At 44.2% G+C, this 57,671-nt stretch carries 53 protein-coding genes, 9 tRNA genes, 1 other RNA gene and 1 pseudogene (1 of these 64 only partly in view); 21 read left to right on the top strand and 43 right to left on the bottom strand.

Annotated features, from left to right (window positions below; translation table 11 throughout):
* The 3 genes in view from OCV54_RS07440 to OCV54_RS07430 are tightly spaced (at most 30 nt apart) and all read right to left on the bottom strand, a layout consistent with a single transcriptional unit that may run on beyond the window.
* Positions 1-284: the 5' end (the start) of a hypothetical protein gene (locus OCV54_RS07440; RefSeq protein ID WP_055223304.1), read on the bottom strand. It extends 631 nt beyond the left edge of the window; 284 of the gene's 915 nt are visible here — the first part of the coding sequence; the start codon lies at positions 282-284; the stop codon falls past the left edge of the window.
* 30 nt (positions 285-314) lie between these two features.
* Positions 315-1,190, bottom strand: a complete 876-nt coding sequence (locus OCV54_RS07435) for a TPM domain-containing protein (RefSeq protein ID WP_055223302.1) — start codon at positions 1,188-1,190, stop codon at positions 315-317.
* The gene (locus tag OCV54_RS07430; protein WP_262563273.1) at positions 1,191-2,159 is read right to left on the bottom strand and encodes a TFIIB-type zinc ribbon-containing protein; all 969 of its coding nucleotides are present in this window, start codon (positions 2,157-2,159) and stop codon (positions 1,191-1,193) included.
* Between the two features lie 258 nt (positions 2,160-2,417).
* Between OCV54_RS07430 and OCV54_RS07425 the strand changes: the two genes are divergently transcribed.
* From OCV54_RS07425 to OCV54_RS07410, 4 genes are all read left to right on the top strand, one after another.
* On the top strand, positions 2,418-2,705 hold the full coding sequence (locus tag OCV54_RS07425; protein ID WP_055223299.1) for a hypothetical protein: 288 nt from the start codon (positions 2,418-2,420) through the stop codon (positions 2,703-2,705).
* 168 nt (positions 2,706-2,873) lie between these two features.
* A complete protein-coding gene (locus tag OCV54_RS07420) occupies positions 2,874-3,356 on the top strand; it encodes a hypothetical protein (RefSeq protein ID WP_055223298.1) in 483 nt (160 codons plus the stop codon).
* Between the two features lie 2 nt (positions 3,357-3,358).
* Positions 3,359-3,613, top strand: coding sequence for a hypothetical protein (locus tag OCV54_RS07415; protein ID WP_055223296.1), 255 nt, complete (start codon positions 3,359-3,361; stop codon positions 3,611-3,613).
* A 164-nt stretch (positions 3,614-3,777) separates the two neighbouring features.
* A complete protein-coding gene (locus OCV54_RS07410; RefSeq protein ID WP_055223294.1) occupies positions 3,778-4,119 on the top strand; it encodes a helix-turn-helix domain-containing protein in 342 nt (113 codons plus the stop codon).
* 79 nt (positions 4,120-4,198) lie between these two features.
* Here OCV54_RS07410 and leuS read toward each other — a convergent pair whose 3' ends face one another.
* Both leuS and OCV54_RS07400 read right to left on the bottom strand, forming a co-directional pair.
* A complete protein-coding gene (leuS, locus tag OCV54_RS07405; RefSeq protein WP_055223292.1) occupies positions 4,199-6,616 on the bottom strand; it encodes a leucine--tRNA ligase in 2,418 nt (805 codons plus the stop codon).
* Positions 6,617-6,749: 133 nt separating this feature from the next.
* On the bottom strand, positions 6,750-7,250 hold the full coding sequence (locus tag OCV54_RS07400) for an NUDIX hydrolase (RefSeq protein WP_015533927.1): 501 nt from the start codon (positions 7,248-7,250) through the stop codon (positions 6,750-6,752).
* Between the two features lie 191 nt (positions 7,251-7,441).
* Between OCV54_RS07400 and OCV54_RS07395 the strand changes: the two genes are divergently transcribed.
* From OCV54_RS07395 to typA, 3 genes are all read left to right on the top strand, one after another.
* On the top strand, positions 7,442-8,245 hold the full coding sequence (locus tag OCV54_RS07395; RefSeq protein WP_055223290.1) for a class I SAM-dependent DNA methyltransferase: 804 nt from the start codon (positions 7,442-7,444) through the stop codon (positions 8,243-8,245).
* A 143-nt stretch (positions 8,246-8,388) separates the two neighbouring features.
* On the top strand, positions 8,389-9,273 hold the full coding sequence (gene hslO, locus OCV54_RS07390; RefSeq protein ID WP_015533929.1) for an Hsp33 family molecular chaperone HslO: 885 nt from the start codon (positions 8,389-8,391) through the stop codon (positions 9,271-9,273).
* Positions 9,274-9,403: 130 nt separating this feature from the next.
* Entirely contained in the window at positions 9,404-11,230 is a 1,827-nt protein-coding gene (gene typA / locus OCV54_RS07385) for a translational GTPase TypA (RefSeq protein ID WP_055146965.1), read from the top strand.
* Between the two features lie 243 nt (positions 11,231-11,473).
* Here typA and OCV54_RS07380 read toward each other — a convergent pair whose 3' ends face one another.
* The 3 genes from OCV54_RS07380 to OCV54_RS07370 all read right to left on the bottom strand — a co-directional run bounded on the left by OCV54_RS07380 (position 11,474) and on the right by OCV54_RS07370 (position 13,804).
* Positions 11,474-12,817, bottom strand: coding sequence for an ABC transporter permease (locus OCV54_RS07380; protein ID WP_262563272.1), 1,344 nt, complete (start codon positions 12,815-12,817; stop codon positions 11,474-11,476).
* Between the two features lie 74 nt (positions 12,818-12,891).
* Complete coding sequence (locus tag OCV54_RS07375; RefSeq protein WP_055223286.1) at positions 12,892-13,245, bottom strand: COG1361 family protein; 354 nt, start codon at positions 13,243-13,245, stop codon at positions 12,892-12,894.
* A 199-nt stretch (positions 13,246-13,444) separates the two neighbouring features.
* A complete protein-coding gene (locus OCV54_RS07370; RefSeq protein WP_022215893.1) occupies positions 13,445-13,804 on the bottom strand; it encodes a helix-turn-helix transcriptional regulator in 360 nt (119 codons plus the stop codon).
* Between the two features lie 136 nt (positions 13,805-13,940).
* Between OCV54_RS07370 and OCV54_RS07365 the strand changes: the two genes are divergently transcribed.
* The 5 genes and pseudogenes from OCV54_RS07365 to OCV54_RS07350 all read left to right on the top strand — a co-directional run bounded on the left by OCV54_RS07365 (position 13,941) and on the right by OCV54_RS07350 (position 16,478).
* Complete coding sequence (locus tag OCV54_RS07365; protein WP_055223284.1) at positions 13,941-14,597, top strand: response regulator transcription factor; 657 nt, start codon at positions 13,941-13,943, stop codon at positions 14,595-14,597.
* Entirely contained in the window at positions 14,585-15,088 is a 504-nt protein-coding gene (locus tag OCV54_RS07360) for a hypothetical protein (protein ID WP_238051380.1), read from the top strand. Before OCV54_RS07365 ends, OCV54_RS07360 begins: the two co-directional genes overlap by 13 nt.
* Positions 15,064-15,135 (top strand): annotated as a pseudogene (locus OCV54_RS14825) (hypothetical protein); the annotation flags it as partial. The gene OCV54_RS07360 and the pseudogene OCV54_RS14825, both read left to right, overlap by 25 nt.
* Positions 15,136-15,186: 51 nt before the next feature.
* Positions 15,187-15,906, top strand: a complete 720-nt coding sequence (locus OCV54_RS07355; RefSeq protein WP_262563271.1) for a sensor histidine kinase — start codon at positions 15,187-15,189, stop codon at positions 15,904-15,906.
* A 56-nt stretch (positions 15,907-15,962) separates the two neighbouring features.
* The gene (locus OCV54_RS07350) at positions 15,963-16,478 is read left to right on the top strand and encodes an immunoglobulin-like domain-containing protein (RefSeq protein ID WP_055223281.1); all 516 of its coding nucleotides are present in this window, start codon (positions 15,963-15,965) and stop codon (positions 16,476-16,478) included.
* A gap of 143 nt (positions 16,479-16,621) precedes the next feature.
* Here OCV54_RS07350 and OCV54_RS07345 read toward each other — a convergent pair whose 3' ends face one another.
* The 16 genes from OCV54_RS07345 to OCV54_RS07270 all read right to left on the bottom strand — a co-directional run bounded on the left by OCV54_RS07345 (position 16,622) and on the right by OCV54_RS07270 (position 33,767).
* The gene (locus OCV54_RS07345) at positions 16,622-17,506 is read right to left on the bottom strand and encodes a hypothetical protein (RefSeq protein WP_055223279.1); all 885 of its coding nucleotides are present in this window, start codon (positions 17,504-17,506) and stop codon (positions 16,622-16,624) included.
* Between the two features lie 123 nt (positions 17,507-17,629).
* Positions 17,630-17,845 carry a hypothetical protein gene (locus OCV54_RS07340; protein ID WP_015533935.1) on the bottom strand — a complete coding sequence of 72 codons (216 nt, stop codon included), beginning with the start codon at positions 17,843-17,845 and terminating at the stop codon, positions 17,630-17,632.
* Between the two features lie 296 nt (positions 17,846-18,141).
* Entirely contained in the window at positions 18,142-19,893 is a 1,752-nt protein-coding gene (aspS, locus tag OCV54_RS07335; RefSeq protein WP_022215887.1) for an aspartate--tRNA ligase, read from the bottom strand.
* Positions 19,894-20,454: 561 nt separating this feature from the next.
* Positions 20,455-20,817, bottom strand: coding sequence for a YccF domain-containing protein (locus OCV54_RS07330; RefSeq protein ID WP_015533938.1), 363 nt, complete (start codon positions 20,815-20,817; stop codon positions 20,455-20,457).
* A gap of 11 nt (positions 20,818-20,828) precedes the next feature.
* Entirely contained in the window at positions 20,829-21,797 is a 969-nt protein-coding gene (locus tag OCV54_RS07325) for a tRNA dihydrouridine synthase (protein ID WP_055146980.1), read from the bottom strand.
* Positions 21,798-21,924: 127 nt separating this feature from the next.
* Positions 21,925-23,346 carry a sodium-dependent transporter gene (locus OCV54_RS07320; RefSeq protein ID WP_055223277.1) on the bottom strand — a complete coding sequence of 474 codons (1,422 nt, stop codon included), beginning with the start codon at positions 23,344-23,346 and terminating at the stop codon, positions 21,925-21,927.
* Between the two features lie 23 nt (positions 23,347-23,369).
* The gene (locus OCV54_RS07315; RefSeq protein ID WP_015533940.1) at positions 23,370-24,221 is read right to left on the bottom strand and encodes a PHP-associated domain-containing protein; all 852 of its coding nucleotides are present in this window, start codon (positions 24,219-24,221) and stop codon (positions 23,370-23,372) included.
* Positions 24,222-24,259: 38 nt separating this feature from the next.
* Positions 24,260-25,300 (bottom strand): signal peptidase I, encoded by a 1,041-nt coding sequence (gene lepB / locus OCV54_RS07310; protein ID WP_015533941.1) that lies wholly within the window; start codon positions 25,298-25,300, stop codon positions 24,260-24,262.
* 132 nt (positions 25,301-25,432) lie between these two features.
* The gene (gene guaB, locus OCV54_RS07305; RefSeq protein ID WP_015533942.1) at positions 25,433-26,884 is read right to left on the bottom strand and encodes an IMP dehydrogenase; all 1,452 of its coding nucleotides are present in this window, start codon (positions 26,882-26,884) and stop codon (positions 25,433-25,435) included.
* Between the two features lie 151 nt (positions 26,885-27,035).
* Entirely contained in the window at positions 27,036-29,171 is a 2,136-nt protein-coding gene (locus OCV54_RS07300; RefSeq protein WP_055223275.1) for an LTA synthase family protein, read from the bottom strand.
* 174 nt (positions 29,172-29,345) lie between these two features.
* Positions 29,346-29,417, bottom strand: a tRNA-Gly gene (locus tag OCV54_RS07295).
* Positions 29,418-29,515: 98 nt separating this feature from the next.
* Positions 29,516-29,587, bottom strand: a tRNA-Gly gene (locus OCV54_RS07290).
* A 99-nt stretch (positions 29,588-29,686) separates the two neighbouring features.
* Entirely contained in the window at positions 29,687-30,043 is a 357-nt protein-coding gene (locus OCV54_RS07285) for a heavy-metal-associated domain-containing protein (RefSeq protein WP_015533943.1), read from the bottom strand.
* 21 nt (positions 30,044-30,064) lie between these two features.
* Positions 30,065-30,547, bottom strand: coding sequence for a transcriptional repressor (locus OCV54_RS07280; protein ID WP_015533944.1), 483 nt, complete (start codon positions 30,545-30,547; stop codon positions 30,065-30,067).
* A gap of 107 nt (positions 30,548-30,654) precedes the next feature.
* On the bottom strand, positions 30,655-33,078 hold the full coding sequence (locus OCV54_RS07275; RefSeq protein ID WP_055223273.1) for a sensor histidine kinase: 2,424 nt from the start codon (positions 33,076-33,078) through the stop codon (positions 30,655-30,657).
* Positions 33,078-33,767, bottom strand: coding sequence for a response regulator transcription factor (locus OCV54_RS07270; RefSeq protein WP_022215879.1), 690 nt, complete (start codon positions 33,765-33,767; stop codon positions 33,078-33,080). The genes OCV54_RS07275 and OCV54_RS07270 overlap by 1 nt, the downstream gene beginning before the upstream one ends.
* A 213-nt stretch (positions 33,768-33,980) precedes the next feature.
* Here OCV54_RS07270 and OCV54_RS07265 point away from each other — a divergent pair, with 213 nt between their 5' ends.
* Positions 33,981-35,174: a DUF4317 domain-containing protein gene (locus OCV54_RS07265; RefSeq protein ID WP_015533946.1), complete on the top strand. Its 1,194-nt coding sequence runs from the start codon at positions 33,981-33,983 to the stop codon at positions 35,172-35,174.
* A gap of 64 nt (positions 35,175-35,238) precedes the next feature.
* Here OCV54_RS07265 and OCV54_RS07260 read toward each other — a convergent pair whose 3' ends face one another.
* The 6 genes from OCV54_RS07260 to OCV54_RS07235 all read right to left on the bottom strand — a co-directional run bounded on the left by OCV54_RS07260 (position 35,239) and on the right by OCV54_RS07235 (position 41,149).
* A complete protein-coding gene (locus OCV54_RS07260; RefSeq protein WP_015533947.1) occupies positions 35,239-36,186 on the bottom strand; it encodes a magnesium transporter CorA family protein in 948 nt (315 codons plus the stop codon).
* A gap of 123 nt (positions 36,187-36,309) precedes the next feature.
* The gene (locus tag OCV54_RS07255) at positions 36,310-37,851 is read right to left on the bottom strand and encodes a sodium:solute symporter family protein (RefSeq protein ID WP_055223271.1); all 1,542 of its coding nucleotides are present in this window, start codon (positions 37,849-37,851) and stop codon (positions 36,310-36,312) included.
* A 316-nt stretch (positions 37,852-38,167) separates the two neighbouring features.
* On the bottom strand, positions 38,168-39,130 hold the full coding sequence (locus OCV54_RS07250; protein WP_015533950.1) for a calcium/sodium antiporter: 963 nt from the start codon (positions 39,128-39,130) through the stop codon (positions 38,168-38,170).
* 85 nt (positions 39,131-39,215) lie between these two features.
* The gene (locus tag OCV54_RS07245; RefSeq protein WP_055223268.1) at positions 39,216-39,725 is read right to left on the bottom strand and encodes a shikimate kinase; all 510 of its coding nucleotides are present in this window, start codon (positions 39,723-39,725) and stop codon (positions 39,216-39,218) included.
* The gene (locus OCV54_RS07240) at positions 39,722-40,180 is read right to left on the bottom strand and encodes an Lrp/AsnC family transcriptional regulator (protein WP_022215931.1); all 459 of its coding nucleotides are present in this window, start codon (positions 40,178-40,180) and stop codon (positions 39,722-39,724) included. Before OCV54_RS07240 ends, OCV54_RS07245 begins: the two co-directional genes overlap by 4 nt.
* 24 nt (positions 40,181-40,204) lie before the next feature.
* Positions 40,205-41,149 carry an AEC family transporter gene (locus tag OCV54_RS07235; protein ID WP_022215932.1) on the bottom strand — a complete coding sequence of 315 codons (945 nt, stop codon included), beginning with the start codon at positions 41,147-41,149 and terminating at the stop codon, positions 40,205-40,207.
* Between the two features lie 217 nt (positions 41,150-41,366).
* Between OCV54_RS07235 and OCV54_RS07230 the strand changes: the two genes are divergently transcribed.
* The 7 genes from OCV54_RS07230 (at position 41,367) to OCV54_RS07200 (ending at position 42,137) form a co-directional block, all read left to right on the top strand.
* Positions 41,367-41,441: transfer RNA gene (locus tag OCV54_RS07230), tRNA-Pro, on the top strand.
* Between the two features lie 30 nt (positions 41,442-41,471).
* A tRNA-Gly gene (locus OCV54_RS07225) sits at positions 41,472-41,542 on the top strand.
* Between the two features lie 41 nt (positions 41,543-41,583).
* Positions 41,584-41,657 (top strand) — tRNA-Arg (locus OCV54_RS07220).
* A gap of 79 nt (positions 41,658-41,736) precedes the next feature.
* Positions 41,737-41,810, top strand: a tRNA-His gene (locus OCV54_RS07215).
* Between the two features lie 33 nt (positions 41,811-41,843).
* A tRNA-Gln gene (locus OCV54_RS07210) sits at positions 41,844-41,915 on the top strand.
* A gap of 20 nt (positions 41,916-41,935) precedes the next feature.
* Positions 41,936-42,008: transfer RNA gene (locus tag OCV54_RS07205), tRNA-Lys, on the top strand.
* Between the two features lie 49 nt (positions 42,009-42,057).
* Positions 42,058-42,137, top strand: a tRNA-Leu gene (locus OCV54_RS07200).
* Positions 42,138-42,271: 134 nt separating this feature from the next.
* Here the strand turns inward: OCV54_RS07200 and OCV54_RS07195 are convergent.
* The 9 genes from OCV54_RS07195 to OCV54_RS07155 form a co-directional block, all read right to left on the bottom strand.
* The gene (locus OCV54_RS07195; RefSeq protein WP_015533951.1) at positions 42,272-42,541 is read right to left on the bottom strand and encodes a hypothetical protein; all 270 of its coding nucleotides are present in this window, start codon (positions 42,539-42,541) and stop codon (positions 42,272-42,274) included.
* Between the two features lie 169 nt (positions 42,542-42,710).
* Positions 42,711-45,059 carry a DNA helicase PcrA gene (gene pcrA / locus OCV54_RS07190; protein WP_055223266.1) on the bottom strand — a complete coding sequence of 783 codons (2,349 nt, stop codon included), beginning with the start codon at positions 45,057-45,059 and terminating at the stop codon, positions 42,711-42,713.
* A gap of 131 nt (positions 45,060-45,190) precedes the next feature.
* Positions 45,191-46,171 (bottom strand): SPFH domain-containing protein, encoded by a 981-nt coding sequence (locus OCV54_RS07185; RefSeq protein WP_055223264.1) that lies wholly within the window; start codon positions 46,169-46,171, stop codon positions 45,191-45,193.
* Between the two features lie 39 nt (positions 46,172-46,210).
* The gene (locus OCV54_RS07180; protein ID WP_015533954.1) at positions 46,211-46,888 is read right to left on the bottom strand and encodes a PspA/IM30 family protein; all 678 of its coding nucleotides are present in this window, start codon (positions 46,886-46,888) and stop codon (positions 46,211-46,213) included.
* A gap of 237 nt (positions 46,889-47,125) precedes the next feature.
* Entirely contained in the window at positions 47,126-48,085 is a 960-nt protein-coding gene (locus OCV54_RS07175; protein ID WP_015533955.1) for a hypothetical protein, read from the bottom strand.
* Between the two features lie 80 nt (positions 48,086-48,165).
* Positions 48,166-48,849: a gamma-glutamyl-gamma-aminobutyrate hydrolase family protein gene (locus tag OCV54_RS07170; RefSeq protein WP_015533956.1), complete on the bottom strand. Its 684-nt coding sequence runs from the start codon at positions 48,847-48,849 to the stop codon at positions 48,166-48,168.
* 5 nt (positions 48,850-48,854) lie between these two features.
* Entirely contained in the window at positions 48,855-51,245 is a 2,391-nt protein-coding gene (locus OCV54_RS07165) for a PEP-utilizing enzyme (protein ID WP_055223262.1), read from the bottom strand.
* Positions 51,246-51,338: 93 nt separating this feature from the next.
* Positions 51,339-51,881: a nitroreductase family protein gene (locus tag OCV54_RS07160; RefSeq protein ID WP_055223260.1), complete on the bottom strand. Its 543-nt coding sequence runs from the start codon at positions 51,879-51,881 to the stop codon at positions 51,339-51,341.
* Positions 51,882-51,905: 24 nt separating this feature from the next.
* Positions 51,906-52,619: a hypothetical protein gene (locus tag OCV54_RS07155; protein ID WP_055223258.1), complete on the bottom strand. Its 714-nt coding sequence runs from the start codon at positions 52,617-52,619 to the stop codon at positions 51,906-51,908.
* A gap of 198 nt (positions 52,620-52,817) precedes the next feature.
* On the opposite strand from OCV54_RS07155, the gene rnpB reads away from it, so the two are divergent.
* Positions 52,818-53,177, top strand: an RNA gene (gene rnpB, locus OCV54_RS07150) — RNase P RNA component class A.
* Positions 53,178-53,293: 116 nt separating this feature from the next.
* Here the strand turns inward: rnpB and OCV54_RS07145 are convergent.
* The 4 genes from OCV54_RS07145 to OCV54_RS07130 all read right to left on the bottom strand — a co-directional run.
* Positions 53,294-54,301 carry a uridine kinase family protein gene (locus OCV54_RS07145; RefSeq protein WP_015533961.1) on the bottom strand — a complete coding sequence of 336 codons (1,008 nt, stop codon included), beginning with the start codon at positions 54,299-54,301 and terminating at the stop codon, positions 53,294-53,296.
* 8 nt (positions 54,302-54,309) lie between these two features.
* Entirely contained in the window at positions 54,310-55,035 is a 726-nt protein-coding gene (locus OCV54_RS07140) for a tRNA (adenine(22)-N(1))-methyltransferase (RefSeq protein ID WP_015533962.1), read from the bottom strand.
* Positions 55,036-55,082: 47 nt separating this feature from the next.
* Positions 55,083-56,270 carry an RNA polymerase sigma factor RpoD gene (rpoD, locus tag OCV54_RS07135; RefSeq protein ID WP_022216124.1) on the bottom strand — a complete coding sequence of 396 codons (1,188 nt, stop codon included), beginning with the start codon at positions 56,268-56,270 and terminating at the stop codon, positions 55,083-55,085.
* Positions 56,271-56,302: 32 nt separating this feature from the next.
* On the bottom strand, positions 56,303-57,671 hold a 1,369-nt coding region (locus tag OCV54_RS07130; RefSeq protein ID WP_055223256.1), incomplete at its 5' end, for a DNA primase.

Raw genomic sequence — 57,671 nt, 5'->3', positions numbered from 1 at the left:
CTGCCATCCTGCTGACAGTAGTAGTACCTGCCCTGCCTCTCAGAATCCACATAATAATCGTATCCTATATAATCCGCCCGATCCACGGTTATCGTCACATCCCTGTCGTTCGGATTCGCCCTGGATTCCACATCAGCTATACTTCTGTATGTCCTGCTCCTTATCCTGTCCGGCAGACTGAAATGCCACGCCATGATGATCATGCATCCCACCATGATCAGTGATAGAATGATCCCGGGTATTCTGTTTTTTAGAATATAACTTTCAAACTTCCTGTTCTTCATAATATGTCTTTCCCGCGTACGGTCAGATTTTTAGAAATGGCTTCCGCCACCGCCATGACCACCGCCACCGCCTGATCCACCAGAATCTCCTGAGCTGCTCTGGATAGTCACGCTGGTTACTTCCTTACGTATAAATATATCTCTTCTGTCAAGCTCCTTGGCATTTCCATCGCTGTATGTAGAAGCTGTTGTGGTATCTTTTCCTGCTTTCTTCGACAGATTCACGATGCAGAATGCGATGGCTGCTCCCAGAGATACAAGGAAGCATATAAATGGTGACAGGAACTTTAATCCTCCTGTGCTGCTCTTCATAGCCGTCTCTGTTCTTGACATCATTCTCTCAAATGCTCCAAGAGTATCCGATCTGAGTATCTTTCCACCGTATTCCGTTATGGATGTCGCCTTGGAATCACTTATTCTCTTCTTCGCCTTGCCGGCTGTGCACAGATAAACATATCCGTCGTTCTCCTGCCAGTTGGCAACTATAACTACGCTTGTGCTGGCATCCCTGCCGTCAAGATATGTTCCTGCAGGCCACTCTTCCCAGCCGAATCTGTAATAATCACAGATCTTCTCTGCTATATCCTTTGTGTTAGACTCTATGTCATATGAAACTGCATCGGCATCATATTCTGACAGATCTGTGTACTGATCCATGGTAACGACAACAAAGTCCATACCCACTTTATCTTCCAATTCTGCTATCTCCCCGCGGAGAGTCTCCTCCTCCGAATCAGACAGCTTATCTGCATAGTCAAACACTCTCTCATTTGTCTTACATTCTGTATTATTTCTGGCGTCATGCTTGAGATTGGCATTTGATTTCACAAAGTATCCTATAAAGAACACTATTCCAAGTCCAAGTACCACGAGCATTGCCACGATAAATTTCCTTACTGCATTCATTTACAACACCCCCAATAACATAGACAAGCCATCAAGCAATACAAATGCTGCGCCAAACAAAAGTGCGGTAAGTCCAACTGCCTTACTCATGCTCTTCGGCTCTGTTCCGACACATTTTCCAGTCTGTCCGTTGACATAGAACTTATAGTTTTTGCCCTGGAAACGGTACTCATATACCCACACCGGCATGAGTCCGAACTTTGTTCCCGTGAGTCTGTTGTTGTTCCTGAATCTCTCATTTGTAAGTGATGAATATCCAGTTGTGGTGCTTCTCACCCAATCTCTGTTTGCCTTCTCCGCTTTTGCCTGAGCCCTAGGCTCCACCTCATTCGGCGGCATATTGTAAGTCTCCGCATAGAATCCCGAGAGGTACTTGTTGTCATGCTGCATGAGCTCTTTGTAGTTGTACGGCTCCATGAGATCCATGATTCCATCCTCCATGGCTATTGATGCATCAACCGGTATGCCCTCATAATTCACATGCAGGCTTCTTCCGACATCAAAATATGAAGTCTCTGTATATCTCTTGTCTCCAGACGTCCATGATCTGACCTTTGTTCCTATGGCCTCATAAGCCACATCCGAATCATAATCGTACATCCAGAATGGGACATACACTCCCTTAAGCGCCTCAAGCGTCTTCTGTGAAAGGAATGTTCCCGGTATAAATAGCTTTTTACCAAATTCATTCCTCAGCTTCTCCTCAGCCTCATGCTTTGATATCTTAAAAGGAAGTATCACATCAGCCCCATACGGATAATTTACTTTGTCATCCCTGAGCAGATATGTTCCACATGAAGGACATCTTCCCGCAGACTGATACTCCGTGTAAGGTATCTGTGAACCACAGTTTATACATATTACAGGCTCCTGTGATGGAACCAGTTCCTGACAGTCGCTTCCCCCGCAACTAAGGCAGACCATCTTTTTCTTCGCAGGGTCGTACACTACGTTACCCCCACAATTCACACAACGATATAGCAAGTTATCTTCCCCCTGTCATTTTTTATCGTTTTCCTTCCAAACTTCCTACGCTGATTCTCAGCGTACCTGCGCTTATTATAGCATAGTAAATCTGTTTTTAGAACATCGAATTGGATGCCTTAAGGCGGCTTTATAACACATTTTAGATATCTTAAATGAAACAAAATATTTTTTGAACAAATGTGTAACACATCATGTTCATGCGAATATGTTAAACCATGAACAAAATAATGGAGGCTTACCATGAGTGATTTATCAGCAACACAGTGTGCCTGTGGCGGTTGTAGCTGTGGCGGCAGAAATGGACTTTCTTGCGGAGGTTCATGTGGATGCAACAGTTGCACTCTGATCATCATCCTTCTCCTCTGCTGCGGTGGCTGCGGCGGCGATGGTTTCGGTTTAAACAGCGGTTGTGGCAATGACAATAGCTGCATCTGGATCATCCTTCTCTTATTCTGCTGCGGTGGCTGTGGCAATAACAACGGATGTGGCTGCGGTGGCTGCGGCGGCAATGATTGCGGCTGCTGCTAACAGCGGATTCACCATTATCCATAAACGGGATATCGGGCAGAAAGGTTGTCCGGTATCCACAGAAAGTGGCCAGCAGAAGCAATTCTGCTGGTATTTTTTTTACTAAAAATCAATAGAATATAGTATAGCTGTCTTACCAAGTGATCACTGCATGAAACGGAGCTTCATATGTTTAATGGCAACTTCCATCATCCACTGGACAACTTAATAAAAGATGACCGCCTGTTCATGATGGAGGCCATTCTCCCATTTGTGGATGACCGTATGAAAGCTCCTCTGGCAATGTACATAAAGATCATGGAACTTCAGACCATATTGAATGCTCTGCGCGATACAAATTATGTAAACTCCTGTGGACTCCACAAAGATATAAACAATCAGGATGATATACTGTCATCCCTTGCCGGGTGTGGATTTCCCGATATCAGGGACCAGTTTGCCAGCATGAAAAAAGCCATAGATATGATGAAGACCATGGAAGCCATGAACACACAGCAATCCACGGATTCTCTGTACCGGCACTATCAAAGCAGAACTGCCTCTGAAACCGAGGGCGAAGAAAACTACGACAACACTGAATCCCAGTCATCCCAGGATATATACAGCTCCGTCAAAGACCTGTTTGAAAAATATGATATGGAGGGATATTAAACATGAATCTTCAAAATGACCCAAGACTAAAAAACATGCATCCGCTAAAAAGGGAAATTCTTCTCAGATTATCCAACTCCCAGTCCACCATGACTCCGGAGCAGATGCTCCCCCAGCTAATGGAGATCAACCAAGAACTGCAAAAAAGGGATCTCTCCTTCAGCAGATCCGAGTCCGAGATCGTTCTGGATGTTCTGAGCGAAGGCATGTCTCCACAGGAAAAACAAAAGATAAATATGATAAAGTCCATGCTGTAAAAAATGCATTTCACTGAATGTAACACAATTTCATTTTTGTGGCTATCAGCTATAGTTTCACATTTTTGTACCTGATAGTTTCTGGCTGACGATACCGTTATTGGCAGATACTATTTGCATAAAATGTAGCTGATAGATATTGTTTCAGCAAGATGGAGGTTATTGTGATAGATATCTTTGACTTGGGATTGCGGATAAGAAATGTGAGAAAGGCTCATAATCTTACTCAGGAACAGCTTGCCGAGAAAATAAAAGTGTCTCCTCATTATGTGTATGAGCTGGAACATGGATACAAAAGTATGAGTATATATACTCTCGCCAATATCTCAACTGTTCTTGATGCGCCACTGGATTTTCTGGTGTTCGGAAAGGAACCGGCCACCACCCCCGAGAACAAGGATTATATCACTCATGACGATCTTGACAGACTGGTGGAATCGATACCACTGTACAAACGTGACAGTGCATACAGCGCACTCAAGAATCTGCTGCCTTATCTGAAATAAATGATAATCCGATATATATTTAACATCAAGAAAGCCACATGGATTTTTCTCCATGTGGCTTTCTCATGTTTATAGTTTTTTATTTCATAACAATATTCACAATACGTCCAGGAACATAGATCTCCTTGATAACGTTACCTGTGAGCTTGTCGGCGATTACTTCCTTAGCCTTTGCGATAACCTCATCCTTAGGATCTTCCTTGCCGATTGCAAGTGTTGCCTTCGTCTTACCGTTGATCTGTACAGCAATCTCAACTGTTGACTCTACTGTCTTTGCCTCATCGAACTCTGGCCATGTCTGCTGATATACATATCCGCCATAGTTCTTTACTGACCACAGCTCCTCTGTGATATGAGGTGCAACAGGGTTTAACAGGATGAGCAGTGTCTTGAACTCATCTGCTGTAACGCTTCCCTTCTTGTAGAAGTCGTTGAGAAGTGCCATCATGGCTGCGATAGCTGTGTTGTACTTCAGGTTCTCGAAGTCATTTGAAACCTTCTTGATAACCTGGTGCATCTTGGTCTCCATATCCTTGGAGTAGCCCTTCTCGTCTGTCACACTGTCCTGAAGCTTCCATACTCTGTCGAGGAATCTTCTACATCCCTTGACACCATCCTCTGACCATGAAGCTGCAAGGTCAAATGCTCCGATGAACATCTCGTAGGTACGAAGTGTATCTGCGCCATATACATCTACGATGTCGTCAGGATTTACAACGTTGCCTCTTGACTTACTCATCTTCTCACCGTTCTCACCGAGGATCATACCATGTGATGTTCTCTTCTGGTATGGCTCTGATGTAGGAACTACGCCCTGATCGTACAGGAACTTGTGCCAGAATCTTGAATACAGAAGGTGAAGTGTTGTATGCTCCATTCCTCCGTTGTACCAGTCAACAGGAAGCCAGTACTTGAGTGCCTCCTTGCTTGCAAGAGCCTCTGTGTTGTGAGGATCTGTATATCTGAGGAAATACCATGATGATCCAGCCCACTGTGGCATGGTATCCGTCTCTCTCTTTGCCGAACCGCCACAGCATGGACATGTGGTGTTTACCCAGTCTGTCATAGCTGCAAGTGGTGACTCACCATTGTCTGTCGGCATGTAACTGTCAACCTCCGGAAGGAGAAGTGGAAGCTGGCTCTCGTCGATTGGAACATAACCACACTTATCGCAGTGAACGATAGGAATTGGCTCGCCCCAGTATCTCTGACGTGAGAATACCCAGTCACGGAGCTTGTAGTTGGTCTTTGCCTGACCGATACCCTTCTCCTCAAGGAACTTGATCATCTTCTCCTTTGCATCCTTTACCTCAAGGCCGTTGAGGAAATCTGAGTTGATGAGCACTCCTGTTGCCACGTCTGTAAATGCAGCCTCATTTATATCTACTTCCTCGCCATCCTTTGCAACAACCTGGATGAGTGGAAGTCCGAACTTCTTTGCAAATTCCCAGTCTCTGTCATCATGTGCAGGAACCGCCATGATAGCACCCGTTCCGTAGCTCATGAGTACATAGTCTGATACGTATATAGGAATCTCCTTGCCATTTACAGGGTTGATTGCTGTGAGTCCGTCTATGCATACACCAGTCTTATCCTTTGCAAGCTCTGAACGCTCAAAGTCGCTCTTCTTCGCTGCCTGCTCACGGTATGCCTCGATGTCTGACCAGTTGCTGATCTCGTCCTTGTACTTGTCAAGGATTGGATGCTCTGGTGAAACAACCATGTATGTTACTCCGAATAATGTATCGCATCTTGTTGTATATATGCGGAGCTTGTCCTCTTTGCCCTTTACTGAGAAATCTACCTCAGCTCCTGTTGATCGTCCGATCCAGTTCTTCTGTGAAACCTTTACACGCTCGATGTAATCCACGCCGTCAAGTCCTTCAATGAGCTTGTCTGCGTAATCTGTAATCTTGAGCATCCACTCAGACTTAACCTTGCGGACAACCTCACTGCCACAACGCTCACATACGCCGTTGACAACTTCCTCATTTGCAAGGCCAACCTTACATGATGTACACCAGTTGATAGGCATCTCCTTCTTGTATGCGAGACCTGCCTTGAAAAGCTTAAGGAATATCCACTGTGTCCACTTGTAGTACTCAGGATCTGTCGTGTTGATCTCTCTGTCCCAGTCAAATGAATATCCAAGTGAGTGGAGCTGCTTTTTGAATCTTGCAACATTTGTCTTGGTTACTTCCTTTGGATGGATCTTGTTCTTGATCGCATAGTTCTCTGTAGGGAGACCAAATGCATCCCAGCCCATTGGATACAGAACGTTGTAGCCCTGCATTCTTCTCTTTCTTGCTACTATATCAAGCGCTGTGTATGGTCTTGGATGACCTACGTGAAGTCCCTGTCCTGATGGGTATGGGAATTCAACTAACGCATAATACTTTGGTTTTGAATAATCATCTGTAGCAGCAAATGCCTTGTTGTCATCCCAGACCTTCTGCCACTTTCCTTCAACGACTTTGTGGTTGTATGTCTCAGCCATTTTTGAAAATGCCTCCTTGAAATTTATCTTTTCAGGCTTTATAACGCTTTTTCGCCCGATTCCTCTCTAATCTTAACTATATTAGCATATATGCCGTGTTTTTCAAACTGTTTTTTGGTATAAGCAGCCCGGCTTATTCAAACACTTTCTTGATACTGTCATAATGAAGGAAGATTCCCTGCTCTGCATATTCCTTTATCTCATCCAGAGTTGCCAGCTTAAAACCATCAGTCTCCGCCTCCTGAGGCCTGATATCTATTTCCGAAAAATCTCCAGTAAACTTATAGACATCCACAAAGTAGTTGTCCTTCTCATCCGGGTTATCTCTCCTATATGTAAACTGCAAGCCTCCATCGAAATCACTTACGTCTATGCCTGTCTCCTCTATTACCTCTCGTCTGACAGCCTCTATGGATGACTCTCCTGCCTGCACTCCGCCGCCGGATACCTCCCACCAGCCTGCTGCCCACGCCTTTGTCATGACACGCTTGGTTATCAGATACTTTCCCTCTCTGTTCTGGAGCACCCCGAGCACTGTGAGGTGATAATCCCCCGGTTTCATATTCCAGTCATTTCTCTTCATCGTGCGCCCTGTAGGCTGCTTGTTTACATCGTAAATATCCCAGTATTCCATCTCTGCTTGTCCTCTTTCTGATTTTTATATTTGTTCTGCCCAGTAACATAATAAATGCTATTTTAAGTTTCTTCAACAATCATTCGAATTTTATGCATAATTATTTATTGCAGTTTACTATAAAACTTAAGCTGTGGTACAATTCAAACTGTTATCAAGAGATTTGACCAGCGCAGGCTGAAGGAGGAAGCATGAACGCTTATGAGGTATTCGCCAGTGTCTATGATGAACTGATGGACAACATTCCATATGATGACTGGTGCACATATATAATAGAAGTTTTGAGAAAATACGGAGTGAACGAAGGGCTCATATGTGAGCTTGGATGTGGCACCGGAGAGATAACGGAAAGGCTTGCGGATGCCGGATACGACATGATCGGTATCGACAATTCATATGAGATGCTTGAGGTGGCAAATGAAAAAAAACTTGATACAGGTCACGAATCCATCTTGTATCTCATGCAGGACATGAGGGAATTTGAGCTCTTCGGCACGGTGAATGCCATCGTATGTGTGTGTGACAGCATCAACTATCTCACTGAGCTTTCAGATATCACACATGTATTCAGGCTGGCAAATAACTATCTCGAATCAAAGGGCATATTTATCTGCGACTTCAAGACCCGCCATTATTTCAAGGATGTGGTTGCCGACAGCACCATAGCCGAGGACAGGGACGACGTGAGCTTTATCTGGGATAACTACTACGATACGGAAACCGATATAAATGAGCTGGCTCTCAGCCTGTTTCTCCCAGAATACCCAGAATCAGGCATTGAACCGGATGATGAGTGTCCTCTATACAGGAAGTATCAGGAATTCCATTATCAGCGAGGCCTGACCCTTGATGACATGAGGACATGCGTTGCTGACTCAGGCATGGAGCTCGTTGCCATGTACGATGCATTTACATGGCTGCCAGCCACAGATTCCAGTGAAAGGGTATACGTGGTTGCAAGGGAGACACACCAGGATAACAAACACTATGAATAGGCTTGTCTTATCATCATTCATAATATAAAATGGTGAAGATTGTCCAATATATCATTAATTATAATGCGATTATATATAGAGATAACCGGACAGATTTCAAAATGTAACAAAACTAATCAACATAGAATAGCGAGGTATACAACATGAGCGATCATATAATAAGAGGTATGGCGGCGAACAATCAGGTAAGATTCTTCGCCGGAACAACAAGAGATATCGTGGAGACTGCAAGATCTATCCACAACACAAGCCCTGTGGCTACAGCCGCACTTGGAAGACTGCTCACAGCAGGAGCACTTATGGGAGCACAGTGCAAGAACGAGTCCGACGTACTCACACTTCAGATCCAGTGCAACGGACCGATCGGAGGACTTACCGTAACTGCAGACGCACATTCAAGAGTCAAGGGATATGTCAACAATCCAAACGTTATCCTTCACGCAAATGACAAGGGTAAGCTGGATGTTGCCAAGGCACTTGATCTCGGCGTGCTTTCAGTTATCAAGGATATCGGTCTCAAGGAGCCTTATGTCGGTCAGACACAGCTCGTGTCCGGTGAGATTGCCGAAGATCTTACTTATTACTTTGCGACATCTGAGCAGATTCCTACATCTGTTGCCCTTGGTGTTCTCATGGAGAAGGACAACACCGTCAAACAGGCAGGCGGCTTCATCATACAGCTTATGCCATTTGCATCGGATGAGCTCATAGACGTTCTTGAGAAGAGACTTAACGAGTTTTCTTCTATCACCAGTCTCCTCGATGCGGGCAAGACTCCTCTTGACATCATCAAGGATGTATTTGAAGGATATGACGTTGTAGTGACCGATGAGTTGCCTACCGAGTGGCACTGCAACTGCAGCAAGGAGAGATACTACAATGCGGTACTCAGCCTTGGCAAAAAAGAGATCGCAAGCCTTCTCGAGGAGGGCGAGCCTATAGAGGTCAACTGCCAGTTCTGCAACTCTCATTACAAGTTCTCACCTGACGAACTCAAAGAGATGCTGCTCAAAGCGGCTGCAAAATAATCATTTTTCCGCCATTTGCCCTCATTTTTACAACATTTTTGTACATTATAATTATTGCATTGGTTTTTTCACTATGCTAGAATGTTAACCGTTGTAAAGTAGACTAAATTTGAAAGAAAGAGTGAAAATTATGAAGATAACAAGAGATGATATCAGAAATGTGGCTATCATCGCCCACGTTGACCACGGTAAAACAACACTTGTAGACGAGCTCTTAAAGCAGAGCGGTGTGTTCCGTGACAATCAGGAGGTTGCTGAGCGTGTCATGGATTCCAACGATATCGAGCGTGAAAGAGGAATCACTATCCTCTCCAAGAATACTGCCGTAACATATGGAAGCACCAAGATCAACATCATTGATACTCCGGGTCATGCAGACTTCGGCGGTGAGGTTGAGCGAGTTCTTAAGATGGTAAACGGAGTAATCCTCGTTGTTGATGCATTTGAGGGTCCTATGCCACAGACCAAGTTCGTTCTGAAGAAGGCTCTTGAGCTTAATCTTGCAGTTATCGTATGTGTAAATAAATGTGATCGTCCTGAGGCACGTCCTGACGAGGTAGTTGACGAAGTTCTTGAGCTCCTCATCGAGCTCGATGCAAATGAGGATCAGCTTGACTGCCCATTTGTATTTGCTTCTGCCAAGTCCGGTTATGCAACACTTGACTCATCCAAGCCAGGCACAGACATGAAGCCTCTGTTCGACACTATAATTGATTACATTCCTGCTCCTACAGGCGATCCTGAGGCAGGTGTACAGATGCTTGTCAGCACAATCGACTACAACGAGTACGTTGGACGTATCGGTGTCGGCAAGGTCGACAATGGTGTCCTCAAGGTAAATGAGGATCTTGTCATAGTAAATGAGCATGACCCGGACAAGCTCGAGAGGGTTCGTATCGGAAAGCTTTTCGAGTATGAGGGTCTTAACAAGATAGAGGTTAAGGAAGCACAGATAGGTTCTATCGTTGCTGTTTCAGGCATCGCAGATGTACAGATAGGTGATACTCTCTGCTCCCCTGAGAATCCTGACCCAATTCCTTTCCAGAAGATTTCTGAGCCAACCATCGCCATGACATTCATGGTAAATGACTCTCCTCTCGCAGGCAAGGAAGGTAAGTTCGTAACATCAAGACATCTCCGTGAGAGACTTTTCAGAGAGCTGAACACAGATGTCAGCCTCCGAGTTGAGGAGACTGACACAACTGAGGCTTTCAAGGTTTCAGGCCGTGGTGAGCTTCACCTGTCAGTCCTCATCGAGAACATGAGACGTGAAGGTTATGAATTTGCAGTAAGTAAGGCTGAGGTTATCTACAAGGAAGATGAGCTCGGACATAAGCTTGAGCCATTTGAGATCGCTTATATAGATGTTCCTGACGAATTTGCAGGTACTATCATCAACATGCTGAACCAGAGAAAGGGTGAGCTTCAGGGAATGGCTCCTACAGGAAATGGAACCACAAGACTTGAGTTCTCTGTTCCATCCCGTGGACTTATCGGATTCCGTGGTGACTTCATGACAGCTACCAAGGGTACAGGTATCATCAACACAACATTTGACGAGTATCTTCCATACAAGGGTGACATGAGCTACCGTTCAAAGGGATCACTCATCGCATTCGAGTCAGGTACTTCGATCACATATGGTCTTTTCAACGCACAGGAGCGTGGAACACTGTTCATCGGACCTGGTGAGCAGGTTTACGCCGGTATGGTTGTAGGTGAGAATCCTCGTGCTGAAGACATGGAGGTCAATGTCTGCAAGAAGAAGCAGCTTACCAACACACGTTCTTCAGGATCAGATGATGCTCTCAAGCTTTCACCTCCAAAGGTGATGAGTCTTGAGCAGGCTCTTGACTTCATCGACACTGATGAGCTTCTGGAGATCACACCAAAGTCATTCAGAATCCGTAAGAAGATTCTTGACCATACTCTTCGTTACAGAGCCAACAGGAAATAAGGACGGACGAAAAGTCCTTTGAGATAGTGAAGCCCGTACACTGTAAGGATGTGGATCCATCACGGGATATACAACAAAAGCAGAGACAGTTCACACATTCTTTGTGTTTTGTGTGAGTTGTCTCTGCTTTTTTTGTGCGTAAAACTGTATCTTTTTTGCTTATTTTCCTCTGAATGATTCAACTTTTCTGTTTTTTGTATCTTTCTGGCTTTTTCTTTATGTTTGCGATAATTTTGTGACCTTTTACCTCCTTGTCACGGCGTCTATTGGTCTTAGTTTTGAGGCCCATCTTGCTGGGAAATAGCCTGCTGCCACTCCGAGGATCACGGAGCCGATGACTCCGGCCAGTGCAAGCCACCATGGGATCATGGCTATCTGGGTTCCTTTTGCAAGGTTGAACATGGAGACGGCGGCTTTATTCACCACTATTCTCACTCCGTAGGAGGATAATACTCCGAGGACGCCTCCGACAAGTCCTATCACTGAGGCCTCCATGAGGAACAGAAGTCTGAGCTCGTCTATGTCGCAGCCGAGGACCTTCAATATACCGATCTCGTTTACCCGGTCGAATACAGAGGTCGTCATGGTGTTGCTTATTCCTATGACAGCCACAATAAGTGCTATCATTCCGATTCCGCTGAGAAGAAGCTGTATCATCTTGAGGTACTTCTGTATCGTGTCCAGATATTCCTTGGAATTCTCTGTCTGATACCCCATGTCCTGAAGCTTTTTTACCATCGCATCGACGTTATTTATATCATCTACGATCACCACCGCTGATGTGTAGACAAATTCACGGTAGCTGTTACCATTGCCATCCACCGGCTGACCGTAAAGCTTGCCATCGGCGCTGACCTTTCTGAGCAGGCTTTTCAGTGAATCCATATCACAGTATATCGTCTGAGACTTCTCGCTGTAGCTGTCAGAGATGTCCAGCGATTCGTCAGACTCTTCATCCTGAACTGCACTGTCATAAGAAGTGTCAGCAGAAGCATTGTCAGAGCTGTTATCCGTATCTCCATCAGATAAAACCCCGGCGAGTTTCAGTTTGAATATCCTGTCACTTTCACCGCTCCATCCGACGGTCGTGTCAAATCTCTTTCCGACAAGGGATGCAATACTCTTCTTCTCTCTCTTCTCGTAACTGTCAAATGTCTTTTGATTGAAGAACATTTTGCCCACACTGCCGCCCGAGATCAGTTCAGATGTCCCATGTGAAGAATTGCTGTTTTCCCCATAGGCCAGACTCCAGCCATCAAGCTCATTTCCCGGCACACCCACAAGATTGCCAAAGTATTCATACTCCCCATACTTCATACTCACAGGCACCTCATACAGAGGATAACAACCATCCACATTTGCAAGATCTGTCAATGTAGATATCGTTCTGTCCGTTATCATTCGATCCTTATGCTTACTTCCGGTCTCACTGTATATCGTTATCTGGTTGACACTTCCACTTGCAACCGCAGAATCTATCATCTCGTTCTTGACTCCGATTCCCACAGCCAGAAGTGCTACAACCGATATAACACCTATCATCACGCCGAGAACGGTGAGAAATGTTCTGATCTTTCTTCTCTTCATATTCATAAGACACAAATGCCATATCCACCCCATACAATCTATCTCCTTATAAACTCTCTCCCCGTGACCGGAATCTAAAATTCATCAAGAATCTCCTTTTTTCTCCTGTGCTTTCTTATCGCACATATACAGAACAGAGCTATCACTATAACCACAGCAATTACACCATATAACACCTTTTTATCACTGCTTTTTGTGCTGTCCTTTATCTTCTCTACATTGTCATACACCGGAGATTCCACAGTCGCCTTGAAATTCCCCTCAATCGTCGTCTCATTCCCCTCTTTGTCCTCATATGTAACTATCACCTTTGACATATCACCGCTCGCAGCAGTCGTCGCCACGGCATTCGTGAGGATATCTATGCTTCCGCTCTTTCCAGACTCTATATTGCCTATATACGTCTCAATCTCCTCCACACTTCCCAACAAGCAATTTTCAACCGACGCACCGCAGGACGGGAGGGCGAAAATACGGAAAAGGGTACTCTTTTCCTATGCTTGCTAAGAAAGTTTTTTCCTCACTTATCACTACAACGGAACTCCCAGTATGCCAAAAAGCGCAAAAGAAAAACGCCGCAATTCTGCGACGCTTCATTCACTTTATGCAGACAAAAACGAGGGAACTTTATTCCCCCGTCCTGTCATTGTTGGCTTCCTCTATGCCTTTTGCAGTAGCAGACATGATTTTTAAGTCTGTTTCGCTCATTGTGTCAAGCATGGTATCGAGCTGACGGCGGCGTGTGGACTTCTCTTGTTCCCGTTCCGGGAAAAAGAACTGGTCTACTGATACGTCAAGCAGGGTTACAAGCTCATATAAAATCTGTAAACTTGGGTGCTGCCCGCTGTTTTCAATGGACGCGATATACCGGGGCGCAATATTCAGTGTGTCGGCTAACTGATTGCGTGATATTCCCTTTGCTTTTCTTGCTGCTTTAATGGCTTGCCCGAAAGCCTTAAAATCATACTTCACTTTATCCTGCTTCATATTTTTCACCCTATTACATTTTACTGTTCCTCTTTTCTTTGAGATATGATTACACATATCATAGTATTGATGGTAATAGAGCATAAAACATGCAGAGTAAGGTTGCTAAAACTCATATTGCCATATATAATATCTAATGACATCGAAAATTAAAGAAATTGTATCAATGCTGTATTGCTATTTCAGCAAACTTGGATATACGGTATATACTGCAACAGCAGGAAATGCTGCATTAAAAGAAGTAGAAAAAAAACCTGACATTATTTTGTTAGACGTTAATATGCCAGATATTGATGGATTTACTGTTTGTGAAAGAATACGGGATTATGTTTCATGCCCTATAATTTTTTTAACAGCACGCATTGAAGATAGTGATAAAATAAAAGGATTTTCTATTGGCGCAGACGACTATGTAATAAAACCATTTTCTGTTGATGAATTAGAAGCTCGCATTGCAGCACATCTTCGCAGAGAAAAAAGACACAATACATCTTCAAAGGTGCAATTTGATGAAGATATGGTTATAGATTATTCCTCACGTATTGTGTTTTATCATAATAAGGATATGGCTTTTACCAAAAAGGAATTTGATATAATATCTTTCCTTTCACAAAACAAAGGAATTGTTTTTGACCGGGAAACTATTTATGAAAAAGTTTGGGGATTAGACGGCATTGGTGATAATACAGTTGTTACAGAACATATCAGACGTATTAGGGCAAAATTTTTATCTTTAGGCGATAGACCTTACATTGAAACTGTTTGGGGGTGCGGATATAAATGGAAAAATTAAAGAGAAGCAGATGGTTCAATCGGTTAAATAGCATGAGTATTAGGATGTCCTTTGTTCTTTATGCTTTGTTTTCATTGTTGATTGGAATAATTATTTGTATACTTTTAATTTCAATGGTTGACAAATACAGAATAAATTTGAACTATAAGTATGAAAATATGTCAACAAGGTATGATATACCGGAAAATGGTTCATTTACCGCCGCTTATAGTAATGACCAAACAAAATACACAATATTTGATACGAAAGGAAACGAGATATGCAAGTTCAATGTTGATTATCAAAAAGAACGCCCAGTACACGAATATGTCTATCCGAACCATGTTTCATATATCGAAGTTTCACCTAATTTTGCAAACCGGGATAGGCTTATTGACAGTGTTTTAGGTTCATTAAATGTTGCAATTATTCCTATCGTATTATCTATTAATATGATATGTTGTGTAACATTTTTTTATAAAAAAAAATATCGAAACCTATTAAGCTATTAACTAATGCGTATCATAAAATTGAAGCAAATGACTTAGATTTTACGTTATCATATCCATTAAATGATGAAATGGGAAAACTCTGTCATGCCTTTGAAAAAATGAAAGACTGTTTGGCGAAAAATAATGAAACTATGTTTCGACAATTTGCTGAACAGCGCCGTCTAAACGCTGCTTTTTCACATGACTTACGCACTCCTTTGACTTTACTAAAGGGTCATGCTACTATGCTGCTTTCCTTTATTCCCAAAGGCTTAGTATCACAAGAAGAAATATTAGATGAAATATCAGTAATGTCAAAAAATGTTTCACGTCTTGAAAAATATGTAAATGCTATGACGAACTTATATAGGTTAGAGGATATTGATATTCCACGGCAACAGATTACATTTCATGCACTTATTGATAATTTTAATAACACAGCAGAAGCACTTTGTTATGACAAACATTTTTCAATTACTACAAGCGGTGATAATATAACCTTGTTTATCAATTTAAATACAGTCATGCAGATTTATGAAAATTTACTCTCTAATAGTATTAGATACGCAAAAAGTGATATTGCTATTAGCGCAGTAATAGAGAATAATAATTTAGTTATATCTGTTTCAGATGATGGTTGCGGGTTTAAAAATATTGATATTGAAAAAGCGACATTACCATTTTATAAATCATCGAAAGATATATCTACTGAACATTTTGGATTAGGGCTGAATATTAGTAAGATTTTAAGTGAAAGACATGGCGGAAATATCCAAATTGCTAATAATGAAGCAGGGGGAGCATGTGTTACAGTAAAAATAAATTGCAATGAAAGTTGATTGAAAATAGACATTTTATTGCTATTATAAATTTAAAAGAAAGGAGATAAGGACAAATGAAAAAAATAATATGTATGTTTCTAAACTTATCGTTATTGGTGTGTATTGTTGGGTGCAGTCAAGCAAAGGACAGTGATAACCATGTAGTACAAGATTATTCCGAAGAATATGAGGTTTCTCCTTATGGAAGTGAAGAAGCACTTGACACTTTGGGTGATTTGAAGATTTCAATGAGTACAGAAAAGGATTTAGATTTGAAGCACCTTTCATTTCTAATAGAAAATACTTCTGATAAAGAATACCGATATTCACCAAATTATTTTGAAATAGAAGCTGAACAATCCGGCACTTGGTATCAACTTAAACAGCTTGATGACCCCTCAAAGAGCAATGAAAAGGATTGTTTTATTAAGCCTAACGAACGATTAACATTAGAAATTGATGTTAAAAGTTTTTATGGAGAATTGCCTGCTGGACACTATCGTTTTATTAAACAATTTGCGTTCTTTGAAAGTGAAAGAGATTGGGATTACGATACATATAATTTATCTTGCGAATTTACGATAAGGTAAAAATTCTCTACTTCATAAGCATGAAATAAAAAAAACGCTTATGAAGTAGAAAGTTCGACTCAGAACTTTTGAAAAGATAGCCAAAAATTACTTTGTGATTTCAGAATAAACATCATGGACTTTTCACACATGTTTTCTTTTTTCTACATCTCTTCGTTTATGATAACACTCTTTATACCTGAGACACTGTTAAGTGCGTTCAGTATACCCGTTACCGCCATGTTGCTATTTTCTTCTGATACGCCGCCAAGATCAAGGTATATCATTATCTGGTCTTCGCCCTTATATATATCAATATACCCCATATAGTTTTCTTCATCACCATTTTGCGAAGAATAATCCGCCATCACCTGCTGGATCTCATCTACCTTCTCATCTGTGATACCGCCATCAATATGCACACTATACAAAAAGCTCTCTCCGTCAAATCCTGCAACATGTGCCTCGTAGTTCAGGTCAAGCTGATCTATCCCAAATATACTGTCAAAGTCGAATTCTCCGTCTTCTCCAAATCCATATTCTCCACAATTTTCTGCCATAGCATCATCCATATTATCTGTCATTTCACTATTCCCCTCTATCTCATTCTCTTTCTCTGCAACCTCCGTCTCATCCTGTTCTTCCGCTGCAGCATCCTCAGGACTTCTCTCAAACCTCGCATATCCGCTGTCATATTTCAGATAAATGACATTCTTCTCAGTTGTGCTGATATATATGTCCTGTCCAGCTTCAAGATCCACGCCTGCTGCCGCAAAATTCTCTGCAGGATAGTCTTTGCTGTCGACCTTTTTTATCGTTCCCGCGATCTCGTATCCTTCCGGCAATTTCTCATCTCTTCCGGTTGCATTGTAATAATAGATATACCCATCATACATAACCTGTGGCTGCTCTATCATTCCGCTTTCCACACCGGTCGAGGTCTCCACGCCATTTGTTCCTGAAACATTTCCCTCAGAACTACCGCAGGCAGTACATGCCATAATCGAAAGCGCCGCAGCACATATAAATATTTCTTTTCGTATCCCCATACAATTTTCCCCTTTTTAATACTTATTTATGGATGTTATTGTAAACCAGCTAACTGTATGTCCATATTAACATGGCTTTCCCAGCTCTGCAACATACATATTATTAAAGTTGTCACCATATGCTCACTTCCGTCCATCCATATCCTCATCCCGGACATATCTCGCATTGAACTCCATATTGATCTCACGGAGCTCCTTCTTCCCATCAATATAATCCTGGTACATCTCTGTGATACCGCACATGCATCCATCGCAGTAAGCATCTATATTTCCCAGAGAATCGGCAACTATCTGCTCTCGTTCTTCCCTAGTTGTGTCCTTTATAAGAAAACCTGCCATCGTCAAAAGCCTCCTCTTACAATTCTCATAAAAACAATTAAAACCGTTTTTATACACAAGTACATGTCAAAAAAACAGGCACTTGTAGTTCTTGATACATAAGATATGAAACATATATACAAACGATAATGAAAGTGACTGATCTTCAGCGCTTACTGCTGCTGCGAAGACCGCACCGCTCTTATCGCGGTTTTCGCAGCATGCAAATGTAAGCAAGCTGAAGTGAAGGTAACTGAATGTGTTTGTATATATGTTTTCATATCCATATCTCGAACTACAAGTGCCGTCCGGCCTTTTTACTGTCTGACCTTAATGTGAACCTCACGGAGCTGCTGCTCTGTAACCTCTCCAGGTGCTCCACACATAAGATCCTGTGCATTTCCATTCATTGGGAATGGGATGATCTCTCTGATATTATCCTCGTTTCTGAGAAGCATGATCATTCTGTCCACACCAGGAGCCATACCTGCATGAGGTGGTGCTCCGAACTGGAATGCATTGTAGAGTGCTCCGAACTTCTCCTTCAGATCATCCTCTGTGTATCCTGCGATCTCAAATGCCTTAACCATGATCTTCATGTCGTGGTTTCTTACGGCACCTGATGAAAGCTCGATACCGTTGCAGACGATATCGTACTGGTAAGCCAGGATATCAAGTGGATCCTTCTCATTTAACGCCTCAAGTCCGCCCTGTGGCATTGAGAACGGATTGTGAGTGAAGATGATCTTCTTGCTCTCCTTGTCGTACTCGTACATTGGGAAGTCATTTATATAGCAGAAACGGAATGCGTTCTTCTCGTTGAGATCAAGTCTATTACCAAGCTCAACTCTGATCTGTCCTGCAAATGACGCTGCAAGCTCCTCCACGTCTGCGATGAAGAAAATAGTATCTCCAGGCTGAAGGCCTGCAAGCTCTGCGATCTCACCCTTCATATCATCAGGAATGAACTTGTCGATAGGTCCCTTGTATGACATATCCTCAAGTATCTCCAGATATCCAAGGCCGCCCATGCCGATGCTCTGTGCAAACTTGAGCATCTTCTCATGCTGTCCCTTTGAAAGCTTCTTGTGTACATTGATGGCACGTACCGTCTTGCCGTGGAATGGCTTGAATGTACATCTCTGGAAGAAATCTGTAAGATCTATTATTCTAAGTGGGTTTCTGAGGTCAGGCTTATCCGTACCGAACTCAAGCATAGCCTGCTTGTAGCTGATGATCGGATATGGAGCCTGTGTAACAACTGCGCCCTCAGGTGCAAACTTCTCAAATGTTGCTGAGAGAACTTCCTCTCCAATCTTGAATACGTCCTCCTGTGTTGCAAAACTCATCTCAAAGTCGAGCTGGTAGAACTCTCCTGGTGAACGGTCTGCTCTCGCATCCTCATCTCTGAAACAAGGAGCTATCTGGAAGTATTTGTCAAATCCTGATACCATGAGGAGCTGCTTGTACTGCTGTGGTGCCTGTGGAAGTGCATAGAACTTGCCCTTGAACTTTCTTGATGGCACGATGTAATCTCTTGCGCCCTCAGGTGATGATGCGCAGAGGATAGGTGTCTGGATCTCAAGGAACCCCATCTCAGTCATCTTCTGACGAAGGTAGCTGATGACCTGGCTTCTGAAGATCATGTTGTCCTTAACCTTCTTGTTTCTGAGGTCAAGATATCTGTACTTGAGTCTCACATCCTCACGTGTCTCCTTGGATGTCTGGATCTCAAATGGAATCTGCTTGTATACCTTACCGAGTATCTCTACAGTCTTCGCCTCAAGCTCGATAGTACCTGTAGGGATCTTAGGGTTGTATGTCTCCTCATCTCTGTGTTCAATGATACCCTCGATCGATACACAGTCCTCCTTTGTTATTCCGTCAAGAAGTGATGTGTCTCTCATTACTACCTGGAGCACGCCATACATATCACGCAGATCGATAAATGATACTCCACCATGGTCACGGATATTCTCTACCCATCCGGCAACCTTAAGTGTCTGTCCCACATCGCCCTCAGTGATCTCGTTCATTGTTCTGTTACGATAAATGTTCTCGATTGTCATCTGTTCTCTCCTTTTCTTTACTATTTGCCTGTGGCTTTATGTCCACTTTGGCTTTTTCAGGATTACGCACTGGCTGTTATTTCTCTTGCAAATAGAAAAAGCTTATGTTCATCCTGAATCAGATGCACATATACATATGCAAATATTCAGGACGAACATAAGCTCTCTCAAACTACCTGTCGGTTACTTGTCTGCTTTAATGTCCGCGGTACCACCTGATTTACCGTTACACGATCTTCGTATATTCAAAGCATCGCGTCCCAGTCCCTCTCAGTCACCTTGCTCATGACCTCTCTGCGTATCGTGCAGCTACGGCTCCCCTACTCGACATAAAACACGTATCCCGCTATGGGCTATATCTTTCAGCTTGCGGCTGGTAAAGTGTTATTCACATATATTCACTCCGCCGGACTCCCACCACCACCGGCTCTCTGTGGGCGATAATCTATGCTACTTCTCTTCGTCATTGCCTTATATATGGCGTCAGCACATATCTGACGCCACATTATTATATTCTAGTGATTCAAGTTCTGTCAACTATATTTATGTATATTTCCACCATCATCCCACAATCTCTGCACCAAACGGCATGAGCGACAGTTTGGCGATCTTAAAGAACTGAAGCCCAAATGGAATTCCGACTATCGTTATGCAAAGCAGCAGCCCCAGGCAGGCATTCTCTACCGCCATAGGTATTCCGCAGCAGAGCAGCCATATGATATTCGCGATCAGCGAGCCAGCCCCGCCTCCATACACTATCTCTTTTCCAAATGGAAAGAATGCAAGTCCTGCAAACTTAAAGCACTGCATCCCAATCGGAATCCCTATTATCGTTATACAGCACAGCACCCCGCTTGCCACCCACGAAAGTCCGCTCAATATTCCGCCACATAAAAACCATATACAATTTCCAAGACATCCCATGATATCATCTCCTATCTGCACAGTGCAGCCAGCATCCTGACTGCCGCCTCATACTCACCATTATCTCTAGTCTTCCGGATCTTCTTAAGAGCCCTCTCAGCTCCCTCCACATCATAAAACAGTCTCGACCAGTAAGCCCACAGCTCCTTCATCTTGAACATCGTGTTGCCCCTGCCCACATCCGACTCACAGTAATTCCTGTAAAGTTCATCGTGGAATATGAAGAATCTGTTCCAGTCATATGTACTGTCGCCACACTCTTCTTTTATCCGCTCCGCCAGACAAGGATCAGCTATTATCCCCCTGCCTATCATAACCTTACTTATATCAGGAAAATCGCCCGTGAACCTGTCATAATCCGCCACACTGTTTATATCTCCGTTGTAGCACACTGTGTCTGGTCTTCCATATGAAGCCACACCTTCGGCAAACACTTCCATGTTTGGCGTATTCTTGTAGAAATCCGTCTGTATTCTCGGATGTATGATCAGCTCACTTATCGGATACTTCTTATATATTTCTATGATATCCTCAAACTCCACAGAACTGTCTCTTCCTATTCTGGTCTTTATAGACACATCCATCACGTCGGCGGCAAATACTTCATATAAGAAGTTGTCAAGCCTCTCCGTATCGTATATCAAACCCGAGCCTTTATACTTCGTGACAACAGTTTTTGACGGACAGCCGAGATTGATATTCACCTCGTTATATCCAAGCTCCTTCAGGAACTTTGCGGCCTTCACAAATCCCTCGCCGCTGTTGGTCAGAAGCTGCGGCACCACATTTATCCCCTGATTGTTTTCCGGCAGCACATCCCTTAGTTCCCTGTTTCTGAGAGGACGTCCTTTCGCCGGGGCAATGAACGGCATAAAGTATTTGTCAACGCCGCCGAAATATTTGTGATGTGCATTTCTGTATATGTATCCTGTTATCCCCTCCATCGGGGCAAGATATATCAAATCATCCCTGTTGTTCATCCATCATTCTCCCATTAAATCCGTAAACCCGGTATAAATATCCTGCAAACGACATCCCATACGCAAAAAATATAGAGACATCCATCACCCACATGACAAATGCCTCTACATTATAAACTATATTGTTCTATTTGAACAGATTGGTAACAAACTGTACAAAGTCAATTCCAAACGACTGGAGAAGCAGCAATGCAAGCAGTATTGGTGCCACAAACTTTACCATGACAATATAGAGCTTCTTTCTTCCAAACTTCTCGCCATTTCTTGTAACCTCGTCTATAACCGTCTTAGGCTTCACTACCCAGCCGATAAGTATACATGACAGGATAGCCATAAGCGGCATGAAGATGTTGTTACTCAGGTAATCCATCACATCGAGGATCTGGGCTGTAGCTCCATTTGGAAGCTTGAGCTCAAAGTACCATATGTTGTAACCGAAACATACGACCAACATTCCGACAACCGCATATACAGTTGTTATGACCGCACTCTTCTTTCTCGTGAGATGGAACTTATCCATAAGTCCTGACACTATCGCTTCCATGACCGATACTGAGGATGTGATCGCCGCAAATGTAACCATGATGAAGAACAGGGCTCCGATGACTGTTCCGACCTTACCCATGGCATTGAATACCTTTGGCAGAGATATGAACATAAGTCCAGGGCCCGCTGACATGCCTTCCGTTCCAGAGAACACATACACCGCAGGGACTATCATCAGACCTGCAAGGAAAGCCACTGCCGTGTCAAATATCTCTATCTGATTGATCGACTTCATAAGATTAACATCCTTCTTAACATATGAGCCATACGCAACCATGATACCCATAGCGACACTTATCGAGAAGAAGAGCTGTCCCATGGCATCCATTACAACCATGAATATATCCCTGAATGTCATTCCCTTAAAATCAGGAATCAAATATACCTTCAGTCCATCAATTCCTGTTCTGATCGTACCATCATCACCGGTATGCTTGATCGTCAGTGAATAGATTGAAATTCCAATTATAAGAAGTACCAATATCGGCATGAGCACCTTGCTAAACTTCTCTATTCCCTTTTCAACACCACAGAATACGACAACGCCTGTGGCCGTAAGGAATATAAGTGCAAATACTATAGGCGCAGTCTGGGCTGTTATAAAACCGGTGAAATAACCGTCACCAGTGGCAGCCTCTGTCTGACCTGTAAAATATGCTGTCATATACTTCAGGACCCATCCTCCGATAGTACAGTAATATGGAAGGATTATGACCGGTACGATCCATGCCAGACCGCCAAGCCATTTCCACTTCTTATGTATAAGACCATAAGCTGTGAGCGGTCCCTGCCGAGTCTTTCTTCCTATTGCAATATCTGTTGTGAGCAGTGTGAATCCAAATGTAAGTGCAAGTATTATATACACAAGTATAAACACGCCTCCGTTGTCCTTTGCCGCAAGATATGGGAACCTCCATATATTTCCAAGTCCTACCGCACTTCCCGCTGCTGCCATAACAAAGCCCAGCGTCCCCGTAAAATTACTTCTTTCCTTCTTATTCATAATCGCCCTTTCTGTTTTTGCTTTTATTTTTTGCTATCCAGTCCCCTGTCTGGACAGTTACTTTTCATTTTTGCCTTCAGTTTTGCCGATGCCGCAAAGTATGCGCGACATCTCGCAGGATAATTTCGGAATGCGCCATATATATTGTATAAATAAAATCCATACGTCAGGAATTTACCGGCAGGTCCTATCTTGTCCTTCAAGGTCTTCGGGTATCTCTTTCCGCCAACCTCGGGATGATTGCCGTCATTTATATAATTTATCAGATCATCCTCCGAATGTATATAATCCGGAAGATATGTACCTGCAAGTCCGACACAGTTCTCCTTATGGGCATCGCTTCCACCAAAAACAGGTATATCATAGTATGACGCAAGCCTTCTGGCCATCTTATTCCTCTTGGCTGATTCACAGCAATTATATCCCTCTATGAAGTCAAAATGCTGTGCATATAGTCTGTGCTCTATCATGCCAAGCCTTCTCGTGCTGCCAAAGCTCATGAACTTCTCGCCAAATGGATGAGCTGGGCCAAGTATACCGCCGCACTCGTGCACAAGCCATATCACCCTGATAAGCGCCATGCCCCTATGTTCAAACAGGTCGTACACCTCCTCAGGTGTATCTGATGGCAGTACGATGAGGAAATGTCCATAGTCAAACGTATCATACTCGATACCTCTGAGCACAGAGAAATCCTTCACCTTATCTTTCTGCCTTAAGTAGGCTTTGTATCCGGAATATGAATCATGGTCTGTGACCAGCATTCCGTGAAAACCACGCTGCTTTAACAGATCAATATAATCAAGAATCTTTACTTTGGCATCGGGTGATCCCTCAGCCGTATGACAATGCATGTCAAATCTTACTCTGTTCATGTGACCATCTCCTCTGATTATCCATCATGACATACAATCTAATACTCTGCTCCGTTTCCAAGCCATGTTATCTGTGAAAATGGGAAATACACAAATTCTGCTTTGGCAAGTATTTTGTCACGCTTCACATAGGTATTCTCCCAAAGTCTGGCATCCGCTGAGTTTGGTCTGTTGTCTCCCAGCATAAAGTAACAGTCCTCAGGAACCTGATACGGTCCAAACGATCTTACGTCAGTCCTTGCCTCATCACTCAGATAATCCTCCTTGAGCGGAGTATCACTTCCATTTATATATACCTTACCATCTATGATCTCCACGGTCTCACCCGGCAGTCCTATGATTCTCTTGATATATACCTGGGACTCATCGTCCGGCCACTTGAATATGGCTATATCGCCACGCTCAGGATCAGAGAACTTATATGTAAGCCTGCTTCCTATTATATTGTCTCCAAGCTGTATTGTCTCAAGCATGGAACCAGTAGGTACATTACAGTTTAATATCACAAATCGTCCCAGCAGAAATGCCAGTACGGCGGCCACAACTACTATCACTATACAATCAATCACATCCTGCTTATAATCACGTTTTATATCTCTGCGCCTTATCCTCATCTGATGCCAGACGACACCGCCATGCTCAGATTCACTCACGCCCTCATCCACAAAACCAAATTGTTCGTAGAATGGGATCATGTTCTCTTTACATGTGAGGACGACTCCGTCGAGTTTACATTTGACCGTCTCCTGAAGAACCTCATGCATTATCTTCGCCGCATATCCATTGTGCTGATAGTCCGGCAGAGTTGACACGCCGAATATCATAAGCCAGCGACCCTTCTTGTCGTAGAAGTCCTCGCCCGTATACATGGCATCGCTCAAATCCTTCTCATTAGTAGTAATGCCATTTATACCTGCTATTATTCGTCCGTCCTTCTTGAGCACCCAGAAGGTTTCTCTGTGTGCCTTCAGTCTTCGCTCTATAGACTCCCGGCTTGCTGCCTCAGCCTCAGGAAATGTCTCCTGCTCAAGCATCACAAGCTGGTCAAGATCTTTTTTACCTGGATTGTTTACCTTCATAAATATCCAAACACCTCTTTTCTAAGACACCTATTCTCCATTATCTCACATAACAGAACGGTGTCAAGAAAAAAGGATGCATATCTGACAGATATGCATCCTCTTATCTGAAATCATCTATGCAAATTTCTATTACTCTACACTGTAGTTAGGAGCTTCCTTTGTGATATGGATATCATGTGGATGGCTCTCCTTGAGTGAAGCTGCTGAAATCTTGACGAACTCTGCCTTCTCATGAAGCTCTGCAATGTTCTTTGCTCCGCAGTAACCCATACCTGAACGAAGTCCACCGATGAGCTGGAATACTGTATCCTCAAGTGATCCCTTGTATGCCACACGGCCCTCAACGCCCTCTGGGACAAGCTTTCTTGCGTTCTCCTGGAAGTATCTGTCCTTAGAACCATTCTCCATGGCTGCTATAGATCCCATACCTCTGTATACCTTGTACTTACGTCCCTGATAAAGCTCGAAATCACCAGGAGCCTCATCTGTACCTGCGAACAGACTTCCCATCATACATACGTTGGCACCTGCTGCCAGAGCCTTTGTGATATCTCCTGAATACTTGATACCGCCATCTGCGATAACAGGGATTCCGGCATTCATAGCTGCATCATATGCCTGCATGATAGCTGTGATCTGTGGTACACCGATACCTGCAACAACTCTTGTTGTACAGATAGAACCAGGTCCGATACCGATCTTGACTGCATCTACACCCATGTCGATCATAGCCTGTGCGCCTGATCTTGTTGCAACGTTACCGGCAATAACCTGAAGGTCAGGATACTTCTCCTTAACCATCTTGAAGGTTCTCAGAACGTTGGCTGAATGTCCATGTGCTGTATCTATAACTATCGCATCAACCTTTGCTGATACGAGCTCTGCAACTCTGTCGAGGATGTTGGCTGTACATCCTACTGCTGCTGCACAGAGAAGTCTGCCCTGTGCGTCATGTGCTGAATATGGGTACTTGATCTGCTTCTCAATATCCTTGATCGTGATGAGTCCCTTCAGATGGAAATCGTCATCAACGATAGGAAGCTTCTCCTTACGAGCCTTTCCAAGGATCTCTCTAGCCTCGTCAAGTGTGATTCCTTCCTTTGCTGTAACAAGACCCTCAGATGTCATTGACTCCTTGATCTTCTTGGTGTAGTCCTTCTCAAACTTCAGGTCACGGTTGGTTATGATTCCAACAAGCTTGCCATCCTCTGTGATAGGTACACCTGAGATTCTGAACTTGCTCATAAGCTCGTCAGCATCTGCCAGTGTATGCTCTGGAGATAAGTAAAATGGATCTGATATTACACCGTTCTCTGAACGCTTTACCTTGTCAACTTCCTCTGCCTGCTTCTCTATGGACATGTTCTTGTGGATAACTCCGATACCACCCTGACGAGCCATGGCAATAGCCATTCTGTGCTCTGTAACTGTGTCCATACCGGCACTCATAAGAGGAATGTTCAACTTAATCTTCTGTGTCAGCTTTGTTGTAAGGTCAACGTCATTTGGTAATACCTCAGAATAAGCAGGTACCAATAAAACGTCATCAAATGTAATTCCTTCGCCAATAATCTTACCCATTTTCTTCTCTCTCTTTCTGTAAAATATTTAATAAGAGCATTGTGCTCATTATGTACGTCAATTAGCCTTAATAGAGAAAACACATCACCCAACACTTATCGCGTTGGGTGATGTAACTTTTTAAACATGCTAACAAATTATATAGTTCTTGTCAAGGCAGTTCTTCCGTCTCCGTGGTCACATTTGTCTCTGTGTCCTCCGGATCTTCAGGATCTCCCTTATATACATAAGTGTCTTCCACTCCGAAATCTATACTGTCGTCTCCGACCTGCGCCACGGATATCTCCTTGCCCGCCTCAAACGAGTCCTCATATGGAAGAAACAGCGTATCTCTGTCTATATAGATAGTCTCCTTCAAAAAGGCATCATCTATCCACACAAATGTACATTCATTGAAGTTGCTTCCGTGGATATAATATCCATTCATAGGCTGTGGCTCCTCAGCACTCTCACCGTCCCCGGAACCATCATTTGCCGTGAAATCCGCTTCTTCATCAACCGGTGGCACATACACGCCCTTTGTGATCTCCGAGATTCTGATCTTGCTTATGCCGTATTTCATATTCGTCGGCTCATATGGCCATCCATCAGGATACATGTATCTCTGTCCATAAAGCATATCATACTCAATGTTCTCGAGATCATCATCATAGTTTGTATAGCCCGGCTTGTACTTTGACTGGAACTTCTGCACATAGCTCTTCTCAAATCCCAGCATATCAAACACCTTTGTGCTGAGCTGATATGCCTCTATATCCTCATCCTCAACCGGGAAGTTCTTCATATTGCTCCAGACAAAATACTCTGTCTGGTAAAGGTCTCCGTTGGTTATATCGTCCTCTGTGATCTCAAATCCAGGAAGATGGTCTCCATACATAACGAGAACGACCGGCTCATCGTACGCCTTAAGTCTGTCTATAAGCTTGCCAATGAAATCGTCCATCTCGTGGAGCTGGTTACAGTAATATGTCCACTGTGTATCAAGGCTCTCATCGCCTGTTCCGGCAACCTTTATAGGGTAACTGTAATTCTCCTCGTCAAGCTCTGATGGGTATCTTCCATGTCCCTGTACGCTGACGGTGAATATGAAATCCCGTCCATTGGTGGAGTACAGAGTCTTCATGATCTCACCAGTAAGGACATTGTCCTTCTCCCAGTTCTTCTGAGTATGCTCCAGATTGTACATATACTCCATCGGGGTAAATGTATCAAATCCCATGTTTTTATACACCTTGTATCTGTCATAGAATGTACCATCATGATTGTGCATGGCATGTGTTGAATAACCATCAAGCTTCAGCTGTGTCGCCATGCTCTCTATGGTCTGCTTGCCAAGTATGGTCTTATATGGATACTCACCTGCACCGAAATATGCCACGTTAAATCCCGTGAGCACCTCAAATTCCGAGTTGGCTGTACCTGCACCGATCGCCGGCATCGTCAGGAATCCTGATGTACATTCCTCCTTCAGCTTTGTGAAATTCGGAATAGGATTCTCATTGAACGTGAGGCATTTTACATATGACGGATCCATGAATGACTCAAGCTGTACAAATATAACGTTTGGCTTGTCCTTGCCAAGCTTTGAATCCGTTGTGCCAACACTGTCCAAATCGTCCTTTATCTCAAGCATCTTATCCTCGCTGTAATCACTCGGCTGTCCTATACCTACATCGACCACACTGTTTGAGAAACAGTATACAAATCCATAATTGTTGTATGCCGTTGCAAGGTTTGCAAAATTATCTGATATAGTCTGTGCATTGAGCGCGATCTTGGTGAAGAGCATTACACAGAAGAATGTCGCAACTATAAACACAGTCGTTCTCGTTCTATATATATTGCCCGTAACCGTCGGCGATTTTATGAACAGAACTATGATGGCTGCCAGCGCAACGAACAGAAGCGCAGCTATGAGCACGATCTGCCATACATTAAAATATTTGTCTATGATAGTTATCGTATTCCTCGCCATAAGCATATCGATAGCTGAAAATGGCGTTATTCTGAATCCCAGAACTATGCAGTTCGTGATTCCAAGTATCAGCCATGCAAACGATATAACGCAGTATCCGAATATTCTCTTTCTCATGAGCAGCGAAAGTGTCAGCGTAAAGAAAATGATCGAACAGTTATACAGGAATATGAGCGGCTGATTCCACACATACGATATCGCCTTAAACAGCGAATGTCTTCCAAGAGCTTCCAGAACAACGTCCAGAACAATTGCAAGAACCAGACAGATAAAAACTGCTGAATGATGAAAATTCTTAAGTCTCTCTTTCATAATTTAATCATTACCTCGTAAAAATTATACTTTTTCTGATATTCAACGATTGTGATTGATTATATCACTACATGTCATTTATTCAATAGTAAAAATGTTTAAATTTTATTACCAATCGCTTCTGAGGGCAAAAAAAAATCAGGATTGAATCCTGAGTGTGAATTAATATAAAAGAGCGCGAGACGGGAATCGAACCCGCGACCCTCTCCTTGGCAAGGAGATGCTCCACCGCTGAGCCACTCGCGCTTATCTGTTGTGCTACCAACAACAATATGGATAATATCACACCGCCAGCAAACTGTCAACAACTTTTTTAAAATTTTAGCAACATGGAAATTATCCAGAGCGCGAGACGGGAATCGAACCCGCGACCCTCTCCTTGGCAAGGAGATGCTCCACCGCTGAGCCACTCGCGCTTATCTGTTGTGTTTTCAACAACAATATGGATAATACCACATCTTATTCGAATTGCCAACAATTTTTTGAAAATTTTTTACAATTTTTTATTCAAGACTTTATCCTATACCGGTTACTGAGTATCCACACCTCTCTACACAGCTCTTAAGCTCATCATCAGATACTTCTCTTCCGAGCTTAACGACAGCCTGCTTCTTCTTGAGGTCGACTTTTGCGTTCACCTGGCTCAGACTGTTCAATGCATTCTGTACACGATCTGAACAGTTGCTGCAGTGCATTCCCTCTATGTAAATAGTCTTCACGGCGACAACATCCTTTATCTTGTCACCCTTGACCTTGACGGAACCACCGCCGCCACAGCAGCCTCCTTCTCCTTTAAAGTGCTTTGCAGAACTGATAACTGCACCCACTACTATAAGCACCAGTATGCACACTACCAATATTGTTCCACCCATTGTAGATCATCTCCTTCGTTATTAACAACATGAGCCACAGCCACAAGGCTTTACATTGACACCTGTCACCATCTGATTCTCAATATATCCGCCAGCCATAAGTCCTGCACGGATTATCCTGTTCCACTCTTTGGCCGAAAGCTCAATGCTGGATGAATCATCAAGCTCAATGACACAGGCATCCTCTATACCACAGTTGGCACCACAGGCAACCTTATACATGTTTTTACGGTTGATGGCTCCTATATCCTCCAGTGTATTCACCATTCTGTACACTGTAGCCGAGCCTATACGACTGTCCTGCTTGACCGCCTTATAATAAATCTCCTTGCAGGAAGAACACTCTTCCCCGAGTATTATGTCAAGGAGTATCATTCTCTGTCTGGTTATCCTGCATCCCCTTTCCCTGAGTCTGCTGATAACGATCTCTTTCTGCATCTCTGTACGCTGGATACCTGTATCATCTATACTCTTCTTGTCCGTCTCTAATCTTTCGTTAGTCATCATACACGCCTCCTTCTGATTGTTGATAATATTATCATCAAGGTTAGTATGCCCTAACTCAAATTAGTTGTCAATAACTTTTTTCAATAAATCATGTTAATTTAATTTTATAAAGTACCATTATCTGTAAATATTATGGCCGCTTTGAACAGATCTCCGTCTATGCTTATAGTAAATCTGGCATTCATCAGAGTACACAGACTGTTCGCTATAGATAATCCCAGTCCGCTTCCCTCCGTATTTCTGGAGCTGTCTCCACGGACAAATCTCTCCATGAGCTCATCACTGGACACATTGAGCGGATCTCTGGATATATTCTTAAACTCCATCCTTACCTCGCCATCTCCGCGGATAACCGATGCGTAGACTCTCGTTCCCGGCATCGCATATTTGCTTATATTTGCAAGGAGATTGTCGAATACTCTCCACAGATGCTGTCCATCTGCCATAACCACCGCAGGTGTATCCGATCCCGTAAATACGACCTTAAGCCCTGCCTTGTCCAGTTTGTCTCCATACTCTCCTATTGCCTGTTCCAGAAGCATATTTGCATCTATCTCTGCCCAGTTTATCTGGATATTGCCGGTGGATGCCTTGGATGCCTCGACCAGATCCTCTATGAGTTTTTTCAGTCTCGCGGACTGCCTTGAGAGAACTTCTATATATTCCTGTCTTGTCTTCTCATCCATATCGCCCTTCTGCAGCAGATCAACATAGTTGATTATGGATGTAAGCGGGGTCTTTATATCGTGGGATACATTTGTTATGAGTTCTGTCTTCAAATGCTCGCTCTTTATTCTGGCCTCAACAGCCTTTGACATGCCGTCTCTTATCTGGTTGAGGTGTTCACCATGTGCGCGGAATACCCAGAACATTTTGCTTGTGTCCGCTTTCCTGTCCAGATTGCCCTCCGCCATCTCCTTTGCGCACTTATATAACTCTTGTGTCTGTATGAGATATGCCACTATTCCGACTATGCACAGCCATTTTAAAATGATATAAATCACCACCCAAAGAAGGCCTCTCATGCTGCCTGCTGCCAGGATTGCCACAAAAATTATCTCTACTATAGTTATACCTATATAAGCCCATACGCCCTTCTGCGTCAGGGACATATGACTTTTCACATACCTGAAACAAGCTTTCGTCTTTCTTGCTATCCACTTCAGTGCGCGGATTATCAGGCAGTCTGCCCAAAATGTTCCCGCCTTCACCTTCGCAACCATATTGTTAAAGAAAAACAACGCCACAGAATATAGACATGCCACCGGCACCAGAAACGCAATGTACTGTATATTTTCTGATACAAATGTGTAGTTCCTATACTGGTTCACACATATGGATGCAATACCGCTTTCAACGCAGATCCCTACTGCTGCAGCAGCAGAGCATACTGCCATAGCCAGCACAAGCTCAGTCGGAGTCCTCTCAAATCTGCCGAGAGTTATCGTCTCCTTCCCTGTCTTTACGCCGGCGTTGACCATTGAAAATATTGACATGACGATGCACAGCAGCAACATGACTGCAAATCCTGCCAGTATCCCCTTGCTCTTCGTCCTCCATATTCCAATGTATTGAACCATTTCCGGATTTGACGCTTTGATGTTGTCTACAGCAGCCGCCACGTCCACATAGCACTTTCCCGTGATATTTATAAATGAATATGCATCATAGCTTAGCACAAGACAACAGCCATTCCCAGATGAACTGCCAATCTCGTCTGTGTCGTCAAAATACAGTTTTTCAACTGAACTCGGGTAATAATCGCCATACATGATATCCTGTGTGGTGATAGACTTGCCATCCGCTGTCAATACAGAATCTGTATCATTCTCCACAGTATCATTTTCTTCATTATACGTGTATTCGTCATAATATGGATCGTTCTCCCCCAGCAGGGCATTGATATACTGCTCACCCTGTTCCATATCACCTAGATTGTTAAACACAATATATCTTTTAACAGGCACTTCTATCGTGCTGTCATAATCGTTCGTATATATATTGTCGTCCAGTCGGGCTTCGTCATTTATCAGCTTTATATTTCCGGTCGTTACTTTTATCTTTCCAGTATTTGCATTTGCATCATCACTGCAGGCTGCCGTCAGCATATAGCCGATATCGCCTCGTTCAACTATATCCGCATACCGGTATGACGACTTGATCGCAGATGTTGTATCCGCGTTGGTCAATCTCCGGAAAACATCAGCCGCGGTTATAACCTTATCTCCGTTATGATCGGCGCTCACGAGCTGACTGTATGTTGTAATGCTTTCCAGCTGCGACCTTGTATCCTGGATGTAAGCATTCACCTTTTCGGTAAGCGCATAATTTGTGTCCTCCACATAATCATTTACAAGCCTCTCATACGGCGTCGCGCCCTGATCATCATCACTGTACACTCCAAGGTAGCTTCCCTGCAGCACCAGACCGCCTGTATACAGCGTTCCATATGCCAGCACCGCCACAAGAATATATATTCCAAGTTTAAAGAACACATTTCCTCGTATCTTATAAATCGCCTTATCCACTATTGTACCTCCATTTTATAACCTCTTCCCCAGATAACCTTTATATATCTTGGGTCTGAAGGATTTATCTCTATCTTTTCTCTAAGATGTCTTATGTGTACTGCAACAGATCCTTCCGCTCCCATAGGATCCTCCTTCCACACTGCCCTGTATATTTCTTTTGTAGAAAATACCTTTCCCACATTCTGCATAAGAAGTTTTAGGATGTCATACTCCGTTGGGGTGAGGGGCATAACTTCTCCATCAAGTGTGACCTGTTTGGATTTGTCGTCAAGCTCTATTCCTCCGATAACCAGCTTATCTTTTGGTGTCTCTCCGCCTCCCAGCTGCATGTAACGCCTGAGCTGGGACTTTACCCTTGCCAGAAGTTCCACCGGATTGAATGGTTTTGTCACATAGTCATCTGCGCCGACCTCAAGTCCCAGCACCTTGTCGGTATCCTCACTCTTTGCCGTAAGCATGATAACCGGCACATTGCTGCTCTCTCTTATCTTTGCCATGGCTGTTATACCGTCCATCTGAGGCATCATGACGTCCATGAGTACAAGCTGTATGTCATTAGAATTTACCATATCAACTGCCTCCATACCATTGTAAGCTTTATACACCGAATACCCGGCTGTCTTAAGATATATCTCTATAGCTGATACTATATCTTTTTCATCGTCACATATTAATATATTGTACATTTTTCATATCCTCACCTTTTTCGTATTTATCCTTAGCTTACCACAATCACCTCCTGTTCTCAATTATCGCCATACTGCCATTAAGAAACAACCATTATAAAGTTTAAGATATCTTTAAGACTTGTCATTATTTGTGGTATACTTAGGAGGCGGTCTGTCATTGCAGATGTTATAACGCAAAATATATCACTATATAGAAACGGAGTTTTATTTATGACAAAAAAAGACGTACTTGAGATAAGACACCTGTTTGCTCCAAAGGAATGCTCCATAAGCAAGATCCGCGGATGCTACGTGGACGGAGACTGCAACAAGGTGGCGACCATCAACGAACAGTTTCTCACCATGCCGGAAGAAGAAACATACAAATATTTTGAAATACTGAAAAAGACTTTATCAGGAAGCATTGGCAAGAATCTTGTCACCATGCCATTTCCTACCTCACAGGAGTTTGAAGGCGGCACACAGGAATTCCTGAATAAACTCAGAAAGAGCAAGCTTGAGAACGATGAGCTGATAAATGAGTTCTATGACAAGGTCATCGAGAACTACGATTACACCGGCAACTACCTCATACTGCTCATCCACGATACATATGATGTTCCGGGCAAGACAACCGACGGCATCATGATGGACGATGCATCAGACGAGGTGTATGACTATATCATGTGCTCCATTTGCCACGTCAACCTGTCCAAGGCGGGACTCAGCTACTTCGACGTTGAAAGCACATTCCACAACAGAGTCCGCGACTGGGTGGTCGACATGCCGGACATAGGCTTCCTGTTCCCGGCATTTATCGACAGGAGCACGGATATCCACAACGTTCTGTACTACACCAAAAAGCCGGAGGAGCTTCACGACAGCTTCATAAGTAACATCCTTGGCACTTCTCTTCCTATAACTGCGGGAGAACAGAAAGATGTATTTCAGGAGATTGTTGCTGAGACTCTGGGAGATGACTGTAATTACGATATGGTAAGAACCATCCACGACAATCTGAACGAGATGATAGAACAGAGAAAGGACAGTCCGGAACCGCTTACTCTCTCAAAAAACACTATAAAGAACCTACTGACAGAGAGCGGAGTATCAGACGAGAAGATGGCAGATTTTGACGCCCACTACGAGAAGGTAACCGCTGCGGCAGCACCGCCTGAGCAGCCATCTGAGAACCCGGAGGATGAACCGGCCATAGTTGTACCGCGTGAGAAGTCAACTGTCATGTACGCGACAAATGTTGCAAACACAAAAACATTTGAGGTAAAGACTCCTGATGTGGTCATCAAGGTGAATCCTGAGAGAACTGATCTGGTAGAGACCATGGAGATCGACGGAAGGAAATGCATCGTCATCCAGATATCCGATCAGGTCGAGGTAAACGGAATACCTATCAACAACAAATAACAAAGGCACAAAAAAGGACCACCGGCAGCAACAAAACCGCCGGTGATCCTTTTTTCTATCTGCCCTACTGTTTGAGCATCTTCTTTTTCTTCAATATAATAGCGATAACTATGCTTATCACAAGTATGATACCGCACACTATCTCAAATCCATATGGTACATTCGCAAATGGCATCCACTTCGTGCCCACATTCATTCCATACACACCGGATATAACTGTAGGCACAGCCATGACGATGGTTATGGCCGCCAGAAACTTCATGGCGTTGTTCAGTCTGTTGTTGATGATGGTCGTCATGAGCTCTCTCGTACCACTTATGATATCCCTGTATATCTGTGTCATCTCGATGGCCTGCTTGTTCTCCACCAGAACATCGTCCAGCAGTTCCTTATCCTCCGGGTACTGCTTGATCCTGCCGTATCTTGTCAGCTTGTCAAGAACTACTCCATTCGCTCTCAGTGATGTGGCGAAGTATACGAGGTTGGACTCCAGCTCGTGAAGATCTATGAGATCCGCATCCTCGGTCTCCTCCTGGATACGCTGCTCAATAAGGGTTCTTCTTCTGTCCATGACTCTCAGATAATACTGGTATGTGGTACAGTTCCTGTAAAGTATCTGGTACATGAACCTCATCCTCTTCTTGGTGCTGAACTCTCTCACCTTGCCCTCCATAAAGGCCTCAAGCACAGGAGTCTCCTCGGCGCATATGGTGATGATGCAGTCTGCAACCAGTATGATACCAAGAGGGATTGTTGTATATGCCTCTCGTTCATTTCTTATCTCTATAGAAGGAATATCCACGATTATCAGTGTGTAGTTGTCCTCCACCTGAACACGTGAGCTCTCCTCGTCATCCAGTGCGGCTCTGACATCCGCCAGATCTATCTCAAACCTCTCGGCTATGCTCTTACTCTCATCTATTGTTGGCTTAGTCATGACTATCCAGGCACCAGGACCATATTCCTGTATTTCACTCAAAATTCTGTCATCCGTTCTGTACAGTGTGATCATTCCCTGCGCCTCCTGCCACATAGATTACAGCATGCCTCAAATGCACATTACCGCCTGATAATATTAACATAAAAAACACGGCCTTTCAACAAAGTTTTGTGTAAAGACCGTGTAATATCTATGTTAGTCAAGTGCCTTCCTGTGAGCTACAGTAACTGTCTCCTCATAGCATGAGAATGCTTCCTCAACCTTCTTCTGGTCAGGCTTCTTTGTGAACAGACTCACAATAGGAACGATGATAAGTCCTCCAACCATGGCAACCGCACCGCAGTTGATAGGTGACTGCATCATTGCAGGGAACTTAAACAATCCCCATGTGTTGCTTATGAAGTTCAGTGTCATGATTCCTGTTCCCCATACAAAACATGTCCAGCAAGCTGCAACAGTTGTCTTCTTCCAGTATAAGCCATACAGGAACGGAGCGAGGAACGCACCTGCTATAGCGCCCCATGAAACGCCCATGAGCTGTGCTATGAATGTGATACGGCTTGAGTACTGCACGATGGCTATGACAGCCGATACGGCAACGAACATGACAAGCATGATCCTCATGATAAGTATCTGCTTCTTCTCATCCATCTTAGGCGCAATGACTGGCTTTATAAAGTCTATTGTAAGCGTTGAGCTTGATGTAAGAACCAGAGATGAAAGTGTGGACATAGATGCTGAGAGCACAAGTATGACCACAAGGCCCATAAGGGCTGCAGGAAGCTTCTCAAGCAGATGTGGAATGATAGCATCAAATCCCTCTGTCGCAACATCTGTACCTGTGAGTCTTCCAAATCCGCCGAGGAAATAACATCCTCCGGCAACTATCGTAGCAAAAAGTGTCGACACAACTGTACCTGTCTTGATGGATCTCTCATCCTTGATGGCATAGAACTTCTGTACCATCTGTGGAAGTCCCCATGTTCCAAGGGATGTCAGCACGACAACACAGAACAGATTGAATACGTCAGGTCCCAGGAATGATGCAAATACACCCGGTGTATCTGACACTGCAGGATCATTTATCCTTGCCAGGCTGTCAAGTGCTCCTGTGAGTCCGCCGTAGTTGTTGAGTACCGCATATATGACTGCCACGATTCCCACCAGCATGATGAGTCCCTGGATGAAATCGTTGATAGCAGTCGCCATGTATCCACCAACGATTACATATATACCTGTAAGGGCAGCCATGACGATTACGCATATCTTATAGTCAACATTGAACGCCATTCCGAACAGTCTTGAAAGTCCGTTGTACAGTGACGCTGTATATGGAATGAGGAAGATGAAGATGATGATCGACGAGAAAAGCTTCAATGACTTGCTGGAGTATCTCTTCTCGAAGAACTCCGGCATAGTTCTCGTGTCAAGCTCCTGTGTGAGCAGTCTTGTTCTTCTTCCGAGAACTACCCATGCCACCAGTGAGCCAAGCAGCGCATTTCCAATTCCTATCCATGTGGAAGCAATTCCGTACTTCCATCCAAACTGTCCGGCATATCCAATGAATATAACCGCTGAGAAGTAAGATGTTCCATAGGCAAATGCTGTGAGCCACGGGCCAACGCTTCTGCCCCCAAGAACAAATCCATTCACATCCTTTGTGTGTTTTCTCGAGTAAAATCCAACTCCAAGCATGATTGCAAAGAAAACAACAAGCATAATAACTTTGAGTACCATAGTATCCTCCCAATACATTTTTATCCGCGGTTTGCTTTATCACATCAAAGCGTGTCAACTTTAAAGTTTTGCGGTTTAAATTGCTATGTCTGATTATAAGTTATACCCATACCATAGTCAAGAAATATCCACAAAAAATACAGCGTGCGGCAATCGCTACACGCTGTATTTTTTATTGAGATCTAATCAAGTTCATCTAAATCATAAAAATCATCCATACTGTAATAATCCTTGTCATCGTGACTTGTTATACACACCAACTCTTCCGGTTCATAATCATCACATAAATGACTATACCCCATTCATTTGATATCTGCTACATATAATTCTTGTACATAATATAAGCAAAATATACCGCATACACAGCCAGCATCACTATTCCGCCCGGCCTGGTGAGCTTCTTCTTTCTGACGCTGCACACCCAGAGGAGAACAGCAGCCACTATTGCCATGATGCCATCCAACAGGAAGTTCTGCTCAAACTGCACTGGGGTTATGAGCATTGTAGTTCCGGCAACGAAAAGTATATTGAATATATTGCTTCCAACTATGTTGCCTATGGCAATATCTGTCTGCCCCTTTTTTGCCGCTGTGCATGATGTCACAAGCTCAGGAAGAGATGTGCCAAATGCCACTATTGTAAGACCTATGAGTCTCTCTGTCATACCGAGCTTTCCAGCTATATATGATGCCGCATTTACAGTGAAATTACTTCCGACCACGACCAGCGCTAATCCTATGATTATAAACAGTATAAGTCTCGGAGTCTTATCCTTCTCCGTGAGTTCTATAGAATCACTCTCGCTGTTGCCATTCTTCGCGCTGATGATCAGATATACCAAAAATCCAATAAACACTACATAGAATATCACACCCTCAAGTCTGCTGAGCACACCATCAAAATATCCCATGCAGAGTATCATGATCGATGCCACGATAACAAATGGTATATCTATCCTAAGTGTATTTTTCTTTATAGGAAGTGCTGCTATGAGTGCTGTCACTCCAAGGATGACAAGTATGTTAATAATGTTGCTTCCAAGCACATTTCCAACAGTGATCCCGGCTCCCGCAGGCGAAAGTGCCGCCTTTATGCTGACAGCTGCTTCTGGAGCACTAGTTCCCATGGCAACTATTGTTAAGCCAACTACCATCTCTGGTATGTTGCATTTGACAGCTATTTTAGACGCACCATCTACAAATACATCCGCTCCCTTTATCATAAACACAAATCCAAGCACAAGAAGCAGTATCTGACCTAACATTTTTAATATCTCCATACATTCCCTCCATTGTATATATGCTACATTTTTACCTCAGCTATATAAGCAGCTTTTCTATCCCTATCATGTGGCATATGACGTATTACAGATCTCTTCTGACAATTATCATGCCCGCAACGCTGTCCAGCAATTCCTCAATTCCAAGACCTTCCGCTTTGATATTGATATGGCAGTACTTCTCATAAAGCTTTGTCCTCTCATTATACAAATCTTTCAGAGTCTGTCCATCCTTCAGCACCACGCCTCTTCTCTTGATATTGCCAAGTCTGTTCGCTATCTCCTCATATGGAAGATTGATATATATAACTGTATCCTCCGCCATGTATTTCTCCATGGCATCAGTACAGTACACAGCGCTTCCACCTGTGGCTATGACTGCATGTTGGTCTGTGATACCCTTGTTCACATCATTCTCTATCTTTAAAAACCCATCATCGCCATACTTTGCTATGATCTCCCTGAGCAGCATTCCCTGACTGTTCTGTATGAGAATATCTGCATCGATGAACTTATAACCGAGAACCTTTGCCAGAAGAACCCCTATAGTGCTCTTGCCCGCTCCCGGCATGCCTGTAAGTACTATGTTGTTCATTTCTCTTTTACCTCCGGTATAACTGATACTTCGTCCTTGAGCGTCTTGAGAACAAAGTGCGTTTCAGTTGCTGACACACCCTCATATCCCTTCACAAATCTATACACCTCGTCCAGACCTGCAGCGGAATCAGTCACTATCTTCAATATAAAGTCAAAATCTCCTGTCATATAGAAGCATGCGACTATGCTGTCATTTGTCTGTATAAGCTGTGCAAATTCATCATAATATTTCGGATGCTTCAGTCTCACTTCCATGATGGCTACCATCTCATTGCCCAGCTTTTTCTGGTCAACCTCAATGGTATATCCCTTTATTACCCCGCTGCTCTCCATCTTCCTTATTCTCTCTATCACGGCCGAGACAGAGAGATTGATCTCTTCACTGATGGCCGATGCTGTAAGTCTCGCATTGTCCTTCAGGCATCTCAGTATCTTGTAGTCAATGTTATCCATTAATTAAACCTCTGTATAATAAAATTAGATTACTCCCAAACATTTTAACACAAACACCCACAGAGTCAACGTCACTGACGATAATAATGTGGATAAAACGATAATATTCGATGACAGCACATAATCATTGTCCATATTCTTCGCCATGATGTATCCCGACACCGTAGCCGGTGCTCCAACCATTATAAGTATAGCAACTATCTCACTCGGCCCAAAGCCCATACCAATGGCAACCGGAAGGAATATGACAGGAAGAATCACAAGCTTTATGACCGTTGCCACAAGTGACGGCTTGAGCCTGGTCAATGCCTGCTGTGAGTCAAATCCAGCACCTATGGCTATGAGCGCTATAGGAGTCGCCGTCTGTGCTATATAACTGATAGTTCTTGTCGGTATGGCTGGTATCGGTATGTCAAATACAGAGAACGGGACTCCAAGCAATATTCCTATGATGATCGGATTCTTCAATATATTGACGAACGCTTTCTTGATACCAGCTGTTCCTCTCTGTCTGTCGTTCCCGCCAAATGTCAGAGCTATTACAGATATAATATTGTACATCGGCACCGCTGACACTATCATGAGAGGCGCCATGCCCGAGTTGCCACAGATATTCTCCACAAATGCAACGCCGAGAACCGCAGCACTTCCTCTTGCTCCACCCTGCACAAATGCACCGATCATGGTTCTGTCCTTACAGTATATCAGTGCAAACACCCATACCAGCCCAAACATTATGATCGTTCCAAAGAAGCAGAACAGAACAAACTTTACATTGAGGTCGTCCAATATGGAGGTCGTCGCAATATCCCTGAACAGCAGAACCGGAAGGGCTACCTTGAACACATATTTATTCGCCACGTTGGCGAACTCTTCTGTTATAATATGTATCTTCATCAGAAACCATCCCAGAAGTATCACCAGAAATATCGGTATCGTTGCATTTATGCTGAATATAAAATTATCCATTACTACACATCCTCACAATTTTCAATTTTTTTCAAAATACCTATTGACTTTCGCTCCTATAATGCATATAATGCAAAAGTCGGTTTGATGAATAGGCGATAACGTCTGATTCAATATAACACATCAGCAACTGATTTTCAAAAAAAAATTAAAAAAGTTGTTGACAAGCATCACCGACTTGTGTATAATAGGTTTTGCGTTGGTCGCAAAGGACTAACGGGGTGTGGCTCAGCTTGGCTAGAGCGCTTGATTTGGGATCAAGAGGTCGCAGGTTCGAATCCTGTCACCCCGACTTATAATCCAAAACACTGTTAAGCATTATGCGGGTGTAGTTCAATGGTAGAACACTAGCCTTCCAAGCTAGATACGTGGGTTCGATTCCCATCACCCGCTCTTTATTTTCGCTAACATATACATATAGCGGGAATTGGTACGTGTCCGTAGCTCAGCTGGATAGAGCAACGGCCTTCTAAGCCGTGGGTCGGGGGTTCGAATCCCTTCGGGCACATTTTTGTATCTTAGCTACTACTACTGTTAGCAGGCTAAGATATATTTTTATAAAATAGCAATTATTTTATAAGCCTATGGTGGGTATGGCGCAGTTGGCTAGCGCGCCAGATTGTGGCTCTGGAGGCCGAGGGTTCGAGTCCCTCTATCCACCCTTTTTCTTTATCGCACATATTAGCGATGCTATTGGGTTATCGCCAAGCGGTAAGGCACAGGACTTTGACTCCTGCATTCGCTGGTTCGAATCCAGCTAGCCCAGTTATTAAAGTCCAGACTTATGGGCCATTAGCTCAGGCGGTAGAGCACTTGACTTTTAATCAAGTTGTCCGGGGTTCGAGTCCCCGATGGCTCACTATTTCCCTTCTGATATGAGGGGCTATTTTTATTTTATGAAGAATTAAGCGGATATGGCGGAACTGGCAGACGCGCTAGACTTAGGATCTAGTCCTTCGGGGTGCAGGTTCGATTCCTGTTATCCGCATTTTTTATACCTTTTATCATGACGTTTCGTCCTATCTTCCATTTTTTTAGTAGATGACAAAAAAATACGCTCTATCCTCAATGGATAGAGCGTATCTTTATACTACCATATTCTTCTATATAATACAGTACGAATTACTCAGCGTCTGCCGCCTCGGCTGCTTCTGCTGCTGGCTCTGCCTCATCTGTATCTTCCTCATCATCGAAGAAGTCATCGTCGAAATCATCGTCGAAGTCATCATCAAAATCATCAAGGAAGTCTGGTGTAAGATATGAATATACTGCATATGCAATACCTGCAATAGCAGCAACGGCACCAATGATAACCAAGATCACAAATAATGTGCTCTTTGCCTTCTCTTCTGTTGCATCGCCTTTAACTAAGATTACGTCACTACTCTTCATCGTTACATTCCACCCTTTCTTAACCCTGTAACGGGTTTCATTATATTATATTGATTTGAGAGAAGAAACATACAGTTATTATCTCCCAACACATACCAAAATTATAGCATACGGTTTTGATTATTTCTATATGTATTTTATAAATAAATCTAACATGCGGTTTAATTGACTACTCGCATTTTTTGAGCTTTGCAAACGAAGCAAACATCTTCCTGACACCGCATCTGTCGAAATTCACTGTAACCTCGTAATCCTTATCGCCCTTCTCCAAAGCCTCCACAGTACCCGGACCAAACTTAATATGTCTGACTCTGTCTCCAACAGCATAATCCGGCTTGCCAACACTGTTTACCACAAAGGCTTTGCCGAACGAAGGCTGGGAAGACGGCTGCCCGTATGACTGCTGTTTTGCATAGCTGCTGTATGGATTCTTCTGTCCATAGCTTCTGCCTGAGGCTGCTCCAGCGGTTCTTCCACCGCTATAGCCGGCATATGTATCACCATATGAACTTCCATACGCATCTCTGCGTCCTTCACCTCTGTTATATCTGTCGACAGACTCCGACTCTCTTCGCTTTGCCATATTCTTCATATCAGCTTCATGCTCAAACAGCATAGGCGGGATCTCTCTTATGAATCTGGACACATCGCTGTACACCCTATTACCATGCATCATTCGTTCCTTCGCCGCACTCAGGTACAGCTTTTTCATGGCTCTGGTTATACCCACGTAACACAGACGTCTCTCCTCCTCAAGAGCATCGGGATCATCTGAGTTGAGTGCAATTCCACTAGGAAATACTCTGTCCTCCATTCCGCATATAAATACGTATGGGAACTCCAGACCCTTGGCACTGTGGAGAGTCATCAGCTTGACCTGATTGTCATCCTCCGACATGGCATCGAGGTCAGACACAAGCGCTATCTCCTCCAGGAACTCGCTGAGCCCTGCCTCCTCATTATCCTCTGTGAATTCCACCACCTTGTTGCGGAGTTCATCGATATTCTCAAGTCTAGTCATGGCCTCCTCTGTGTGCTCTGCTATGAGCTCTGACTCATAACCCGTATCCTCAAGGATCCTGTCGTACACCGAGTCAAGGCTCTCACCATCCGCCAGCATATCCCTGAATGATGTGATAAGCTCCGCAAACTGCCTGATCTTGGCCGAGGTCTTGGCAGCCATTCCCGGTATCTCGTCAGCTCTCGCCGCAGCATCCATCATCGACAATCCATACGCATCCGCAAATGACTCAACCTTGCTGAGACTCGCCTCGCCTATACCTCTCTTCGGAACATTTACCACTCTCCTGAAGTACAGGTTGTCAGTGGAATTGTTGATGACCTTGAGATATGCCAGAACATCCTTGATCTCCTTTCGGGCATAGAAGTTTGTGCCGCCATATACTCTGTATGGTATGTTCGCATACACCATCTTCTCTCCGAGCACACGGGACTGTGCATTCGTCCTGTAGAGGATAGCTATATCCCTGTAGTCCACTCCCTGTCTGACAAGAGTCTTGATACGGCTCGCCACCATATCTCCCTCTGCATATTCCGAATCGCACTGCTCAAACGAGATCTTCTCACCGGCATCCTTATCCGTCCACAGAGCCTTATCCTTACGGCCTGCATTGTGCTGTATGACTGCATTCGCTGCGGCAAGTATATTGCCACAGGATCTATAGTTCTGTTCCAGCTTGATAACCTTCGCATCCTCATATTCCTTCTCAAAGTTCAGGATATTGGTTATATTCGCTCCTCTGAACTTGTATATGGACTGATCATCGTCTCCCACCACACACAGGTTCCTGTATTTTCTCGCAAGCATCTTGACCAGCAGAAACTGTATGTGATTAGTATCCTGATACTCGTCAACCATGATATATCTGAATCTATTCTGATATGTATCAAGGACATCAGGATTGTGCTCGAACAGCTCCACCGTCTTGTAAATAAGATCGTCAAAGTCCATCGCATTGTTCTTCTTAAGACGACTCTGATACTCAGTGTACACCTCTGCAGCCTTTGTTCCTGCATAGTCTGCAGCATTCTTTTTTGCGAATTCATCAGGTGACAGATACTTCTCCTTGGCCTTGGATATCTCCGCCATGAACATCTTCTCGGGATACCTCTTCGGGTCTATCTGAAAATCCTTGAGTATACTCTTCACCGTACTCTTCTGGTCATCCGAATCATATATATCAAAGTTCTTGCCATAGCCGATCTTATCAGCATATCTTCTGAGTATCCTTACACACAGCGAATGAAATGTGCTGACCCATACCCTGTCAGCTCCGTCCCCAACTATCAGATCAACTCTCTCCCGCATCTCACGGGCCGCCTTGTTGGTGAATGTGATCGCCAGTATGTTCAGAGGATTAACTCCTTCGTGCTCCATGAGATAGGCTACCCTGTGTGTGATAACCCTGGTCTTTCCGCTTCCTGCTCCCGCAAGTATGAGCAGTGGCCCATCCACATGCTCACAGGCCTGTTCCTGCATATCGTTAAGTCCTGCCATAATTCCTCCTGTATCCTGTGACGTAAAAAACGCCGTTATATATACCAAACATATGTTTTATTCCATCTGCCTAGTATATCATAACAGCGTTTATTTGAAAATATCATTATTCAATTATAATGTATTTGTCTTTAGATCAGCTTCGTTCCACAGTTGCCACAGAACTTCGCACCGTTAGTTGGCTGTCCACAGTTAGGACAGAACTTTGGAGCTGTTCCGGTTCCTGCTGTCTGTGTTGCTGCATTGTTCATCTGGTTCATAGCTCCGGCCATCTGACCTGCCATAGCCATTCCCATCTGCATTCCTACCATGGCATTTGCCATATCCGTTGCATTGCTTCCGGCTGTTCCTGTACGGCCACCCCTTGCCATGGAATCAACCATATTCACCTGCTGGAATCTGTTCATATCCCCTATCATAGAATACTCAGCAGCCTGATCAGCACGCTTCTGTATATTCTCAGGATATGTAAACTCGCTTATTCTGAAATCAGTTATCGTAAGTCCGATTCCCAGAAGTTCCATGTCCAGATCTTCCTTGATACCCTTAGCTATATCAACGGAATTGGCCATAAGATTGAATACGTCTCCGCCAACCTTTGTGATCCACTTCATCAGCAGTCCGTCCAGGATACCCCTTATCCTGTCTCTTATGTCATCGACTGTGAACTGCTGCTTTATACCTGCAACCTTCTCTATTAGAACATTATAATCGTCTATCTTGAATGAGAATTTACCATTTGATCTCACAGGAAGTCCGCCCGGAAGTCCCGGTGCCTGAAGTCTGATCGGTGAACTGGTTCCCCAGTTACATGTAAACTCTTTTGTATTCACAAACAGAACCTCTGCGCGAAGTCCTGAATTGAATCCGAACTTAAATCCCTTCAATGTTGAAAGGAATGGTATGATCTGTGAATCAATAGTGTAGTTTCCAGACTCGGTAAATATACCTTCAACCGCTCCGTTATAAAGGAATATAGCATCCTGTCCCGGTTTGATTATAAGCTTTGAATCCTTCTTGATCTCTCTATTTGTCCACTTCCAGAAGATGACGTCATCTCTGTACTCTTCCCATTCTACAACATTAGCAAACTGATTTGAAAATAAACCCATGTAGTGCACTCCTCTCTGTTCTGCAATATGTTTGGAATATTATAATCCCATCTTTGCCTTAAGTGCTGCAAGCTCATCCTGAACGTCTGCATTTGGAGCTGCATCATACTTGCTTGCAAGATCATCTATTGAATCTGCGCTTGATGAATTGAGCTCGCTCATTGCATTTGCCTTGTCAAGCATAGCGTCTGCCTTTGCTTCCATTCTTGAAAATGCATCAAGTGAAGCTGATGAATCGCCGATACCGCTCATCATCTTGTTCATACGCTCCTGAGTCTTAGCAACCTGAACCTTTGCCTTGATAGTCTCTTTTCTTGCATTGAGATCGCTGACATCCTTTGTGAGCTTGTCATGCATCTGTCTCATCTTGGCTGCGTTAGCTGCTGCTGCATCATATGCCTGCTGAAGAGCTACCTGCTTCTGCGTGAGCTGGTTCTTCTTCTCGAGGAACTTCATTGCATCGCCCTCGTTACCTGCTACAAGTGCCTTCTCTGCATATGTCTGCATCTTTGCGATCTCTGCGTCACACTCATCAAGCTGTCTCTTGCATCTCTGCTCCTCTGCCATAACAGTTGCAGTCTCTGACTTAACCTTTCTGAGATCCTCCTGAAGGTCTCTGAGGTACTGATCTATCATCTTCTCAGGATCCTCTGCCTTGTCAAGAAGTGCATTGATGTTTGATGACATAATGTCCTTAAATCTCTTTAAAATTCCCATAACTTTTTACCTCCGCGTTTTAGGTTGATTTATTTGTATATAATATTAAATGTTGCCTCCTGTCGACGACACCACCATTATATGATCTCCCATGCTCCGGCGCAATACCATGCATGCTGTGTTGCTGCATCATATAATGTGCTATTCGACACGTTACCCCCTGTAAAGTATCAGCCGCCAACTTATCAGGCTTTAATATTCAAAACTAGCGCGTCCCCTGCATGTTGCACGAAACTTTTATACGACTCCGTCATCCACGTCATCATAGGCATCGGATATACGTCCGCCTATTCTGAAATCAGGTCTGCCGTTCTTGTCTGAGTCGCTTCCCTTGGCACTCGCATCCGTTATCGACTCCTCAAGTCTCACCGGTGTTCTGTCTCCAAAGCGTCTCATCTTATCGTCATGATCACTGTCTTTTATGACATGTATCGAAGAATCCGCATCGTCAGTCTCCCTCTGGACACTCTTGACCGGTTCCCTGGATGCCTTCACTCGGATTGGTTCAGGCTCCTTCTTATCTTCAAAATCGAACTCCCACTGAACCATCTCCGGCTCACCGTTCTTATCCTTGTGCTCCTCATCCTTGGCTTTGTTCTTCTCATAATACAGCTCATTCGCCAGAAGCTGGCTGATCTCCAGTATATCGGCATAGCGCTCCTGCTTCTTCATATCCATGAGACCTTCCATGAGCTCCTTCTTGTTGTTCTCAATGATCTCAGATTTCTTTCTCAGAGAATCAAGGACTCTGTCGCTCTCCATGCTTATCATATTATATGCCTGGTTCACGGTCTCGTTGATCTCCATCAGCATCTCATTTGTATAAATGATAGATGCCGCATATATCTCGTTGGCCGTTCTGAGCGCCTGCCTGTCCTGCTTGCCAAGGCTCTTGACATTGCGGTCCACAAAGAGCGGGCTTGGCTTTGTAAGCCTGATCCTGGATGCGGTCTCCTCGGCCTCTGCGATGATCTCATCGGCCTCCTGCTCTGCCTCCTTGATGATCTTGCTTCTCTTGTCTGTGATCTCATGATATGCCTTGAGTTCCAGATCTATAGTAGTCTTGAGCTCCTCAACGATCTCAAGAACCTCTTCCTTGTTGACCAGTACCTTACCTGCTGCAAATGGAACGTTCTGTCCATCTCCAACTATATCCTGTATTCTATCTAAAAGCTGTTTAGCTTTTCCGTTCTCCATAATAGTGCCTCCATCGCAACTTTTCTATCTCATAAGTATACGCTAGTTTATTTTAGCATCTTTCATATGGCATTTCAACGTTAATCTATCGCCGGTTTCACATCATCTCTCGGAAGCCCAAGGAAATCCTGTATAAGATGTCTTGTAAAAAGCCGTCCTTCCTCGCTCTCAAATATACGCTCAGGATGCCACTGGAAGGCAAGTATGCTCATCGTCGGTGATACAAATGCCTCGACAGATTCATTCTCCTCATCGACCACTATCGGATAGAACATCGTCGACAGATTTTCCAGATAGACACAGTCGCTGTGGAAGTTGTTTACCTTGATATATCTGTCCGTCTTGACTATCCTTGCCATGTGGTCTGTGCCTCTGGGTCTTGGCACCTTAAAGCGCGCGGAATAACTTATCTTACCGCCAAACAGCGCATTTATGTGCTGCATTCCCCTGCACACGCCTATCACTGGGATCTCATTCTGGACGCAGTACATTATGAGCTGCTCCTCTAGCGCATCACGGTGCGGCTGCAGCTCTGCATTGTGCGGCTCCACATAATGTCTCGGATGGAGCGTTCCGCCCCCTGTCACTATCAGGAGATCAAACTGTTCATCCACTATCTCATCAAAGTTTTTTGTAAAGTTGGATACCGGTCTGAGTCTTATTCCAAGGCTCTCATAGAACTCCACATAAGCAGCCTCGAGAACGTCCGTATATTTTCCATACATATTGTGTCCTTCCCGCTGTGTTATAAGTGCATGTAACATAAAACCTATACCCCCTTTGTTATCTTACCGTGTGCACAGTCGAGCGTCACCGTCTGCTGTTTTTCCACGAAACTGTATATGCAGTCTCCGCAGCCTATTGCCGCCGGGATGTTGAACTCCGCACACCTTATCGCCATGTGGGATGCAACTCCGCCGTATTTCGTTATAAATCCTTTTATCCCCTTTGCAAATATCCAGTCGTATCCCGGATCCGCCTTCGGGAGAACTACTATCTTATCCTGAACGTCAGCCACATCCTCGTGATCCTCATTCTCATAATTTTCAAGCAGGAGAATGTCACCCGTGACGCATTCAGATGTTATGAAGTTAGGTCTGGCCTCCCATATCTCTATGCATTTTAACTGCAACGGATCATATATGACATCCGGCAGTATAAGCATGGACGCCCTCTGGAATTTCTTTTTGTTCTGATCTATGATCTTTCTCCATATATCGCCTGTGAATTCCGCAGGTCTGTTCACCATAAGCTGAATATCCGGCACCTCAAGATATGCCATGTCTTCCTTGCTTATGCCAAGTTTATCGCCTATATCTATAAGTATGTCTATGGCAAGGCTTAATGTCTTGGTGAACTCGAACTTGAAGAATTCCCTCTCCTCCATGGAATCCTTGAGGAAATCCAGGAATTCCCTGAGGTCCACATAAAAGCCTATATCCTCAAGTGCCTCCATGAGCTTAACCGAATCCAGAGGATTATGCTTAAGCTCCTCTATGGTCTGCCTCTGCTTTCTCGCAGCAGCGCTTCCCTTGGACAGGTCGAACTCGCGCTGGGCGTATGTCTCGCAGGTTATGTCGTATGTGCCCGAACGCAGATGTCCATATTTTTCATCAAATGTAACTCTTGTTATCCTGCCGTCCACCAGATCCTGAAAGTCAGAATCGTACTCCGACGCAACAGTATATATCGACATCATAAAATCGTCTATCTCTTTGTCCGTAAAATATCCTCTGTACACAAGGGATCTGCTAATCGCCTTCGATATGAATGCCAGTCTCGCCTGTCGCGCAAATTTCGGGGTTCCGTAATGCTTTATGCTCTCTATGAGCTGTACAAAATACTGTATCAGCGTTACCACATCATTGTGCGCCATAAGCCAGTTGCTTCTCGTATTCTCACGGTGGACACGAAGGCCGTTAAGAGCCCTGAGATCCTTCATCCTGTTTCTATTGAAATTGCATATCGCATTGTTTGTCAGATTGAACAGTGAATCCGAGAGGTCCGCAATCTCCTCCCTGGTGAACCCGGCTTCCGTCAGTGTCCCCAGCTTGTCCTCCGTTGAGAAGTCATATTCGGAAAATGCTATCTCAAATTCTATCTTGTCATGGGCGGTCGGATCATCTATAAGCTTCTTATCGTAATACTTCAGAAGCTTCGCCTCCAGCCTGTCATCCAGTTCATCCGGCATCAGCCCCAGGAACGACTTCTTAAGAGATATGTACGGCTTGTTGCCAAGCTTATACATGAGGTCTCCATCCACCTCTCTGTAACCAATGTAGCTGAGTCCCTGATTCCATGCCGCAGACGTGATGATCTCCCTGTACAGGGAATAGTCAAGCGGATGGGGATTTTCACCTATGATCTCCGCAGGATTCCAGAATGCCATATCCGACAATATGGTGTTCCTGTCCCCAACCAGGCTGCTGATCTCCCTGTATGTATCCTCAGCCTCCAAAACAGTCCTGAACACCTCTTCGTCATCGACATCGGAGTGAACACCATTGATGCTGGCTGCAAGAGGTCTCATCTGAAATATCGTGACTGTATTGTCCTCATCTATTGCGAACTCCACATCCAGTGGATATTCAGGGTGCATCTCCTCCAGCTCACGCATGGATCTGATGAGCGCAGCCCAGTTCGCCGGCAGCTCATCACAGTCCACATTTCTGATTATGTATACCGTCTTTCCTCCCCTTCCGCTTGTAACCGCGTCTGTGGATGAATCATCGTAGGTTATCGTATAATATGGCCTGTCCTTCTTGATCTCCCTTGAAAATATAACGCCGCTGTAGCTGATATTCGTGATCTGTCTCTGTATGAGAACCTGTTCGCCGGACACATCGTCCAGATCACATTTATATGAATCCAGCACTTCCCTGACTGCCCTTACTACCGCTTCTCCGTCTGAAGGGTCCACTCCCAGAATACTCTCATAGTGACCGGCATTCGAAGTGTTGAGTCCGTCTTCATTTGAGGACGAGCTTCTGACCACGATATACCCTCCGGCAAATTCTTCTGCTATCTCCGCCGCAAGTCCATACGGATCGGCATCAAGCTCAGCTCCGGTTACTATCTTCAGCTTTTCCACTCTCGAATACTTCAATTTTCCATACAGGCTCTTAAGAACATCAGCCTTTGAAGAAATCCTGTCTGTCATGTTGCCTCCTTATTAAAAAAAGCTGCACTTAGTGTATACTAAAGTGCAGCTTACATCAATTTCTTTTTATATGTAATTGTACCGTTCTGTGATCTACTTCACTGTGAGAAGGTCGTCCACTGACTTTCTAGGTGGCATCTCCGGTGCAAATGCAGGATAACCCATAGCCACAACTGCGGCAACGGTCTGTCCATCAGGAATACCAACTATCTCTCCTACCTTTGCATCGTCAAATATTCCGAGTATGACTGTTCCAACGCCCTTATCATGAGCGGCAAGACAGAATGTCTGGGTTGCTATACCGGCATCGAACATCTCCCACTCGCTGCCCTTGCTTGTGCTGAACTCTCCTGACTTCTCATAGCCACATATTCCGTCCTTCTTGGTGACTATCATGAGCTGCTTCGCTCTGCTGACTGTCTTCTGGTTGAGAGGGAAATTCATAACGCCCTCTGCAGCTATCTTAGCGATGATCTCCGGATCCTCCACAAGTGTATATCTGATAACCTGTGTATTCTTCCATGATGGCGCATATGACGCCAGCTCAACAATCTCTCTGACTGTGTCAACACTCACCATCTCATCTGTAAACTTTCTCACACTTCTTCTGGTCTTGATACATTCTACTGCGTTCATACAATGTCCTCCTGGTGTAAAATCTTATAATAATCCCTGGATATATAATATCCCGCTCGTGAACTTGTCACCGACGTTATTCACGTAATTCCTGTATTCCTTATAGTCTATATAATACTTCTTTCCCCATGAAGATACAACAAGATATTCTCTTCCTTTTATGGTGCACACTCCTGTAACAGTCACATAATGTGAGTGGACATTCTCCCTGATGGAGCTCTTCAGCTCACCGTCCTTGTCCACATAAAGGCTGATACCCTTCTTGCCAAATGGATTGTATCTGTTAGGTCCTATGGCCAGTATGACCGGCTTATTCTTTCTTATGAGATGTCTTATATCTCTCAGCATCGATTCATCGGACTGCATCATCTTCCACTTTGCCTTGAGCCCTATGTCGTTCAGCATGAAATATCTGTTCATCGTATGCTTGAGTGCTATTCCCAGCATACCCTTGTGCATGAGAAGTATCACGTAGTGCACATAGAAAAATCTCACATACTCAAGATAGTCATGCTTGTTGTATAAGCCTTTTGGCTTGTTGATCTTTCGGATGGCATCGGTCATCATATTCGGATTCTGCTCAGCAAGATACATCGTGAGGTCTGCCATGGCTATAACACCACATCCGACCTTCTGCATCTTCTTTGACTTTGACCAGTTCTGATTGCCGCCGTAGCTCACCAGATTCAGATTCTTTATCTTCACATAATCTCTATTAGTTAAATATACATCTTCCATTGTTAGTCCTTTCCAGCGCTGTGTGCGCCATATGCCTGAAGTCATATATTAGTCTGCTCGTCTTTGCTATAGATTATATCATGAATCGCAATCCACATCAAGCATTCTTAACTGTGTTAAATAGTTTTAAAAACTACATTCGTTGTTTTTTGATTATTTTCACTTTACTTTTTGCCGGTGATTTGTTATAAGATTATATGAGTTGGATAAGTGATCGCGGCTGCATTTTTGCAGGTGAGGAAAGTCCGGGCTTCACAGGGCAGGATGCCGGATAACGTCCGGTGGAGGCGACTCCCAGGCCAGTGCAACAGAAATATACCGCCATATTCGTATGGTAAGGGTGGAAAGGCGAGGTAAGAGCTCACCGCTGCCATGGTAACATGACAGGCTCTGTAAACCCCATCCGAAGCAAGACCAAATATAGCTTCTGCAAAGGAGCTTGTGGAATGATACAGTTGCCCGCTGCATTCCAGGTAGGTTGCTTGAGTTTTATGGTAACATAAATCCTAGATAGATGATCACTCTCGACATAACCCGGCTTACAGTCCAACTCATTCCCTTTCATAGTATTTTTCTTATATTTTGAACAAAAAATACGGCACGGAGACATTTGTTTTGCCTCTGTGCCGTATTTTTGTATTGTTGGTTATTCTTTATCCTTGTGTGAACCTTCATCATATCCTGAAGCATCCGCCACCTATAAATTCTCTGAGTATGGAATTTGCTGGTATGTATTCTGTGTCTATGTCGTGGAACATATCTATCAGACGCAGAAGTCTCGCCGCATCCTGGTAATGCTCTGAAGTCTCATCTACCCCGAGCAGCAATGGTCTCGCCTCACGCCGTATGGCGGTATATTCGTACAACAGTCCCGAGTTAAACATCTCATCAGCCTCGCTCTCATATGGGAAGATATATTTCTCCTCTCCCCTTCTGACTGAGCTCCACATGGAAAGTGTCTTCTCCACATCGTTCCCTCTGGTCCTGCTGTCTCTGACTATTCTCCTGAGCAGTCTGCTGTCTATGGTTGAAACCTTTGCCGGCTCGCCGTCCTCACCTTCAACGTACAACTGATTAAGGGGACTTATGTATATCTTGTACTTGTCTTCATCCGCCAGTCCGTATGTCATCTTCGGGTTAAGCGAATGGATTCCTTCCATAATGATAACATCATTTTCACCTATTTTGAGAAGGTCCCCATGATATTCCCTCACTCCGGTCTTGAAGTTGAAAACCGGAAGCTCTATCTCTTCACCGTCCAACAGCCTTGTCATATCCCTATTAAGTGTTTCAAGATCCATGGCCTCCAGGCACTCGAAATCATAGTTGCCATTCTCATCCTTAGGATTGTCTTCACGGTTCACAAAATAGTTATCCGCAGCTATCGCATGTGGTCTGAGTCCCATGGCACGAAGCTGGATACTGAGTCTGTGGGAAAGTGTTGTCTTGCCCGCCGAGCTCGGCCCGGATATCAGTATTATCCTGCGCTTCTGTTCGGAAACTTTTCTGGCTATCTCATACATGCAGTTACTCTGCATAGCCTCGCATACCAGTATGAGCTCCAGTCCCTTTCCTGAATCGATCATCTCGTTCAGCCTGTCGATCGAATCGATACCGACTTTCCTCGCCCACTCCTTTGCAGTTGTCTTTAATGATGTTATACTTCTCTGCTCATCACCCATATAAATATCTACTCCATATCCGATATAAGTCTCAATGCCTCTTCCATGCATTCCTTTTCATGTGTGAGCTCACCGGCACGCCGTCTGGCATTGACCGTATCCGCCTTCTTCAGTCCATCAAGGACTTTTCCGGTCGAATCAAGCTTATCCCTCAGATACTCTCCGAGGATCTTGTCATGATTATGTATGAGGTAATATCCGTATTTATAATATACTTCATCCATGGCTGACTTATTACCAAAATCCTGTGCTGTCACATCCACGTTCAGTACAACGTAGTATTTGCCAGCATCTATCAGCATTTTTTCCTCTGTGATCTTCCAGCCATTCTCTGCGATGTACCTTCTCAAATGCTCTGTCTCCGACTGGGGCTGCAACACGAGCTGACCGGCTGACTGTACCACATCCATGCCGGCTTCAAGTATATCCGTTATGAGGATTCCTCCCATGCCGGCTATTATGATGGAATCCACCTCACCCGGAGAGATGGTTGCAAGTCCGTTTCCGAGTCTCAGATCAATACGGTCTGTCATATTCCATCTGGCTATATTATCCCTGGCTATAGCACACGGACCGGTTCTAACATCTGATGCTATGACCCGGTCCGATATGCCATTTGCCACAAGGTATATGGACACAAATGCATGGTCGCATCCAATATCACACACTCTGCCGCCGGGCTTTACCATGTCGGCAACAGTCTTCATACGAAGTGACAATTCTATATCTTTCATAATTATTATCCTCGCACCATCCATGCCAGATCGCGCGGTCCTCTCTGCTAGTTATACAGGAAATCCTTGAGCTTTCTGCTTCTGTTAGGATGTCTCAGCTTTCTGAGCGCCTTTGCCTCGATCTGTCTGATACGCTCTCTTGTGACATTGAACTCCTTGCCGACTTCCTCAAGGGTTCTTGGTCTTCCGTCATCCCATCCAAATCTGAGCTTTATAACTCTCTGCTCTCTCTCTGTAAGTGTGCTGACTACCTCGTCGAGCTGCTCGTGCAGCAGTGTCTGGTTTGTCGCCTCAACAGGTGTAGGGATACTCTCATCCTGTATGAAATCTCCAAGATGGCTGTCCTCCTCCTCACCGATAGGAGTCTCCAGTGATACAGGCTCCTGTGCGATCTTCATGATCTCCTGAACTCTCTCCTTTGGAAGTCCCATAACCTCTCCGACTTCCTCTGGAAGCGGCTCTCTGCCGAGCTTCTGAAGCAGATCTCTGCTCACTCTGGTAACCTTGTTGATGGTCTCAACCATATGAACCGGGATTCTTATGGTTCTCGCCTGATCTGCGATGGCCCTTGTGATGGCCTGTCTGATCCACCATGTCGCATATGTTGAGAACTTGTAACCCTTTCTGTAATCAAACTTCTCCACGGCCTTGAGCAGACCGAGGTTACCCTCCTGTATTAGATCGAGGAATAACATTCCACGTCCAACATATCTCTTGGCTATACTTACAACAAGTCTGAGGTTGGACTCAGCAAGCTTCTTCTTTGCCATCTCATCGCCTGCCTCCATTCTCTTGGCAAGCTCTATCTCCTCCTCCGCGCTGAGCAGAGGCACCTTTCCTATATCCTTCAGGTACATCTTGACAGGATCCTGTGTTGTGCTTGATATATCACCTGTATCTGTGAAATCTATCTTCTCAACATCCTCGCCCTCAGCGATCACGTCCTCGTCAAGTGTTGGCTCCTCCTCATCGTCATCTGTTATCTGAAGTATGTCCACACCGTTCTTTTCAAGGAAATTGAAGATCTTCTGCATGGTATCCAGATCAAGGGCAACCTCCTTGAGATCGTTAAAATGCTTGATGAGCTCTGTGTCCTCTATAACGTTCTTCTTGCTGTGAGCTATGTCAAGCAATTCCTGAAGCTTTGTGTTGAACTTTGCGTTGATCGCATCGTCCTCACTCACCTTGATCATATACTTGTCTTCATTTGAATTGATCGCATCCATTGTACTCATATCTTTCCTCCACATAATGTATTGTTTATTTCTTATAAAATAACTTTAAACTTTTCTATCTTTTTCCTGTCCTTGATGAGCTGCTGAACCTTCATCATGTCATTCTCGCTCTCAAGCTGTTTTTTTATGCTGGCAAGCTTTATCTTTTTCACGACCTCGGTTATGGCATTGCCAACCTCCTCCTCGGTCATGTCTATCGCCAGATCTGTCTGGAGCATGCCTGCCACCAGTCTCTGTTCCTCCACATCCTGGAATGTGTTCACCACCACAGCGGGCTCAACCTTGTGCTTCTCCCTGTACTGTGAGTACAGCTTGTCCGCTACGGTCCGGTATATTCCCGGCTCAAAGTCCGCCTCACTCACCACGCCGTCAAGTCTGGCAAACAGCTCCGGCCGGTTCACAAGCCATGTGAGCAGCAGCTTGGCGGTCTTATTATCCTTTGTCTCAGGTCTTCCCGGAGCTCCCGCGCTCTGGTCTCCCGGGAACTCTTCATAGCCCTGCTGTTCCTGGAGTCTGCGGGTCTCCCGCTCCACTATCTCCGGCTTTGCCGTGCCCGCAACACCGTAGGCATGTACCTTCGCGGCAAGGGCATCCTTGTCGATCACATATTTCCTCGCTATGGCATCGACATAATTATTTCTCTCCAGGTCGTCCTCAATATATGCCAGTTCCCTCGCTATCTGGTTCTGGAACTTGGTCAGCTCACCCGGATCGCTCTGGTCATATTCCTCAGAATATATCCTTGCAAGGAACATCATTCCGCTCTCAGCTTTCTTTATCCTCTCCTCAAATGCCTCGCTTCCAAGGTTCTGTATGAACTCATCGGGATCCTTGTACGGTCTCATATTGATGACCCTTGCGCCGACTCCGACCTCCCGGAGAATTGCTATGACCTTCTTCGTCGCCTCCACGCCTGCGCCGTCACTGTCGTACGCCAGATAAACCTCATCGGCATATCTCTTTATTATCCCAGCATGTCCAAATGTAAATGCCGTTCCAAGGGATGCCACGGCATTGTCAAATCCTGCCTGATGCATGGAGATGACATCCATATATCCCTCACAGCATATAAATCCTTTTCTCCTGCTCCGCCTTGCTATGTTCATGGCAAACAGCGTATGGCTCTTGTCGAACACCGCAGTATCACTGGTATTTATATATTTCGGTTTTCCATCGCCCATGACTCGTCCGCCAAATGCGATGACCTTGCCGTTTATATCCAGTATCGGGATCATGGCTCTGTTCCAGAACTTGTCCACACCACCTTCCTTCTCACTGATCTCAACAAGTCCCGAGCCCTTCATCTGATCATCTGTATATCCCTTGCTCTTCAGATACCTGTACAGATCATCCCTGTATATATCTGAATATCCAAGCGCAAATTTATTTATCGTCTCATCA

The sequence above is a fragment of the Coprococcus aceti genome (assembly GCF_025567285.1).
Classification (GTDB): Bacteria; Bacillota; Clostridia; order Lachnospirales; family Lachnospiraceae; genus Coprococcus; species Coprococcus aceti.
This window is presented reverse-complemented; position numbering and strand designations above follow the sequence as displayed.

What these genes read in the sequence shown, in the direction of transcription:
- OCV54_RS07435 (WP_055223302.1), bottom strand. Translation starts at nt 1,190, where the DNA reads ATGAATGCAGTAAGGAAATTTATCGTGGCAATGCTCGTGGTACTTGGA.
- OCV54_RS07425 (WP_055223299.1), top strand. Translation starts at nt 2,418, where the DNA reads ATGAGTGATTTATCAGCAACACAGTGTGCCTGTGGCGGTTGTAGCTGT.
- OCV54_RS07420 (WP_055223298.1), top strand. Translation starts at nt 2,874, where the DNA reads ATGTTTAATGGCAACTTCCATCATCCACTGGACAACTTAATAAAAGAT.
- OCV54_RS07415 (WP_055223296.1), top strand. Translation starts at nt 3,359, where the DNA reads ATGAATCTTCAAAATGACCCAAGACTAAAAAACATGCATCCGCTAAAA.
- leuS (WP_055223292.1), bottom strand. Translation starts at nt 6,616, where the DNA reads ATGGCTGAGACATACAACCACAAAGTCGTTGAAGGAAAGTGGCAGAAG.
- OCV54_RS07400 (WP_015533927.1), bottom strand. Translation starts at nt 7,250, where the DNA reads ATGGAATACTGGGATATTTACGATGTAAACAAGCAGCCTACAGGGCGC.
- OCV54_RS07395 (WP_055223290.1), top strand. Translation starts at nt 7,442, where the DNA reads ATGAACGCTTATGAGGTATTCGCCAGTGTCTATGATGAACTGATGGAC.
- hslO (WP_015533929.1), top strand. Translation starts at nt 8,389, where the DNA reads ATGAGCGATCATATAATAAGAGGTATGGCGGCGAACAATCAGGTAAGA.
- typA (WP_055146965.1), top strand. Translation starts at nt 9,404, where the DNA reads ATGAAGATAACAAGAGATGATATCAGAAATGTGGCTATCATCGCCCAC.
- OCV54_RS07380 (WP_262563272.1), bottom strand. Translation starts at nt 12,817, where the DNA reads ATGAAGAGAAGAAAGATCAGAACATTTCTCACCGTTCTCGGCGTGATG.
- OCV54_RS07370 (WP_022215893.1), bottom strand. Translation starts at nt 13,804, where the DNA reads ATGAAGCAGGATAAAGTGAAGTATGATTTTAAGGCTTTCGGGCAAGCC.
- OCV54_RS07365 (WP_055223284.1), top strand. Translation starts at nt 13,941, where the DNA reads ATGACATCGAAAATTAAAGAAATTGTATCAATGCTGTATTGCTATTTC.
- OCV54_RS07360 (WP_238051380.1), top strand. Translation starts at nt 14,585, where the DNA reads ATGGAAAAATTAAAGAGAAGCAGATGGTTCAATCGGTTAAATAGCATG.
- OCV54_RS07355 (WP_262563271.1), top strand. Translation starts at nt 15,187, where the DNA reads ATGAAAGACTGTTTGGCGAAAAATAATGAAACTATGTTTCGACAATTT.
- OCV54_RS07350 (WP_055223281.1), top strand. Translation starts at nt 15,963, where the DNA reads ATGAAAAAAATAATATGTATGTTTCTAAACTTATCGTTATTGGTGTGT.
- OCV54_RS07345 (WP_055223279.1), bottom strand. Translation starts at nt 17,506, where the DNA reads ATGGGGATACGAAAAGAAATATTTATATGTGCTGCGGCGCTTTCGATT.
- OCV54_RS07340 (WP_015533935.1), bottom strand. Translation starts at nt 17,845, where the DNA reads ATGGCAGGTTTTCTTATAAAGGACACAACTAGGGAAGAACGAGAGCAG.
- aspS (WP_022215887.1), bottom strand. Translation starts at nt 19,893, where the DNA reads ATGACAATCGAGAACATTTATCGTAACAGAACAATGAACGAGATCACT.
- OCV54_RS07330 (WP_015533938.1), bottom strand. Translation starts at nt 20,817, where the DNA reads ATGGGATGTCTTGGAAATTGTATATGGTTTTTATGTGGCGGAATATTG.
- OCV54_RS07325 (WP_055146980.1), bottom strand. Translation starts at nt 21,797, where the DNA reads ATGAACAACAGGGATGATTTGATATATCTTGCCCCGATGGAGGGGATA.
- OCV54_RS07320 (WP_055223277.1), bottom strand. Translation starts at nt 23,346, where the DNA reads ATGAATAAGAAGGAAAGAAGTAATTTTACGGGGACGCTGGGCTTTGTT.
- OCV54_RS07315 (WP_015533940.1), bottom strand. Translation starts at nt 24,221, where the DNA reads ATGAACAGAGTAAGATTTGACATGCATTGTCATACGGCTGAGGGATCA.
- lepB (WP_015533941.1), bottom strand. Translation starts at nt 25,300, where the DNA reads ATGAAGGTAAACAATCCAGGTAAAAAAGATCTTGACCAGCTTGTGATG.
- guaB (WP_015533942.1), bottom strand. Translation starts at nt 26,884, where the DNA reads ATGGGTAAGATTATTGGCGAAGGAATTACATTTGATGACGTTTTATTG.
- OCV54_RS07300 (WP_055223275.1), bottom strand. Translation starts at nt 29,171, where the DNA reads ATGAAAGAGAGACTTAAGAATTTTCATCATTCAGCAGTTTTTATCTGT.
- OCV54_RS07285 (WP_015533943.1), bottom strand. Translation starts at nt 30,043, where the DNA reads ATGGGTGGAACAATATTGGTAGTGTGCATACTGGTGCTTATAGTAGTG.
- OCV54_RS07280 (WP_015533944.1), bottom strand. Translation starts at nt 30,547, where the DNA reads ATGACTAACGAAAGATTAGAGACGGACAAGAAGAGTATAGATGATACA.
- OCV54_RS07270 (WP_022215879.1), bottom strand. Translation starts at nt 33,767, where the DNA reads ATGTACAATATATTAATATGTGACGATGAAAAAGATATAGTATCAGCT.
- OCV54_RS07265 (WP_015533946.1), top strand. Translation starts at nt 33,981, where the DNA reads ATGACAAAAAAAGACGTACTTGAGATAAGACACCTGTTTGCTCCAAAG.
- OCV54_RS07260 (WP_015533947.1), bottom strand. Translation starts at nt 36,186, where the DNA reads ATGATCACACTGTACAGAACGGATGACAGAATTTTGAGTGAAATACAG.
- OCV54_RS07255 (WP_055223271.1), bottom strand. Translation starts at nt 37,851, where the DNA reads ATGGTACTCAAAGTTATTATGCTTGTTGTTTTCTTTGCAATCATGCTT.
- OCV54_RS07250 (WP_015533950.1), bottom strand. Translation starts at nt 39,130, where the DNA reads ATGGAGATATTAAAAATGTTAGGTCAGATACTGCTTCTTGTGCTTGGA.
- OCV54_RS07245 (WP_055223268.1), bottom strand. Translation starts at nt 39,725, where the DNA reads ATGAACAACATAGTACTTACAGGCATGCCGGGAGCGGGCAAGAGCACT.
- OCV54_RS07240 (WP_022215931.1), bottom strand. Translation starts at nt 40,180, where the DNA reads ATGGATAACATTGACTACAAGATACTGAGATGCCTGAAGGACAATGCG.
- OCV54_RS07235 (WP_022215932.1), bottom strand. Translation starts at nt 41,149, where the DNA reads ATGGATAATTTTATATTCAGCATAAATGCAACGATACCGATATTTCTG.
- OCV54_RS07195 (WP_015533951.1), bottom strand. Translation starts at nt 42,541, where the DNA reads ATGAAGAGTAGTGACGTAATCTTAGTTAAAGGCGATGCAACAGAAGAG.
- pcrA (WP_055223266.1), bottom strand. Translation starts at nt 45,059, where the DNA reads ATGGCAGGACTTAACGATATGCAGGAACAGGCCTGTGAGCATGTGGAT.
- OCV54_RS07185 (WP_055223264.1), bottom strand. Translation starts at nt 46,171, where the DNA reads ATGGGTTTATTTTCAAATCAGTTTGCTAATGTTGTAGAATGGGAAGAG.
- OCV54_RS07180 (WP_015533954.1), bottom strand. Translation starts at nt 46,888, where the DNA reads ATGGGAATTTTAAAGAGATTTAAGGACATTATGTCATCAAACATCAAT.
- OCV54_RS07175 (WP_015533955.1), bottom strand. Translation starts at nt 48,085, where the DNA reads ATGGAGAACGGAAAAGCTAAACAGCTTTTAGATAGAATACAGGATATA.
- OCV54_RS07170 (WP_015533956.1), bottom strand. Translation starts at nt 48,849, where the DNA reads ATGTTACATGCACTTATAACACAGCGGGAAGGACACAATATGTATGGA.
- OCV54_RS07165 (WP_055223262.1), bottom strand. Translation starts at nt 51,245, where the DNA reads ATGACAGACAGGATTTCTTCAAAGGCTGATGTTCTTAAGAGCCTGTAT.
- OCV54_RS07160 (WP_055223260.1), bottom strand. Translation starts at nt 51,881, where the DNA reads ATGAACGCAGTAGAATGTATCAAGACCAGAAGAAGTGTGAGAAAGTTT.
- OCV54_RS07155 (WP_055223258.1), bottom strand. Translation starts at nt 52,619, where the DNA reads ATGGAAGATGTATATTTAACTAATAGAGATTATGTGAAGATAAAGAAT.
- OCV54_RS07145 (WP_015533961.1), bottom strand. Translation starts at nt 54,301, where the DNA reads ATGGGTGATGAGCAGAGAAGTATAACATCATTAAAGACAACTGCAAAG.
- OCV54_RS07140 (WP_015533962.1), bottom strand. Translation starts at nt 55,035, where the DNA reads ATGAAAGATATAGAATTGTCACTTCGTATGAAGACTGTTGCCGACATG.
- rpoD (WP_022216124.1), bottom strand. Translation starts at nt 56,270, where the DNA reads ATGAGTACAATGGATGCGATCAATTCAAATGAAGACAAGTATATGATC.